We start from the raw sequence: 41,591 nt of genomic DNA on the forward strand, positions 1-41,591 counted from the left end.
CCTTGCGCCGCAGTGCAGTTGATGGAGTTGCTTCCGCAGGCGGTGCCGGGCCCCGAGTCCGCTCCGCCCGGTGGGAGTACCGCCAACACGCTGGAGAAGTACGAACTGCGCCTCCAGCGGTTCGTCCCTGTGGCAAGGGACGGCGAGGACGGCCTCTACCGGTGGCGCGGAGCTGACTACGCGCGCCTGACCCGGGTCCGCCGCAACGGCGTCTTCCATGCAGTGGAACGCGAGACGGGCATCTACTTGGAGCTCGCCCGCCAGCGCACAGGCGCGATGCGCTGGCGGCCGGAATCCGGCAAAGGCCGTGCCGGCATCGGCCGACTCTTCGTCGACCGGTACGCGCCCCTGCCTGCCCTGCACGAGCGCGCGGCCGTCCTGTGCAGCGGCTTCCCGCCCTCGGTGGGCAAGCAGTCGCAGACCCGCGCGTACGACAACGTGCCGAGGGCGATCGCCGAAGCGATTGCCGCCTCGTTGCAGCAGAACCTGGAGACCATGCCGCGACCGGTGGCGGCCGCCGGCGGGAGGACCAAGTGAGCGTCGAACAGGAGACAGCGGCGGTGACGAACACCGACGTTCAGGACGTCATGGGCACTTTCGACGACCTGCGCAGCGCGCTCTTCCGCTACTACGACACCCCGTTCAGCGTCGATGATCGTTCCATCATGGAGGAACGGCGCAACCTCCTGGACCGGGACAACGGTGCCTGGCGCGATCCACTGATCGAGCTGCGCCCGCGGTACGCCTCCCGGGGCGTCAGCATCGCGGAGTCCTTCGCCGAAGCAGGGGCGCATCCCGATGCCGCGGAGTTCGCCCACTTCACGCTCCCCGGCGGTGTGACCAGCCTCTACCAGCATCAGCACGATGCTTTGGTCGCAGCTTGCGAGGGCAAGGACTTCGTGGTCACGGCGGGTACCGGTTCCGGCAAGACGGAGTCCTTCCTGTTGCCGGTCCTCGCCGACTTGGTCGCCGAGTCCGCCCACTGGCAGGGCACCCGTGCGGTGCAGCGGGAATGGTGGCAGGGAGACGGCGACTACGTGCCCAGCCGACAGAGCGAGCACGGTCACCCTGCCGCCCTGCGCGTGCTGATTCTCTACCCCACCAACGCCCTCGCCGATGACCAGTTGGTCCGGCTCCGGAAGTCGCTGGACAGCCGCGAGGCCCACGCATGGCTGGACCGGAAGCGCAACGGACACCGCTTCTATTTCGGTCGCTATACCGGAGCCACCCCCGTCTCCGGCAGCCGCGATTCCGAGCCGGCCAACTTCCGTCTCCGGCAGTATCTACGGGAAGTCCAAGAGCGACAGCGCAGGGCCGACGAGAAGCTCAACGAGGAGTTGCAGCCCTTCATCCCGCGCCTCGGCGGAGCGGAGATGCACGCCCGCTGGGACATGCAGGCAGCACCGCCGGACATCATGGTCACCAACTACTCGATGCTGAACATCATGCTGCTCCGCAAGCAGGAGGAGCACATTTTCCGCGCCACGAGGAAGTGGCTGGAGGAGACCCCAGACGCCCGCCTCACCCTGATCCTCGATGAACTCCACATGTACCGCGGCACGGCCGGCACCGAGGTGGCTTACCTGCTGCGCAACCTCCGTCACCGCCTCGGCCTCGACAAGAACCCTGAGAAGCTGCGTGTTCTCGCCGCCTCCGCCTCTCTGGAGGCCGGCCGGGACGACGAGTTCCTCGACGGGTTTTTCGCCCTGCCCGGCTCCCGACGCGTGATCATTCCTGGAAAGGTGAAGGAGATCCACGGCGAGGGCGACCTGGCCGCACACACCGAACGCCTCGCACAAGCCGCGAAGGCCTCAGTCAACCAGGACGAAGCCGTCGCTTTGGCCCGGGAGACCGGCCTCGGCCCGGCGCTCCAGCGCGCACTCACCCCCGGCGCTAAGCCTCGTGCTCTGCCCGCCCCTGAACTCGCGAAGAACCTCTTCCCGGACGTCTCTGAGGAACAGCGCCAGGACGCGTTGCACGGGGTTCTGCGCATTCTCGGCACCGCCCAGGACCCCGAACTTCCACAGCTTCGTGCCCACTTCTTCTTCCGAAACATCGAGGGTATCTGGGCCTGCTCCGACCCGCAGTGCCCCGACATCCCCGTGGGACACGGCCCCGAACGGCGGGTCGGCCGGCTCTTCGCCGAGCCCACCTCCCGGTGCACCTGCGGCGCCCGCGTACTGGAGCTTCTGTCCTGCCAAGCTTGCGGCGACCTCATGCTCGGCGGGTACGCCAGCCCCAAGGACACTCAACGGCGTAAGTTCACAGGTGCTCTCCACACCGACTTCCCGGACCTGGACCTGCTCCCCGACGAGGCCAGCGGCGCACCCACGGCCGCGAACTACGTCGTGTACTGGCCGCGCACCAAAGGCCTCGGACTCGACGACCCCGGCTGGCACGCGGGCCTTTCCGACGGCGGACCGCAGGTCGAGTTCGAGTTCCGCCGCAGCGCCTATCAGCCTGCCACCGGCCGCCTGGAGAATCGGGACGTCCAGCACACCGGATGGTCGTTCCACATCTCCGTGCCCCTGGACAAGGAGAGCAAGAAGCCGGCCTACGACCCGGCCCGGCTGCAGGCCTTCCCCACCCGCTGCCCCGCCTGCGGCGACGACTGGGAGATCAAGTACGACAGGGACGGCCGTTTCATCCCGCTGGAATCTCCAGACCGGCTGCGCAACGCGCCGGTCCGGCGGATGCGCACCGGTTTCTACAAGATCAATCAGGTGCTGGTGACCGAAGCCCTCGGCCACCTTCCCGACGGCCGGCGCAAGGCGATCGCTTTCTCTGACAGCCGTGACGACGCCTCCGAGCTCGCCAGCGGTCTCGCCCTCCGCCACCACCAAGACCTTCTCCGCCTGCTCAGCGCCCAGGCCGTCGAGAATCAGGGGGATCCTTTCGGAGACCTGCAGCTGGTGAAAGCCCACTACGCAGGGGAAGCCGTCGACCGTAACGGTGCCCGTGCCGCCATGGAACGGTTGCGCGACCGCAACCCGGCGAACTGGGGGCGCCTGAAGGCGATCCTCGCCGACGACCTCGACGCGGAACCAGAACTCCTGCCGGACCTGGAGCGGAAGTTCTCCGAACTTCCCTCGCTGGACGACCTCGCCTCCGACCTCGAAGGCATGCTGCTGAAGTACGGCACCAACCCCGCCGGCCCTGCGGCCTCGCTCCAGCAGACCTCGGCCGGACAGCCCTGGACCGCGCTCTACAACTGGGAGCGCGACCGGGAAGCGGTGGCGGAGACCCAGGCACAGGAGGAACTGCTCAACCGCATCCGCTCCCGCCTCCGCCTCGAGACCATCGGAAGCCTCTTCTCCGGCGGCGGCCGTGACTTCGAATCGCTCGGACTCGGCTGGCTCTGCCTGCGCGACGACCGCTCACCTGTAGAGATCGGTCCGGACAGCGATCAGGCCGTCGCCCGTGCCAGTCTGCGGATTCTCGGCTTGATGCGGCGCTTCACCCGGATACGTGCCTCTCTGCAAAGGCCGCCTGCCCCTCTGAAGCGTTTCTGGAAGCAAGTCGCCGAACGCCAGGGCACCGAACTGCAGACGGTTGAGGACCGGGTGCTCGGCGTCTGGAAGGACGCCGTGATCGACTACGTCATCAAGCCGGAGAAGGTGGCACTCCGCCCCGGCGAGAACAAAACCTGGAGGTGCCGCTCCTGCCACCGGCCACACCTTCACCCGGGCGCGGGGGTGTGCACCAAATGCTTGACCCCGCTGCCCGCTGTGCCCCAGCAGTACAGCGGAGTCCTTGAAGACGACTACTACGCATGGAAGGCCGCCCACCGCACCGGTGACTTCCCCCTGCGCACCGCGGAGCTCACCGGCCAGACGGACCGGCTGGAGGCCCAGCGTCGGCAGAGCCTCTTCCAGGACGTCTTCCTCGGCGACAACGACGTCCCACAGGCGGACGGCCTGGAACTGCTCTCCGTGACCACGACCATGGAGGCCGGTGTCGACATCGGCCCCCTCAACACCGTGATCATGGCCAACATGCCGCCCACCCGCTTCAACTACCAGCAGCGGGTGGGTCGCGCAGGCCGACGCAACAGCCCGGTTGCCGTGGCCCTCACTGTCTGCCGTGGCCGCAGTCACGACGAGCACTACTTCGCGCGCCCGGAAGCCATCACCAACGACCCGACTCCGCCGCCCTACCTGGTCCTTGGCATGGTCTCCGTTTTCCGGCGGGTCCTGCTGGGCGAGGTGCTGCGCCAGGCATTCGAACCCCTGCAGCCGGAGGAGCGACGGAAGGGGCCGGACATGACGACCAACGTCCACGGACAGTTCGGTCTCGCCGCCGACTGGCCGACGCACCGCGGTGCCGTCCGCCGCTTTGTCGCCGAGCACCCGGACCGCATCAGAGCTGCTGCCGCCGCCCTCCGGGCCGGAACACCGGAGAGCATCGCCGCCATCGACCCGGTGTCCGCCACCGACGAACTCCTCGGCCAGGTCGACGAGGTGGCAGCCCGGACGGTCGGCCACTCGGACCTCAGCCAGCGTCTGGCAGAGGCGGGTCTCCTGCCCATGTTCGGCTTCCCGACCCGCTCCCGCCTCCTCTACCGGAGCATCCCGCAGAAGACCTTCCCCTGGCCGCCGGCCGACTCCGTCAACCGCGATCTTGCCGTCGCCCTCAGCAAGTTCGCTCCGGGCAGCGAAACCCCGCAGGACGGCCGTCTGCTCCGCTCCAGGGGAGTGGTCTCTCTCGTCCCGAGCGGTCGCGGAGTGCAGGCCGCCGAGGACCCGTTCGGACCGGAACAGTTGGTCGCCATGTGCCGGATCTGCTCCCACGTGGACCCGCAGGCCGCTGTCGACTTGGAAAGCGGGAGCGCCGGCTCCTGCCCCGCCTGTGGCGCGGAGAGTAAGTACTACAGGGCCGTCCCCTTCCGGGAGCCCGCAGGCTTTCGGGCTGCCCACGAAGCACGGGACTACGACGGCTACCGGGAGCACGGCTCCAACGCCACCAGCGCACGGACCGCAACCGACCTGGAGAAGACGGCCCCGCGCATCCACCGTGCGGCCGACGACTGGATGGTCGTCCACACCGGCAGCGGCGACCGCTACATCGTCAACACCAACGGCGGAAAGCTCTTCCGGTTCGTCAAAAACGCCGGCCCGTGGCGCGGATACGTTGCTCTGGACAGCCCCAAGGCGGAAGCCGACCTGGAGATCGCCCTCGGCGCCACCCAGCACACCGACATGCTCTTCATCGGGGCCAAGGGTGCCCTCGACAAGAGCCGGGGCCTCCGCTTCGACATCTCGAAGTCCCAGCAGATCGACGGCTTTCCCGAGGCCTACCACGGCCGGCGCGCCGCCTGGTACTCGCTGGCGGCCCTGCTGCGCCGTGCTGCAGCCCCGCACCTGGACGTGCAGCCGGAGGAGCTCCTCAGCGGCATCCACGGCTCGGACGCCCCGGTGGCCGCTCCCGTCATGGCCTACCTGGCGGACAGCCTCGACAACGGCGCGGGCTTCAGCACCCACCTCGGTTCGGAGGAACACATCGAGAAGTTCCTCCAGGCGGTCGACCGGTACGTGCACGACCTGGAGACCGACCATCATGCGCGGAACTGCCGCAGCTCTTGCTACGCATGCCTGCGCGACTACTCCAACATGCGCCTCCACCCGCTGTACGACTGGCGGCTCGCCCGCGACCTGACCGACGCCCTGCGCGGCCGGGAACTGCAGATCGACCCGGATGAGCACGCCGTCCTGCTGAGGGGCTGGACGGACGAGGAGCCCAACGTCAGCCTGAAGGAGACCGCCGCCGGACCGGTGGCGCTCTACACGTCGGACTTCACGGCCGAGCCCGTCGCGGTCGCCGTGAAACATCCGCTGGAGTCCGCCGGCGAGGAGTGCGAGAACGAACGGCTCCGAGCCTTGCGTCACGAAGTCCGGGCCGGTGGTCTCGCCGCCAGGATCGCCTTCGCCGACTCCTACAGTTTCGATCGGACCCCGGCCGCGGTGATCGAGCAGGTTCACATCTTCGCGGAGGAGCTCGGATGACGGAAGGAAACCCACTGGGGGCGGGCCAGGAGGAGCAGGCCGGCTTGGAAGAGCGGCGGCAGCGTGAGATCGCCCGCCGCCTAGCCCTCCGCCAGGCCCGCGCCCAGGGCCGGACCGTTGGGGAAGTCCCGCAGGGTGCGAAAACCGCTGGCGACCTTGCTCCGGTCGTTCCGCCACAGCAGCCGGAGTCGGCCGTGCCCCAGCCGGTCCCCGAAGGATTCACCGACCGGCATGCCTGGGAGCGCGCACGCTCCTTCGCCGAACTCATGCTGCCCGATGCGCTGAAGGGGGGGAACGGCACGCTGTCCGCGCGAAAGCTGGCCCGGGCCGCGGCCGATGCAGCGTTCCGGCAGGATCACCCAGTCGCGGGCGTCTCCCTGCTCGTCATGGCACAGGACCACGGGCTGGACGTCTTCAACGGCCGGCTCGACGACCGCGCCCGCGCACTGCTGGAGGACAAGCCGCTGCCGCTCCTGGGGGAGCCGGGCAGCATGTGGCAGATCTACCAGGACGACCGTCGCCTGGCGGAGACCAATCTGTCGGCCGCCCGGCAGAGGGCGCTTCTGGCGAAGCTTCCCCGGCCGCTTCTCGACGACTACATCGATGAGGAGTGGTTCGGCGCGCTCCCCGAACGCGACGGCACCTCCCGCGCCGCCTACTTCCGCGCCCGCCTGGACCCGGCATCCCTCACCGACGAGGAGATGGACCTGTTGGCCTGGCCGCTGGAACGGGAGCGCCGGGAGGCCGGCCCGGAAACGGAACCTGGCCGTGACTGGCCGCAGGACTGGCGCCTGTTGGTGAGATTGCAGGCCAACGACGCCAAGGCCATCGCCGAAGAGTGGACCGACCTGCTGCCGCCGATGCAGAAACTCCTCGACGCCCTGCGCGAGGTGCGGCGAACCGGAGAGGTCCCGGACGACCTCGTTGCCGACGAGCGCCTGTGGGTTCTTCTTGAGCGGATCCACCCTCGCGTGCTCAGCGCGAGCAACAGGAAGTTCAACGGCTGGATCGGCGTGCGGACTCTGATCAGGGCGGTGCGACAGATGCACGGTGCCCTCCTCCGCGGGGACGACGAGACAGTGGAGCAGCGGAGAGCGGCGGCCCTCACCATGGCCACGAGGCTCCGGCACCACTCGCAGCCGGTGCGCTGGGAGGCCCAGAACATCCAGGCCTACCTGCGCGCCGACCAGGAGATGACGGAGGCTGTCAGGCTTCTGGGGCAGGATGCCGAAGGCCGCCCCCCGGTGCAAGACGAGCTCGGTGGAGGTGCTGTGGCTAACCTTCGGAAGAATCGGACGTTCCTGGAGGGCCGTTCGCTCGGAGAGCGCGACCAGCCGCTCAACCCGTATCTGGTGCTTGGCGTGCCCGACGGGGCGGACAGCTGGAAGAAGGCCTGGCGCGCCCTGAGAAAGGAACTTGACGACAGCGGCCGTGTGCGGATCAATCGCGCCAAGGACATGATCGAAAAGGCCGAGCGGGAGCAGCAGGGAGTACCGTGGTTCGCCGCCCCGCTCGCCCCGCACCGTTGGAAGGACCCCACCGGTACGAGCCAGCGGCTGGAACTCCCGCCCGAGCCTCTGCAAAGGCTCACCGGGCCGCCTACGGACAGTGACCGCGAGTGGTCTCGTACCGAGGCGGCTCGCGAAATAATCATCCAGGCGACAGAACACCTTTCCCTGGCTGCTGAAGACACCGCAGCCCTTGAAGACCCAGAGAGCAGCGCATCGTGAGCAATGGAGCCGGTAGAAGCGACAGTAGTTCTGGCTCCCGTGACGAACCCCGGCCGCACCGGCGACGCGGGCCGAACAGCGGAAGCGTGCGGAATCGGGGGGAGCTCAGGGCGGCCGAGGCTTCTCCCTGGCGGTTTGCAGAGAGTCACCTGCCCGAGGTCACCCCGGGAACTCTGGACGCCGCTGCGATCCTGAAGTCGGTCAACGAGACGCTCCTGCCCGTGGTGGAGAACGAGCTGGAGGCGGCGGCGGAGAAGTTGGGGGCAGCTCTGGTCGACAAGGAGACCGAGGCCGATCTGGTCTCCGCCTTCCAGGCCGAGCTGATGCGTCGAGTGCTGCCCCAGTTCACCGAGGCGGTGCGCAAGGGAGTGCTGGAGAGCATCCGCATGCGTCAGATGCACCTGGCCCAGTTGGCCGTCCTGCACCGGCAGGCGCTGGACGCGAAGTCCTTGAAGGTGGTGCTGACCCGCCTCGACCACGAGGCTGCGAAGGCCGGCCTACGGATCGTGGACGACACCGGCGATCAGTCACTGTTCAACGTCCTCGAGGGCCAGCCCGGTGTGATGAACAGCGACCCGATCACCTTCGAACTCATGGCACCGGCCTACGTCGACAAGGAGTCCGGGAAGCTCGTCGAACGTGGCTGGCTACGGGCGGTCGCCAAGGTTCCACCCGAGGAAATGACGCCCGGGCAGAGGCGTAGAGCAACCCATGTCGAAGCTGCGAGGAAGCAGCCGGACAAGGAGGCTCGCGCTGCCAAGGAGGGGAGGAAGAAGCCCCACCGGGGTCAGGAACCGAAAAACCAGCGGAACAGAGGCAACGGGCGGCGAAACAACGAGACACGTCCCCGCCCTGGAGGAGACGAGGACCGCCCGATGAAGCAAAGAGGAACGCAATGACATTCGGTATCGACTTCGGCACCAGCAATTCTGTGGTGGCCCATTGGAATGGGCACAGCACCGAAGTGCTGCCGGTCGACGGCGACAACGTGCCTGCTCAGTGGCGGATGTCGGAGTTCGAGCAGCTCTTCCCCTCCGTGCTCTCCGTCCGCGACATCCAGCGCACGCTCTGCTTCGGTTGGGAAGCCAAGACCGGCACCAGCGAGCCGCTCGACGCCGTGAAGCGCATGCTCGGCACCCGCTCCGGTGCCGAGAAGGACGGCGACATCGACGGCCTCGAGGTCGCAGCCCAGCTAGAGGAGCACCACGTCTGGGTCGGCTCGGAGAAGTTCCACAGTACGGTCGCGGCCGCCTCCCTCTTCAGCAGGATGAAGGAAGGCGTCTCCGCCCAGCTACTCGACCTCTCACAGGCGGTCGTCACCGTCCCCGCCAACGCTACGGGCGGCGCCCGCTACCGCACCCGCGCCGCAGCAGCGCTCGGAGGGGTGAAAGTCCGGGCCCTGCTTAACGAGCCCACCGCGGCTGCTATCTCGTACGTCCACGACGTACCGATCCCCGGCCGTTTCCTTGTCTTCGACTGGGGCGGTGGCACCATCGACGTCACCGTCCTCGAATACGATGACGGCCTCTTCGAGGAGCAGACATCCCGCGGCATCACCGCCCTCGGAGGCCTGGAGTTCGACAATGCGCTGGCCCAATTGATCCAGCGGAAGATCGGTCTGACCACGGACCAGCTCACCAAATCCGAACGTCGCCGTTGGCGCCGGTCGGTCGAGCTGACGAAGATCGCTCTGTCCTCCGTGCCCTTGGACGGCGCGCTCTACTTCGACCTCCCGGTCGGCCTTGCCCCCTCGATCTCGAGGCGTGAGGTCAAGATCACCACGGCCGAGTACACCGAGGCGATCACCCCGCTCATCACCCGCGCTCTGGTGCCGGTTCAGCAGGCCCTGGAAGACCTGGCCATCACCTCGGACGACATCGATTCGGTCCTGATGATCGGCGGCACCTCGCAGATCCCCCAGGTGCGTCATGCCCTGGGCGGGCTCCTCGGCCATGACCGCATCGTCGACAGCGGCCTGTGCCGGCCCATGACCGCTGTCGCCCGGGGCGCAGCCATCTATGCGGCCTCCCTTGACGGCGAACTCGGCGACCAGAGGGACTTCTCCCTGGTGACCAGCTACGACCTGGGCACGGCTGTGAGCGCTGGTGAACAGAAGGGCTTCCGCGCCATCATCCGACGTAACGCCACGCTCCCTGCGGAGGGTTCGGGCAAGTTCTACCCGGACACGCCGGGCGCATCCTTCGTACGCGTGCCGGTGATCGAGGGCGAGGTCGGCCACCCGGCCGACAGCGACCGTGCCTTCCCCCTCGCCAACATCGAGGTGGATCTCCCGACGCGCGAACAGGACATCCGCCGGAACAAAATCGAGATCAAGTTCCGCTACAACGAGAGCGGCATCCTGCGCTTCACCGCCACCCACGCGGAGACCGGCGTGGTGCTTGCCGAGCGCGAGATTGACTCCTTCGGCCCTGACGGCACCCCTCTGCAGCACGGCCTCGATGACGAGCTGACCCGCCTTCTGGCCCACACCGTCCGCCCGTTCGCCGGTGCCTCCTCCAACGTTCGAAACCTCTCGGCAGCCGAAATGGCCAACGCCCGCCCTGCACCGATTGACATGTCCGTGCGCGTTGTGGAGGCCGACCCCGCGGTAACGGTGAACGGCGAGCCGCAGGGGGTGGTGACGGGGGGACTTTGACCAGCCTTCGGACTGGCGGGTGATTTTGCTCCGCGTAGCGACCTGGGAGTCCGCAGGTCGCTACACGGCATCTCTGCGTTCGGGCGGATTGCTATGTGCGGTGCAGCCCCGGCATACATCGGAGGCACTCGCACGGTGGCCACACGGAAGATTGGAGGGGCTTGAGGTTGTCGCCGCTGTGGAAGCGCAGGCGGCGCCCCCACGTCTGCCCGCCGTCACGCGACACGCGCATGGTCATCAGCGGAGCCCGCGCCTACTCATCGGCGCCCTCAGTCGTAAGACGCATGCCGCGTGACTCGGCGACCCGCAGCGTGTTCGACAGGACGTCGCAGAGACGTGCCACGACGAAGCGCGATTGGTCCGGGGGCAGCGGCTCAGTAACGGTGAGCATCTGACGGGCAAGCTCAAGCAGGGCTGACGCTGCGGTGAGCTGTTCGCGTTCCATGCTGTCGGCGAGTCGCGCGATCATGCCCTCGGGATTGTCGTCGGGGGTGTACACGGGCTTCCCATTGGGACCCTCCCACGGCAGCAGGCGGAGCCCCGCCACGGCGTCGTCAGTCATGCCACGCGCTCCGGCACGTAGTCCTGTCCCATGGCTGCCAGTGCGAGAGACCTTCGCCGTTCCCGCTGGGCCTGCCGTTCACGTGCTTGCTCGAATGCCTCGAGATACCGGGGCACGAGCGGGAGTGTCTCGGCGTCGATCACCATTGCCGTACGGGGAGCCCGGGGGGTCGGTGGCGAAAGGGGGTGGACGGCGGTTGCCGGCTCGGGTTCGGCCCGGCGCTTTCCCCGGGCGGGCAGGATGATGCTCAAGAGTGCGGCCACTAGGCTTCGCATTGTCGTTCGCTCCTCAGTAGCGATCGGCTCAGCCCCGGCAGTCCTTGCCCGACTGTCGGGGTGTTTTCGTTCGAGCATACGCGTATTCGCGTATACGCGGTCGCCTGTTTTCGCGTATTCGCGCACGCTGAGGCCATGGATCTTGACCGGAGCGTTCCCGTATGGACTCAGGTGCGGGACGAACTGCGCCGTCGTATCGACGCCGGCACGTATCCAGTGGGGGAGCGCTTCCCCGCTGTGAACGCGTTGGCCGCTGAGCTGGACGTTGCGCCGTCCACGGTGCAGAAGGCGGTGGCTGCGCTGCGCACTGAGGGCAGGCTGCGTACGGTCTTGGGGCAAGGGTCGTTCGTGGCTGAGAGCTCTGGCCCTGGCGAATAGCTGGCGCAGCGAGTCACGGATACTTGATCCAACGGTGATTGCAGCGTGGCGCCGGTCCGTTCGTCTCCTCGGGCTGCGAACCGGCGGGGCCTCACTGCCGTGGACCCGCGCTACTCACCGGCCACGACCTGCGGCCCCGGCGGTGAGCGCGATCGTAGAGGTCGGTGAGTTCTCGGTACCCCGGCCACGGTTGGGCCACCACTACCTGTCGTGTCTCAAGTGAGTGCGCATGACCGGCGTGGGCGGTTCATAGGGCATGAGCTGTCGGTGAGTTGGGCGGCCATCGGCGAGTGGCTTGAGCATGGTGCATAGCCCTGGCAGGTTTCCCAAATCAGTGACCACGGTTGCTTTCCGCGCTGACAGAGGTCGCTACCGCGGCCCCTACAGTCCTCCCTACACCCTGCCCTACGGTGACTTTCTGCCTCGCGTGCAGTGTTGCCGCAGGTCAGCCCACCCGTTTGCCGGTGGGCGGCGCCTCGACAACCCCTTTGCTCCTGCTGTTCCTGGTCTTGTGTGTCAGTGGGGGGTGGTGGAGTGGTCGTGCAGGGGTTGCGAAGTGGGCCCCGGGTGCCCGCCCAGCCCCGGATGTCCGGCTGCCGCCGTGGCGGCGCGGACGGTGGGTCCGCGGGCGGGGTGGTGCGGCTCCGGGAGCGGTGGGGAGGGAGAGCGCGGTGGCGGGTGCGAGACGCTGGCGGTTCGGGTCGACGGCGCGGACGCGGAGTCTGGTGCTGGTCGCGCTGGGGGTGGTGAAGGTCGCCACGGCTTCGCAGTTGAGGCGGTTGGTCCTGCCGGGCACTGCCGACGGGCAGACCGTCCGCAACGCGTGCAAGGACCTTCGCGATGCCGGCCTGTTGGAATCGGTCGGCAAGGTGACCGGCATGAATCCGTCGGGACGGCCGGTCAGCGAGCAGTTGTGGAATCTCACCACGGCCGGATTAGCCGCGGCTGCCGCCGAGCTGGACCGGCCGCTCGCAGAGATGGGCGGCACAGCGCAGGCGGCAGCGAGGGCTGGCGCGGCGCACGCGGTGAAGGTGGCCGACACCATCGATGCGTTCTTACAGGCGCCGCCGGAGCAGACCAAGCCGGTTGTACGCCGGGGTGTACTACCCGCTGCTGGGTCGACGAGACTGATGCCCGTCAGGCCCCCGGGGCTGGGGACACTTCACGGCTGGCAGACCGAGGTCGCTCTCCCCATCTCCGGCACGTTTACCACGCCGGGCAAGGGCAGCTTGCGCGCTGACGCGGTCCTCACCGCGCCGGAGGACAAGTTGCCGGTGTTGTTCGTGGAGGTCGACAACGGCACCGAACCACCGGCAAAGGTGGCAGACAAGATCGTTCGATACCGCCGGTTCTTCCAGCGCACTGTGAAGGACCACAGCGGGCAGCAAGTCCCGCTGTGGTCGACGCTCTGGCAGGCCTCCGGTCGTGACGGATTCCCACCACTGGCATTTGTGTTCACCAAGCAGGTAGGGCCCAAGGCCCTTCAAGCACGCATACAAGAGGTCGCCCGCCTCTCACGTGAGCACTGGCAGGGCCAGTGGTGCCACGGGCGCCACATCGAGAGCACCGGGGAGAGTGACGCTTACTGGGACTACGAAGGCGCGGTTCCCTTGCTGGCCACCACGCTCGAGCGGCTGCGGCAGAACGGCCCTCGTGGGGCGATCTGGTGGCGTTTCGGCCACGGCTCAGCGCAAGGCCTCATCGATGCGTTGGACAACCCGGACGACCGCCGTGCCTACGACCGCCGAGAGGAACAGCGTCTCGCCGCCCAGCGTGCTGCGTGGGCGGAGGAAAGGCGTCGCGAGGAGGACGAGCATAAGCGGTGGCGCGCCTCGCTGTGGCCCTGCCCGACCTGCGGTGACGACGTCGACCCAGATGATGGCCCCGGCCTAGCCCGTGGCGACGAATGCGTGCGCTGTCGCATGGAGCGTGAGCGCGTCGCGTCCGAGCGAGCCGAAGCGGAGGCCGATTGGGAACGGGAGCGGCGCAGCGATGGGTGGTTGGGCTGGTTCTACGCACTGCGTGACCAGGATGGCTAGGCTGCGGCAACGTGAGCGAGTACCAGTACTACGAGTTCCTTGCGCTTGACCGGCCGTTGGACGAAGACGAGGTGAGCCGGGTGCGGGCGCTGTCCACGCGGGCCGACATCACCGCGACCCGCTTCGTCAACGAGTACCACTGGGGCGAATTCAAGGGCGATACGACGAAGTTGGTCGAGCAGTTCTACGACGCCCATCTGTACTACGCGAACTGGGGCAGCCGTCGTCTCGTCCTCCGTCTGCCCGCCGGGTCGCTCACGGCCAAGGAAGCAACCCCGTACGCCATGGACGACGTGCTCGGTGTGTGGACCCGGTCCGGACACACGCTGCTGGACTTCTCCGTGTCCGCGGAGGACGGATGCGAGTGGGAATTCGAGACGTCCTACACGCTTGCGGCCTTCGTGGGGCTGCGCGCCGAACTCGCGGCGGGAGACCAGCGGCCGCTGTACGTGGCATGGCTTGCCGGGCTCACCGCCTGGGAGCTCGTGGAGGACGACGAGGAGAACTACGCCCGCCAGGTCGAGCCGCCCGTCCCCGCGGGGCTGGCCTCGCTCACCGGCCCGCAGCGGGCCCTCGCGGACTTCCTGGGCATCGACGCGGACCTGCTGATGGTCGCCGCCGAGGCCAGCCAGCCCGCCCCCGCGGACGTCGTGGACCGCACAGCCCTGGCCGCCTTCTTGGCCGGTCTCCCCGCCGCCGACAAGGACGCCCTGCTGGTCGAGGCCGCGCTGGGCCCGGCCTCTCCAGGGCCTGGACTCCTGGCTCGCTATCGGGCGGCCATCACCGTCCCCGGCCCTCGTGACGAAACCGGCCGGCGCACCGCGGCCGAACTTCTCGACGCGGCCTACCGCCGTCGTACCGACCGCAGGCAGCGAGAGCAAAGCACCCGGGCACGCGTCGCAGCCGAGGCGCAGGAAGCGCGCCTGGACAAGCTCGTCCGGAACATCGAGCAGGCGTGGCGTGAGGTCGACGGTCTGATCGCCCAAAAGAAGGCCAGCGCCTATGACGCCGCCGTCGTACTCCTGGGGGACCTGCGCGCCTTGGAGGGCCGCACCGGCGGGACCGCGGAATTCGACCGGCGGGTCCGTGAACTGCGGGCCGCGCACCGGGGCAAGCCGTCCCTCATGCAGCGCTTCGACGAGATGAGGATTCCCCGTTCCTGACCGGCCCCCGCGGAGCCCGCCGTCACTCCCCGCCCGAAGCCGGGGAGTGACAGCGGACCGCCGGCAGAGTGCTACGACAGGCGGAAGTAGTCGATGTCGAAGCCGCCCGTCTCGCAGAAGAGCCTGACCACCTGGTCGCCCGCCGCCAGGCTGACCGGGACGTGCACCGACTGGTACGAGCCCCAGCCGCCCGTGTTCGGGACGGACACCGTGGCCAGCGTCGTGCCGCCCGCGTCGCGGAAGGTCAGCGCGTCCGGGACGGTCGCGCCCGTGCCGGTGGCGGCGCGCAGTTCCAGGTCGTACGTGCCGGCCTTCGGGACGTCGACCGCGTAGTCCAGCCAGTTGCCTGCGGCGGTCCAGCCCACGTTCGCGCCGCCGCTGGCCGCGGGGTTGCTCTCGATGAAGTTGGCGCCGCCCGACGTCCAGCCATGCTGGGCGGCGTACGACTCCGCTTCCACCCGTACCCCGACCGGCGCGCTGTGCGGGCGCACCGTCACGTGCAGGGTCACCTGTGCGTGCGCGGCGCCGTCCGTGACGGTCATCGTCACGTCGTTCGCGCCGGCCGCGGTCGGTTTGAGGGTCACGACCCCCGTGGCGGGGTCGAGGGTGACGCCGTCCGGGAGGTCGGTCGCGTAGAAGGCGAGCCGGTCGTCGTCGCGGTCGGTCGCCTTGAGCGGCACCTGGACCGTGCTGTACTGGTCCGCCACCACGTCGGGCACGGCGGCCACCACGGGCGCCCTATTGTGCCGGTCCCGGGGGATGCGCTGCTGCCAGCGGTAGGTGGCGTAGGAGTTCGCCGGGACCTTAACCGCGAACGACTTGCCGGCGAGCACGACCCGCACCGTGGTGTCGGTGCTGTTGGCGTTGCCGAGGACCGCGACGAACCTGTCGGCGCCGTGCCGGTAGACGACGTTGCTCACGCCGGCCGCCGTGGTGCTCGACTCCAGGCGTACGTCGCCGGGCGTGAGGTACTTCGCGAACTGCCCCATGGTGTACAGCTCGTCGCGGACGGTGAAGTCCTTGGTCGTGGTATTCACCTTGACCAGGCGGTCGGGCCACTTGGTCGTCGCGGCGACCTCGTCCCAGTCGATGTTGTTGTCCCGCGCCGGCGTCCAGTGGAGCGTGCCGCCGTCCTGGTCGGTGGTTTGCGCCCACATGATGTAGGAGCTCGCGTCGAGGCGGAAGTCGTTGAGGATGGTGGACGCGGACAGGTCACTGGTCTCGGTCATGTGGACCGGCTTGCCGGTCTGCTCGAACGCGTCGCGCATCACCTTCGGGTCGCCCCAGTAGGGGTGGAAGGCCACGGCGTCGGTCGCGTCCAGGACCTGCCGGCCGGTCACGGATCCGTCGGGAGCGTCATTGAAGATGCGGTAGTAGTTCTTCGTGGCGGTGCTGTTCGGGTCGCGCCAGTCCCAGAAGTTGAAGTCGTGGACGTACAGACCGGTGTTCAGGTCGGCCTTGTGCAGGGCCTTCTTGATCGCTATGGCGAGCTTCTGCTGCTGGGCGACACTGATGTCCATGGCCGGGTAGACCACGTCCATGCCGGGCTCGTTCAGCAGGGTCAGTGCGTCCACGCGGATGCCGTGCTTGGCGTACGCCTGCACGAACTTGACGTAGTAGCGGGCGAAGACGTCGATGCAGTCGTCCCGGAGCTTGCCGACCTGGTAATAGTCCGTCGTGCTGCCGGGCTTGAGCGCGACCTCACCCGTGAAGCGGTTGTTGGTCTTCATCCACGCCGGGGCGCTCCACGCGGACCCGAAGAAGGTGGCCTTCGGGTTGTAGCGCTGGATCAGCTTGATCGTGTCGATGATGTGCAGGTCGATGTCGCGCTGGATCGAGAAGTGCTTCAGCTGGAAGTCGTCGGTGACTCCGGCGGGCAGGTCGTCCTCCGACCAGAAGGGCAGGTGCTCGATGAGGTCGGGGCTGCCGATCGTGAGGCGGAACCGGTTCAGGCCCGCTCCGGTCTTCGGGTCGACGAGCAGCCGGATGGCTTCCTCACGCTTGGCGGGGGTGAGCTTCCACAGATTGGAGACGCTGGTCTCGTCCAGGGAGAACCCGATGCCCGAGTACTTCTGACGGGGGGTGCTCGGGTCGACGACGACGGTCGCGTCGGTGGGGGTGCCAGGGCTCACGCTCGGCAACGGCTGCCATGCGTGGTCGGCCCCTGTGGAGTAGGTGCCCGTCACGGAGGAGCCGTGGTGGTGCGGTACGGCGGCCGGGGCCGCCGACTCCGTGCCGACGAGAACGACCATGGTGAGAGCTGCGGCTGCCCCGATGAGGGAACGTCTCACGATGTTCTTCCTTTCTGCTGGGACGAGCGGGTCCTACGTGGTCCCGATCCCGCGGACTGCTGTCGCCTGGGCGCTGACGGCGGCTCAGGACGGCGTGCCAGGGATCTCGTGCAACCCGCTGCTGATGGGGGTCCGTTCGGGCGGTTCCGCCTCTCTCAACCGTGTTCTGCCCGGACCGATCGGGGCGGGCGTCGTCGGGCCAGTGACGGCCGGTTCTCCTCCCTCGTCCGGACGCGAGCAGATCGAAACAGCTTGTCGATGTTCTGTCAAGGCATGAATTAAGGCGTGAGGAAAGTTCGGCTGTGCTTCTCTGATAGGCATATGACGATGTGTCAGCTCGGGTGGCGGTTGGTCAAATAGCTCCGCGCGCAGCCTTGGATGCGGGCTGGCAATGGTCGAGGTTCGCGATTGCGGCCCCGCTTCGTTGCAGGTCAGGGGCAGGCAACGGGCTGCGGGGACAGTGTCAGGTGGGGCGAGCGCGCACGTGCGGCTCTGTTCGCCAACTTCCAGTGAAGACAATGACGCCAGCCGAGGTGGAGAGCCTCTGACGCAAGGCGAACATCATGTTCAGGGGCTACCTGCCGTCCGTGGCGTGAACGAGGGCGCGGAAAGGACTGCACGTCCGCAAAAGGGTTTCGTTGAGCCGGTTCGTGCCGTTTGTGAGACTCGCCGGCCGCTGATGATCTTTCGGAGAAGCCGGTGGGCTCCGCCGTACGGCGGAGCCACGTCATCTGATCCCTGACGGCGCAACGGGCGGCCTATCTACGGGGTACGCGCAGTCCGAACCGCCCCTTGGCGTCGCTCTGCGGCTAGCTGCCGCTCGAGCTCGACGCGGGCGCTGTTGAGCTCGGCGAGAAAGTGTGCGCGGTTGTGCTGGAAGTGTGGGTCGTCCTCGACACCGAGGTCGTGTCGCAACGTGACCCGCAGCAAATACACGCCATTCGAGAGCGGGCCCTTGAACCATGCCTTCGCCCGCCGGTACGCCACGTCGGTGTCGGGGGTGCCCGGCAGACTTCTGACCACTGAGTAGCCCGCGCCCAGTGCCCGGTTGAGGTCGGACGCCACTTCCAGTACGTCCTTTGTCAGTGCCATTTGTGCCTGGGAGTACTGCTCCGCCCAGGCCTCCTTGGCGGTGTCCAGGTGTGCTGGGTCGACGTTTTCACCGCGATTGGCTGCTTCGACGGCATCCCGGGCGGCCACCCGGTACGCGCGAGCGGCAGTGTTGATCTGTGCATAAAGGTCGCGCCTGGCCTGCACCGCGCGGTCCTCGCGTTCGCGGGCCCGTTCTCGTTCGGCACGCTGATCTTCGTCCTTGCGGGCACGCTGGCTGAGCATCGCCCCACCGAGCGTGCCACCCAGTGCCCCTGCGACGCCGATGAATGAGACGCAAAGCTCAGTTACGTCCATGATTTCCCCCCGCTACTTCTTGCTCGCCGACGACGGCGCAGCAGTCCCTTAGCCCCGCTCATCCTCCCCGTCGAGGTCGCTCGGATCCAAGCCCGGAGCAGGACTGACGCGAAGTGGCCCGCGTTCCCTGTGGCTCCCGCAGGGCCTGCCACCGCACTCGGATGCCATGCCAACTGACCGGAGGGGGCACTGGTTCGTCCGTAGCCAGGAGAAGCAACGCAGAACTGCTGGTCGGCTTGGCTGGGCTGGGGACGTAACGGTCAGATCTCCGGGGTTCTGTCCCTGATTGTGGCCGGTGGCCGGTGGCGCATCCGGCCGATTGTGCTGGTTGGCCTGCCGGATCCCAGCTCTCTGCGCGGTAGCGCTTCAATGAAGCTGCTTCAAGCGTCGACCTCACCTGCAAGAGCACCTTGCTAAACGACTCCGGGGGTGGCCTTCGCTCGGCGAAACAGTCGGGGCCGCCCTCGGTAGTGGTGACACGGCCTCGACTGGCGCTGCGAATGGCTAATCTTCCAACATGGGACTTGCCGACCTGACGCGCGATGGGGTGCTCGCCGCCATCCGTGAGTGCGATGAACTGGGAAGGGACGCGTTCCTTCACAAGTACGCGTTTGGACCGGCTCGTGCCTATCGGCTCGTCCATGACGGACGCACGTACGACTCCAAGGCGATTGCCGGAGTGGCCCATGGCCACTGCGCCGGTGTCGCCCTGACCGCTGATGAGTTCAGCGGTGGCGCCAAGACCGTCGCCCGTCGGTTGCAGGAACTCGGCTTCACCGTGGCCTACGGACCAGGAACGACCGTGTGACAGTCCAGTGACGGCGGGCGGCCTGGAGTTGCGCAATCGCTCTCGCTCGAGCGGGCAAGCAGCGGATGTGCGGCAAGGCGACGCGGAGCCTGTTAACACTCCTTGGTAGCCAAGCGGGGCGGGAGGCCGGGGCAGTCCCCTGTGGCCCTCAAATTCGCGAAGTGTTCCTTCTCGTGGCGCATCCATAGCACAACGTCAAGAACTCGCAGTGGACTTACCTCTGTCGGCAATGCGGCCCCCATGCGCTTGAGGCGGTTGTGCAGGACCCGGCCGTTGGCTTGCAGTTCGGATCTCAGTGGTACCCAGAAACTGGTGCCCGGCCAATGGAGGGCGCACTTCACTACCTGGTCGTACACGGGAAGCAGGCGGGGCCGCTTTCGGGCCAGCAATTTGCTCGCTATGACCCAATTGACTCCTTTGTTCTCGGGTGCGACCAACAACTTCCATGCCCGTTCGGCTGCGGATCCGTGGTCAACGTCGCCAAGTGGTGCTTCCACCAGGTCGGTCTGTGCAGGGATGCTCCGGAGTTGCGCCGAAAGTGCCTCCCCCAGACGGCCCTGCAATAGGTCGCGTGCCGCGCGCCCGGGGACGTGAACGCCGAGCATGGACACCGCGACAATGTCCTGGGCAGTGAACCTGTCGGCTACGTCCTCGTTGTCACCGCCGCCTCCTAGTTTTTCGAAATCTCCTCCGGTGAAGGCCGAGAACTGGTCGTCCGGATTCGCCGTTCCGAAGTATCGAGCCAGATCCTCCTCGGACCTGGGATCCTCGATTTCTGCGAGAAGTTCGACCCCGTGCATCCCATGAGCACACATCAGGTTGTCCCCACCCTTTCGTGACTTGGTTGACAAGTGTGTGAGTACAGGTCGGCCCGCTCGTCAGCCCCCAGGCCCCTTCGCCCCTGCGATGATCCAGGACGGACCGGTGCGCACGCCAGCCTTGCCGGCGGATGCCAGGAGTCCTCAGGACGGCTCCTCGTGGTGCTGACCCATGACGGCGCGACCACTTCATGTCAGGCTGCGGCGCGGCCAGCGACCTGACGGCAGAATGCACGTCACTGGGTCTGGTCGTCGGTTCCGACGGTTTCCGCGCGCTCGATCCGCAGCGATGGCTGGAGAACGTGTGCGCGGTGACGAGGCGAGGCCTCTCGCTGGGGAGCGACGGCCCTGACTCCGATGGGTAGCCGTGCGGACCACGTCTGCGACTGAGCCGGTGCCCCACGAGGGGGCGCTGCTGCCCTGTCGGCCGCCAGCCCCCTGCCCGTAAAGCCGAGTGCGCCGGGGGCGAGCCTTGGCGCACTCGACCGTGCGGCCGCTCCACCGCCCGCCCGACCAACACCTGCGGCGCGATCAGGCGGCGCACGGACTCCGGTCCCCAGGAACCCGGGCGCGTACATCTCCACCGGCGGTGGGTTCTCCAGCAGCGGGGCGGACGCCTCCCACAGGCGCTGGATGCCGTCGGAGCGGGTGAACAGCGGGCCGATGGCCCCCGGCCGGGCGGAGCGTGGAGAATGGCCGGGCCGCTCCGGGCCGTCATCCCCGAGGTCGAAGCGGGGACAGTGTTCGCGGTTGACGAGAGGCCCGGCGACATGGGTGCACCACCATTGCTCGAACTCAGCGGCGTCAGCCGGGTCTACGGCAAGCGCACAGCGCTGGCCACCATGAACCTGCGGCTCCGGTCCGGGAAGTGCGTGGCGCTGCTCGGCCACAACGGCTCGGGCAAATCGACGCTGCTGCGCATAGCGGCCGGCCGGGACCGGCCGAGCACCGGCACGGTGACGTTCGACGGCAAGCCGATGAACGAGAACGACCCGGCGGTCCGGGCCCGCGTGGCGGTGGTCGGCGACACCGCGGCCTGTTACCCCGACCTCACCGTGCGCGAGCATCTGCAGCTCGTAGCGGTGGCCCACGGGGTGGAGGACGCCGGCGACTGGATCGGCCACGTGCTGGCCGAGCGGATGCTGACCGACCACGCCGACGCGCTGCCCGGGGCACTGTCCTCAGGGCAGCTCCAGTCTCTGCTGCTGGCCTCCGCGATGGTCCGGCCGCGCGACCTGCTGCTGCTGGACGAGCCGGAACAGCGACTGGACCCCGGCGCGCGGCGGCAGCTGGCGGACCTGATCAAAAAGGAGACCGCGGAAGGCGTGGGAGTGCTGCTGGTCACACACCACGGAGAACTGGCCCGGGCGGTCGCCGACCGGGTGCTGGTCCTCAGCGACGGCAAGGTGGTGGCCGACGGCCACCCGGACAAGGTGCTCGCCACCGGGACCGACGGACTGACCTGGCTGGCCGAGAGCCCGGACGGTGCCCGGTGACCGCCCTTGCCGAGGAGACCGGGGAGACTGGCGAGCACTCCGCGGCCTGGTCCGACGGGGACGACTGGACGCGGGAGACGCTGCGGCTGATCCGCGACCTGCGCACCCCGCACCGCCGCAAGAAGACCGGCCAGATCGCCTACACCGTGTACTGCGTGGTGCTGCTCCTCGCGGTATGGGGAGGGCTGCCCAGCATGGGGCTGTTCCTCGAGAAGTCGATGGGCGCCGACTACTCCGGTCACGGACCGGCGATCCTGGCCGCGCTGCCCGCCGGGTCCTGCGCGCTGGGGCTGGGATGGCTGCTGGTCGCCGCCTGGGACGCCCAGTGGCGCGGGCCGGTGGTGCCGCCGCGCGAGACCGTGGACTGGCTGCTGGCCCAGCCGGTGGACGTCGCCCGGGTGCTGCGGCCGTGGTTCTGGGGGGCGGCCGCGATCTCCGGCGGAGCCGGGCTGCTGGTCGCGGCGATCGGCATGATCGCGCTCGGCCTGACGGTCGGTGTGGGTCTGCCGGCCGCGTTCGGCTGGTGCCTGCTGGGCGGCAGCGGTCTGCCGCTGCTGGCGACCGCGCTGGCCACCGCGGTGGAGGGCAGCGAGCGGGTGGCCCGCTGGGCCCGGCTGGCCACCCCGTACGTCGGTATGGCGGTGCTGGCGCTGGTGGCGCAGACCGTGCTGGCGGTCAACGGCGACCGGCTGCCGACACTGGAACGGGTGGAGCTGTGGTCCGGGCCCTGGGGCTGGGCCGGTCTGGCCGCGCTGGCCCCCACACCGGCCGCGCTGCCGGGAGGCTGGGCCGCGGGAGTCCTGCTGGCGGTGGTGGTGGCCGGCGCCCTGGTCGCGGCACACCGCTTCACCGGGTCGCTGGCGTTGTCCGCGGTACGGCGGCGTTCGCGGACCGCGACCGGGGTGATGGCCGCGCTGCGCACGGCGGAGTTCCGTACCGCGCGGCAGGCGGTGGCCGGGGTCATCGGCGGGGGCCGCTCAGCGCGATGGCGGTTGCCGGCGCCCCGCTGGGCGGAACTGGCGGTGCCGTGGCGGGACACGCTCGCGCTGCTGCGGGCCCCGGGCCGGCTGGGCCGGGCAGTGGTGCTGGGGGTGCTCGCGGTGCTGGGCGCGGTGCTGGCGGCCTCGGCCCACGGCGGGACGGGCGTGGCGGCGGCGCTGGCCTCACTGGTTTTCGGCTACTGGTCGCTGACCCAGCTCCTGGAGCCGGCCCGGGTGGAGACCGACGACACGCGGCGCGGGTCGTGGGCGCCGTATCCCTACCGGGACCTGATGCTGCGGCACACGGCGGTGCCCGTCGTGCTGGGGCTGGTGGGCGCGCTGGTGGCGGCGGGGGTGCTGGCCGGGGAAGGCGCGGGGGCCCGCGCGTTGCTGGCACCGGCCCTGGTGCCGCCGTTGGTGGGCGCCTCGCTGGTCAACGCCTGCCGAGGGGCGACCAAGCACCACCTGCTGATGTCGTCGGCCCAGTCCCCTGCGGGCGGCATGGGCCCGGTGCTGTTCCTGGGCTGGTACGGCGCCGGGATGCTGGCGGCGGTGGCCCTGCTGGTCGTCCCGTTCCTGACCGCGCTGCACTCCGGCTCCGCCGCATCGATCGTCACTGCTGTCGTGGCGAGCGGCTTCGTGGCCGTGATCATGGTGCGCTGGGCGGTCACGCGGATCGGGAAGCTGACGGCTCCCTTGGCGGACTGACAGTGGTGCCGGTGGCCTGGGAAGTGAACCTGTCGGCGTCCTTCACACCGGGGTACGGCGCGTCGATGGGCCTGGTCGACGGGTCGGACGGTACGTCCTCGCCCTTCGCCGAGCGCACGCACTCGCGCACCCCCGACTACGGCAAGCTCCTACCGATGCACGGACGGAACCACCGGCCCGCGGGCGATCAAGACGTCGGCTGCGTGGTGCCAGCCGAGGGAGGAGTAGAGGCCCTGGCCTTCCTCGCTGGCGATGAGCAGACCGGTACGGGCACCGTGGGAGACGGCGGACTCCGCCAGAGCGCTCATCACGGCGCGGCCCAGGCCGCGTCGGCGGTGCCCGGGGTCGGTCTCGATGCGATCGGCGATCGCATCACCACCGACCACGGCGATGGATCCGCGCGCCGCCACCTCTCCTGAGGGGCCACGGAGGGAGACGACCGTGACGGATCCCTCCGTGCGTACCTCGCGCTCGTACGGCGCCAGGGGCGCGTGCCGCGGGTGCTCGGTCAGGTCGGTCGTCATGAACCACTCGGACCGGTGGAGCAACCCCAGTCCGGCAGCGCCCACGACGGCTTCGACTGTGGCCGGGCGCAGCGTGGGCACAGTGAGCCAGGTGATCTGCCGCGCGGCGGCGACGGCTGCCGCCAGTCGTGCCACGGACTCGGGTTCCTCGTCCGCACGCAGAGCGAACACCTCGACCTCGCGGCCGGGTTGGTCGCATGTGGACCGCAGGCCGTCCCCGGCGGGCTCGACCGGCTCGGCCTCGGGCAGGGAGCGGGCAACGGTCCAGCCGTCCACCCAGCGTCGTATCAGCCCCGATTCGATCTTCGTCATCCGGAGATTAGAACATGACCGCAACCGGGGGGGCCGGGGAACAGCCGTCCCCCGGTGCGGCCAGGCCGGCAGCCCGATGGTCACGTGCGGCGCGGCAGGCTCCAGCGGTGCGGCGCGATCAGGTGGCGCACCGAGGGCTCCGGTCCCCAGGAACCGGGCGCGTAGATCTCCACCGGCGGCGGGTTCTCCAGCAGCGGGGTGGACGCCTCCCACAGGCGCTCGATGCCGTCGGAACGGGTGAACAGCGACTGGTCGCCCAGCATCGCGTCCAGGAGCAGGCGCTCGTAGCCCTCGAGCGCGTGCATCGAGTTGAAGGACTCGGCGTAGCTGAAGACCATCTCCGCCTCGCGCAGCCGCATGGCGGGTCCGGGGTCCTTCACCAGGAAGCAGGCCATGATGCGGCCGGGGTCGTCGAAGTCGATCAGCAACTCATTGCTCCGGACACCGGCGCCCCCGCGCGCGGCCAGCGGGAACATACGCAGGGCCGGTTCCCGGAAGCCGAGCGTCACCACGTGCCGCGCCTCGCCCAACGACTTGCCCGAGCGCAGGTAGAAGGGCACTCCGGCCCAGCGCCAGTTGTCGATCCCGACGCGCAGCGCGACGAAGGTCTCGGTGTCGGACTTCGGGTCCACGCCGGGCTCGGCGCGATATCCCTCGTACTGCCCGCGGACGACATGGGCCGGGTCGATGGGCTTGAGCGACTGGAAGACCTTCTCCTTCTCGTCCCGCATGGAGTGCGCCTCGAGTGCCGTGGGCGGCTCCATGGCCACGAACCCCAGGAGCTGGAAGAGGTGGGTGACGATCATGTCGCGGAAGGTGCCGGTGCCTTCGAAGAACTGCGCCCGGCCCTCGATGCTGATGCTCTCCGGAACGTCGATCTGCACATGGCTGATGTGCTCGCGGTTCCAGATCGGCTCGAAGAGGCCGTTGGCGAACCGCAGGGCCAGGATGTTGTCGACCGACTCCTTGCCGAGGAAGTGGTCGATGCGGAAGACCTGCGACTCGTCGAAGACGGCGTGGATCGACGCGTTGAGCGCGCGGGCCGAGGCGAGGTCCGTGCCGAAGGGCTTCTCCACGATCACCCGGCCGTTGTCGGCGAGTCCGCTCGCCCCGAGCGTCTCCACCACGGACGTGAACGCGCTCGGCGGCACCGCCAGATGGAACAGGCGCCGCGGGCTGCCGCCGATGGCCTGCTCGGCCTCCTGGACGGCCGCGAGCAGCGGCTCGGCGGCGCCCAGGTCGCACGCGCCGAAGGAGAGGGCGGCCTCGAACTCCTGCCACGCGCGGCCTTCGGGCTTCGACCGGCCGAATTCGGCGACCGCCTCCCGCGCGTGCTTGCGGAATTCGTCGTCGCTCAGCGTGCTCTTGGCCGGAGCCGAGCCGACGATCCGGTAGCGGGCCGGCAGCAGCCCCGCCTTGGCCAGGTGGAACAGGCCCGGCAGCAGCTTGCGCCGGGCGAGGTCGCCGGTCGCGCCGAACAGCACCACCACGTGGTCGTCGGGCAGCGGACCGTGACTCGGCGAGAGGGAACGGTGCGTCATGGCGCCTTCACCCGCTCTTCTCGGCGTGGCCGCCGAACTCGCCGCGCATCGCGGACAGCACCTTGTCGCCGAACTCGCCCAGTCCGCGCGACGCGTACCGCTCGGCCAGCGCCGCGCTGATGACGGGGGCGGGCACGCTCTCGTCGATCGCCGCCTGGACGGTCCAGCGGCCCTCACCGGAGTCCGAGACCCGGCCGGTGAACGAGTCCAGCTGTGGCGAGCGGGCCAGCGCGTCGGCGACGAGGTCGACCAGCCAGGAGCCGATCACCGAACCGCGGCGCCACACCTCGGCGACCTCGGCCACGTCGATCTCGTACGGGTACGCCTCGGGCTCGCGCAGGGGCGCGGTCTCGGCGTCGACGGCCCTATGGCCCAGCCCTGCGTCCGCGTGCCGGATGATGCTCAGGCCCTCGGCGATGGCGGCCATCATCCCGTACTCCACCCCGTTGTGGACCATCTTCACGAAGTGACCGGCGCCGCTCGGCCCGCAGTGCAGATAGCCCTCCGGCGCGGTCCCGTCGGCCCTGGTCCTGCCCGGGGTCGGCTCGGCGTTCCCGCGGCCGGGGGCGATGGTGCGGAAGACCGGGCCCAGGCGGGCCACGGGCTCGTCCTCGCCGCCGATCATCAGGCAGTAGCCGCGTTCGAGCCCCCACACACCGCCGGAGGTGCCGCAGTCCACGTAGTGGATCCGCTGCGGGGCGAGCTGCCGGGCACGGGCCATGTCGTCGCGGTAGTACGAGTTGCCGCCGTCGATGACGGTGTCACCCGGCTCCAGCAGCGCCGCGAGTTCGTCGAGCGTCGGCTGCACCACCCCGGCGGGCAGCATCAGCCAGACGTTGCGGGGCGGCTCCAGCTTCTCCACGAACTCCCGGAGGGAGGCGGCGCCCGTGGCCCCCTCCTTCTCCAGCTCCAGCACGGCATCGCGGCTGAGGTCGTGCACGACGCACCGGTGGCCGTCGCGCATCAGCCGGCGCACGAGATTGGCGCCCATCCGGCCGAGCCCGATCATGCCGAGCTGCATGGGTGTGTCAGTGGGCATGGTCGGTCTCCCCGTTCCTCGGCGGCCTCCGCGGGCCGGAGTTCTCGTTGTCCGGGCGTGTCGCGTTCGCGGCCGCTGCCGGGGTCGCAGCGCGGCGGGTGACGACGAGCGGTCGCGTACCGCCCGCGGCCCGGGTCTGGGAGCCGATGCCCGCGACGACCGGTCGGGACATGGACTTCCTCCTCGCTTCGGGGTCGCGGTTTCGGGGTCGCGCGGCGGAGGCCTCTACGAGCGTCCGTGCCCCAGGCCTCCAGGCGGAATCTACCTATTCATGGCATTTGCTGCTCAGGGGGATTCCTCTCCCCGCCTCGGCCGGGGTGTCAGGGCGCGGTCGGGCTCGGCCCGCGATGCCCTGCGCGCGGGGGCTCCGTTCTGCGGGGGACGCTCATGCCGCGCTGCGCCGTCCCGGTGACGTGTGACCGCGCAACGCGCGGACGTGACGCTGAGAGCGCGCAGAAAATAGTGCCGAGCGCCGAGCGCCGAGCACCGTTGGTGTGGGCGGGTACTCCGGTGCGCGGTCGCCGTGCACGTGTCGCATCCGGCTGGGTGTCCCGGCCCGATGTGACTGCGTCGGGAAGCTTGCGCCGCGCGTGGCGCCGGATCCGTCCGGACGGCCCCGCTCGGGGTGGTCGGGCTGTGACTGGTTGGGGCGCATGACAGGGACACGGACCATGTTCCGTACCGCGGCCGGTGACATGATTGCCGGCGCTCCGCTCAGCCGGCCGCACCGCGCAGAACGGCCAGTGCCGAGGCGTACATCCGTTCCTTGATGGTGCCGAGGGTGTCGCCGGCCTTGCCGGCCTGTGCCTCGGCGATCTCCAGGGCCGCGGAACGCACGGCGTCCTCCTTCACCGCCCGGTCCACGATCCCGGCGGCCTCGGCGTCCGTCCCACCGTACCGGCGGGCGGCGACCATGGCCTCGTGCGCGGTCTGCGGCGCCAGGCGGGACCGGATCAGGGCGGACATGCCGGGCGTGAAGGGGATGTTGATCTCGGCCTCGGGCAGGCACCAGAAGCCGCGGTCGGCGCGCATCACACGGAAGTCATGAGCGAGGGAGAGCATCGCGCCGGCGGCGAAGGTGTGCCCCTGCAGGGCGGCCACGGTGACCATCGGCAGGGACAGCACGCGGGCGAAGAGCTCGTGGACGGAGTCGCGGTAGCTCTCGTGCTGGTCGGCGTGGGCGCCGAGCCAGTCCAGATCCAGTCCGTTGGAGAAGAACTTGCCCGTCGCGGCAGTCACCAGGGCACGCGGCCCCTCTGCCTTCTCCACTTCGTCCAGGGCGGCGCCGACGGAGGCGAGCCAGTCGGGATGGAAGCGGTTCTCGCCGTCTCCGATGTCGAGCACGAAGACGTTGTCCTGGCGGTCCAGAGTGGGCATCTGCGCTCCCGGAGGGTCGTGCCACGTCAATGTCCTGTTCGGAGCCTTCCTCCGTCGACCCTCCTTGATTCCGGGGGCAACGGAATGTTCGCGTCACCATCCCGGTGTGACCGCTGCGGTCACACCGATGTCCACGAACGACCTTCTCTTCCATGGTCCTTCGACACCCCGGTCCAGGGCGACCGGAAGCACCGCAGCGTGGTCGAGTCCCCCTGGCACAGGGACGTGGACTCCCGTTGGTCGGCCATTGCCCGGCAGGTGCCGAGCGGGGTCCGCGCGGGGTCCGCGCGGTGAAGAGGTCGGGGCCGACGACTGCTCGGTCCGCGCTGCCGGATTGGCGAGCGTGACATGGCGTCGGACGATGACACGGGACGCCTCCTGCCCCCGGGGAATGGCTCGTCCGCGGGCCGGTGACCCGTCACCGAACCGAGCCACACACCGAATCCGGTGAGGACCAGCGTCCCGGCACACGCCAGCAACACCGCGGCCCGTTTTTCAGTTCGGCCGGGCGGGCGATTTTCCGTTCTTCAAGGTCGGCCCGCCGTGGCCGGTGCGGCAGTCCGCGGATACAGCACCGCGAAGATCCGTTCGAAGCGTGCCGTCATGTCGTCGGCGCTCTGCTCGGGGTGGTGGCGCCACCAGGCGACCGCGGCGCTCACGGTCCCGTACCACAGGTGCGTGGCGAGGTCGGTGTCGAGCGCCTCGCCCGCCTCCGGGGAGCCGAGGAACTCGGCTACGCCGACCGCTCCGAGGCGGTTCAGCTCCTGTCGGTAGACGGCAGCCGCCGCATGGAGGGGCCCGTCGGCCGGCAGCGTCGTGTCATAGACGAGAGCCCAGTCGTCGACACGGGACTCCAGCCTCCGGAAGATGGCCTCGAGGGTGCGAGCGGCACGCGTGATGTCGGACGGCCCCTCCTGCGCCGCGGCGACGGCTTCAACGAGGCGAGATCCGGCGTACTCCAGGCACGTCAGGTAGAGGCCGTCCTTGGAACCGAAGTACTCGTAGATCATGGGCTTGCTGATTCCGGCACGCGCTGCCACCGCGGCGGTCGACCCGCGTGTGTAGCCCTTGGCGCCGAACTCGTGTGCCGCCGCGTCCAGGATCAGCCTCTCCCGGTCGGCGCGGGGCATCCCCTTGGTCCCGACCGTGCGGACGACCTTCTCCTGCTTGTCCATGGTCCCATCCTATGCCAAAGTGACCGGCGGGTAATTTACTCGGCGTTCAGATCGGGGGTGCGGCATTGGGCAGTAAGACGCGGTCGTGGTGGGGATGGGGAAACGTCGAGGACGCGGTGACGGGCGCGGAGCGTGCGGAGATCACCCGGCGTACCGCGGAGCTGCTCCCGGGCGCCGACCTGACGGTGCACGAGGCCCCGCCGATCGAATCGTTCGGAGTGCGGGCGAGCCGCGTCCAGGCGCCGCCGGCTCTGGCGTCGATCGCGTCCGCCGATGTGCGCGACCGGCTCGCGCACAGCCACGGGCAGGCGTTCCGCGATGTCGTGAGGGCGCTGCTGGGGCGCCTGCCCCACGTGCCCGACCTCGTAGTGCGCCCGACCTCCGAGGCACAGGTCGTCGATCTCCTGGACTGGTGCAGTGACGCCAACATAGCGGCCATTCCCTTCGGCGGTGGTTCCTCGGTGGTGGGAGGCGTCGAACCGAGGGTGGGCGACGCCTACGCCGGGGTGGTCAGCTTGGATATGGGCGCGATGGACCAGGTCCTGGAGATCGACCGCACCAGCCGGGCCGCGCTCGTCCAGGCCGGGGTCTTCGGCCCGCGCCTGGAGGACGAGTTGCGGCCCCACGGCTACAGCTTGAGGTTCTTCCCCCAGTCGTTCGAGTTCTCCACCCTCGGCGGCTGGCTGGCCACCCGCGCAGGCGGCCACTTCGCAACGAACCTCACTCACATCGACGACCTCACCGAATCGATGCGGGTCATCGCTCCCAGCGGGGTCCTCGAGTCCCGCCGTCTCCCCGGCTCGGGAGCCGGACCGTCCCCCGACCGGATGTTCCTCGGCTCGGAGGGAGCGCTCGGCGTCATCACCCAAGCCTGGGTCCGCCTCCAGGACCGGCCGCGGTGGCGTGCGGGAGCCTCGGTGGGCTTCGCCGACCACGACGCGGGCGTGCGCGCGGTGCGCGCCCTGTCGCAGTCCGGCCTGAACCCCGCCAACTGCCGCCTCCTGGACCCCATGGAGGCGTTCATCAACGCCGGCGCCCCGACCGCCGTCCTGGTACTCGGCTTCGAATCCGCCGACCACCCCGTCAACGCCTCGATGGGACGCGCGCTGGACCTGTGCAGGGACCACGGCGGCACCCTGGCCGAGGAACCGCGCTACGCCGACACCGCGGAGCAGGACGCACGGACCGGGGCCGCCGACACCTGGCGCAACTCCTTCTTGCGCATGCCCTACCAGCGGGACGCTCTCGCCGCCCAGGGCATGATCGTGGAGACGTTCGAGACGGCCTGCACATGGGACCGGTTCGACACCCTGCGCGCCGCGGTCAACGCCGCTGCCCAGGACGCCATGCGCCAGGTCGGCGCAGAGGGCGTCGTGACCTGCCGCTTCACCCACGTGTACCCCGATGGTCCGGCCCCGTACTTCGGTGTCTACGCCGCAGGGAAGTGGGGGAGGACGGTCGAGCAGTGGGACGAGATCAAGCAGGCGGTCTCTGAGGCGCTGATCAGCGGCGGGGCGACCATCACCCATCACCACGCGGTGGGGCGTGACCACCGCCCGTGGTACGACCGCCAGCGCCCCGACTTGTTCGCCGCCGCCCTGCAGGCCGGCAAGACGGTCCTCGACCCGGCCGGAATCCTCAACCCCGGCGTTGTCATCGATCCATCGGGTTCCAGCCGCGACGCGCACGGCACACGTGCCTGCAACGCGCCCGGCAGATGATCGTCGCGCCGCCGTCGGTTCCGCGGACACCACCCGGTAGGCGTCCCCGTTGTTTCCGTCTTGGGGGTTGAAGCGCCGGCGGTGGCGGCAGCGGATGAAGGCCCTCGCACACGTCCTCGCGGCTACCCGGTCTACTCGCAGTGCACCGGGCTTCAGCCCGGTGGTGAAGCGAATCTGAGAACTGCTCTGACCTCAGCCGTGGGCACGGAACTGCACTGTTCACCTCGGCCCGGTCAGAGCGGCCGGTTTTGCTGCTCGATGTACTGCTTCACGATGCTGAGCGGCGCACCGCCGACCGACCCGGCGAAGTACGAGCCGGACCACAGGCGCTGTGCCCGCCAGTAGTGGCGGACGAGGTCGGGGAACTCCTGGCGGAGCCTGCGCGAGGACACGCCCTTGAGGGAGTTCACCAGCCGGGACACGGCGACCTTCGGCGGGAAGTTCACCAGCAGGTGGACGTGGTTTGCCTCGCCGTTGAACTCCACCAGCTCGGCCTCGAAGTCCTCGCACACGGCCCGCATGATCTCCTCGCACCGCGTCAAGTGCCGGTCGGCGAACACCTTGTGCCGGTACTTCGTCACAAAAACCAAGTGGACGTGCATGCGGAAGACACAGTGACGGCCTGTGCGAACGTTCTCATCGAGAGCCATAAACCAACTGTCTATCATTATCCTCGTGCAGCTTCGGTACAGCTTCCGCATGTATCCGAGTGCCGGTCAGCGCAGCGCGTTGGCGAAGGCGTTCGGGTGTGCGCGGGTGGTCTACAACGACGCCCTCCGGGCCCGGGAGACCGCCCGCAGCGAAGGCCTGCCGTTCCCGAAGACCGGCGACCTGTCGAAGGCGCTCATCACCGAGGCGAAGAACACCCCGGAGCGCGCCTGGCTCGGCGAGGTCTCGGCGGTCGTCCTTCAGCAGTCCCTCCGGGACCTGGACACGGCGTACCGGAACTTCTTCGACGGCCTGAAGGGCAAGCGCCCGCGCACGGGCGCGCCCCGGTACAAGTCCCGCAGGGACACCCGGCAGTCCGTCCGGTTCACCGCGAACGCCCGCTGGTCGATCACACCGGGACAGAAGCTGCGCCTGCCGAAGATCGGCGACCTCAAAGTCAAGTGGTCCCGCTCCCTACCGTCCACGCCGTCCACGGTGACGGTGGTCAAGGACTCGGCGGACCGGTACTTCGCGAGCTTCGTCATCGAGACCGGCCCGGAGGAAGCCCTGCCCAAGGTCGCGCCCGAGGTGGGCATCGATCTCGGTCTCGGGCACTTCGCGGTCCTCTCGGACGGGACGAAGGTCGATTCCCCGCGCTTCCTGCACCGGGCCGAGAAACGCCTCAAGAAGGCCCAACGGGATCTCTCCCGCAAGGAGAAGGGCTCCAGCAACCGGAACAAGGCCCGGATCAAGGTCGCCCGCGCTCACGCGAAGGTGGCCGACGCGCGCCGCGAGTTCCACCACCAGCTCTCCACACAGCTGATCCGCGAAAACCAAGCGGTCGCCGTGGAGGACCTGGCGGTGAAAGGACTCGCCCGCACGCGCCTGGCCAAGTCCGTCCACGACGCCGGATGGTCGGCGTTCGTGAACATGCTGGAGTACAAGGCCGCCAGGTACGGGCGCACCTTCGTGAAGATCGGCCGGTTCGAGCCGACCTCCCAGGTGTGCTCACGCTGCGGCGTCAAGGACGGCCCCAAGCCCCTCAGCGTCCGCGAGTGGACCTGCGGAGCGTGCGGCGCTGTCCTGGACAGGGACATCAACGCGGCGGTCAACGTCGCCAAGGCCGCCGGACTGGCGGTATCAGCCTGTGGAGCGCAGGTAAGACCGGGACTCGTCCCGGCACCGCGCAGCGAAGCAGGAACCCACTCGACACCGCAGCCTTCAACGGCGCGGTAGGCGGGAATCTCCCCCCTTCAGGGGGGAAAGGATGTCAATGCCTTCAACCTCGTTCGCCTCGATGCCCGGTGAGCTGGACATCGGCGTGCTGAAGCTCCTCGGAGCCGCCGACATCGCCGAGCCCACCCGGGCCATCCGCGACGAACCCGAACGAGCACTCCCGATCCTGGGCATCATCAACGATCCGGACACTTGCGGAACTTGATCAAGCCCTGCCCTCCTGTCGGACCTCTCATCGGCGTCTCCGACAGCACCCCGCGGGCCCGGTGCCCCCCCAGGTCATCCGTTCGGCAGAGGGAACGGCCATGCCGGGCCCGTGGGCCGGCGGCCCCATTGCAGTACCGAGAAGAACCTGACGGGGGCAGTTCACCAGCCGGGGTAACGCCCCTGCCAGTGCTCGTCCCAGCCGCCGGGGTACTCGCTGCCGCCGGGCGCGTCGGCGAGCTGGGCCAGGAGGTCGCGGGCCAGGGTGTCGAGGACCCAGGCCAGTTCGTGGCGGCTGACCAGGTCGACAGGCAGGGCCTCCGCGCCGTGCGCCGCTCCGAGCAGCGCGCCGGCCACGCAGGCGACCGAGTCGCCGTCCGGCGCCCCGGCGGCGAAGCGCAGGGCATCACCCACCTGCTCCCGTGCCGGGAACGATGCGGCGACGTACACGCCGCCCAGCAGGGCCGAGGGCGCGGTGGCGTCCGGTGCGAGCTGCGCGAGCCGCCGGGCGTTGGCGCGGTGGTCGACGGCCTCCTGGAGTGCCGCGTCGAGCCGGCCCAGTTCCCTGGCGGCCGGGCCGCGGTCTGCGGCGCGAAGCGCCTTGAGACCTTCCCCGAGGGCCTGTTGCACCTGCGTGCCTGTCAGGCAGTGGCCGGCCAGTACCGCCGCATGGGCCGCTGCGGAGTGCGCGGCTGGGTCGCCGTGCGTGAGGGCGGCGATTTCACGCGCCCACGTGCCTGCGAGCTCGGGGCCTTGCGCGGCGCCGAGCACCGCGAGGGGGAGGGTACGGGTCAGGGCGTGGCAGCCGCGGCTGGTCGTCGTCGGCCTCTCCACGGTCCCCTGCTCGATCTTGGCCAGGGCGGCCACGGTCGCGGGCGCCGAGCCGCGGCGTTCGGCCAGGACGGGTACCTGCGCGAGCCAGCCGTCGGGCCACACCTCTTCGCCCGACTCCCAGCGCTTGGCCTCCAGACCCTGCAGCGCGGCCCATCGGCAATACGCGTGCCACACCACCGACGGCGGGTGGCAGATGCCCTTCTCGGCGCCGCGTACGAGGGCGCGGATCGTACCCTCGGCGGTGAAGCACGCCAGTTGCGTGCTGACCCCGGCCCGCAGCGAGCCCTCGGCCGGCAGCTTGCTCCCGGCGCGTCCCAGCGTGTCACCCACCGCCAGGCCGAGCATCAGCCCGCGCACCCGGGACACGGCGACCTTCGCCTTCACGGATTCCTGGCTCTCGCTGGCGGCCGCCCCCGCGGTCAGCTCGTGGACCGCGTCCTGGAGTTCGGGGTGTGCGTGCAGGTGCCAGCCGCCCGTGAGCGTGCGGCGCAGGTCCCGCAGGGCGGTCTCCGCGTCGATGCCCTGGGACAGGTGGCTGTAGACCGCCGCGACGGCCGGTGTGCGGCTCTGGCCGGCGAAGCAGTGGAGCAGGACGCGCTTGCCCTCCTGGCGCAGGCGCAGCACCTGGCGGGCGGCCTGGTCGACGGCGTAGTGGAGGTTGGCGTTCGAGCCGTCGCTGTCCACCAGCCAGACGCGGACGTGCTCGATGTCGGTGCCGGGCAGCAGCGGAGCCGTGCCGATACGGCACAACGAGACCACGGCGTCGACGCCGACCGGCTCGGCACCCTGGGCCAGGGCCAGGTTGCCCAGGATCACCCCGGGGTCGTGCGGGTGGGGGATCGCGAAGGCGGTGTGGCTGCCGGGCGGCATGTGCGGCGACGAGGGCCAGCCGAGCTTGTCGTCGCTCCCGCCCCGGGCGGTGAGCACCGCCAGCCGGACCAGGTCGGGCGCGGCGAGGTCCGGCCAGCCGTTGACGGCGAGTTGCCATTCCAGCGGGATGCCGGAGCAGCCCCAGCGTGCGCCGAGCAGGGCGCCCGCGATCGCCGCGACGGTGTCGGTGTCCGTCCCGGCGCGGACCGCCGCCTCCAGGGCCAGTTGCAGGTGCTGGGCGGGGAAGCGGCGCTCGGCCAGGTTCAGTTCGGGCACGTCGGTGCGGGTGATGGCCGACCAGGCGGCCTGTAGCGCGTGGACGACCCAGCCGTTGTTCTGGAAGTGGTGCGGCGGGTTGGCCTCCGCCTCGTCCAGCCGCTTCGCCCAGGCCTCCCGGCGCTCGGCGGGCAGTAGGTCCAGGCCCTCGCGCACGCCGTCGAAGGTCCCGTGCAGCACCGCGGTGCGGATGCCGGAGCACCACAGCACGCAGGCGTCTGCGCAGTCGGGGTCCGGGTGGGTGAGCGCGCTGACGGCGACGGCGGCCTCCGCCATGGCGGCCGCGTCGCCGAGGTGGGCGAGGGCGACGATTCCGGTCCGCATCAACGAGCCGTTCCCCGCGCTGCGGACGTTGCCGGCGGTGTACTCCTGGGCGGCCTCCCGCATCGCCGTGCCCGCCGACCCGGGTGCGTGGGCGGCGATGCCCAGGATCACGCTGGTCTGGTTGCCGACGTCGCTGGCGCCGTCGCTCAGCCAGTGCAGGAAGTTGGCGGCGATCGCGTCCAGGGCCTCAGGGCTGCGCAGGTCCGCTCCGGTCGCCGCCACCCGGGCGATGCAGACCTGCATCTGGGTGTCGTCGGAGTACTCACCGGGTTCGTACGGGCCCAGGCCGCCGCCGATCATCCGGGGCTGCTGGTCCTCGCTCAGCGTCGCCTTGAACTCGTACGGCACACCCAGCGCGTCGCCCGCGGCCGCGCCGAGCAGCACCCCGGCGGCCCGGTCGGAGGCCCGCGCGTCCAGGTGGGGGTTCGATATCGGGGCGTGGGCCACGGGTGTCCTCCAGATGATCCGGCGGTGCGCGTGAGACGGGCCGAGCTGAGCGTGTCGGGGTGAGCGCCGTCCTGGTCGAGTGCGACCGGTCCGGGGCGGCCCCGGCGGACTGCCGGTCAAAGGGTCTCCGGCGTGATGCTGCGTCAGCCTCGCACGGCGGATCACTTATCGTCAAGGGGACGTTATGGGTGCTCGCGACACGCTCAAAGTGTGCGTGAACGCCCACCTTTGAGCACCGCACCCCTGCCCGCCCTGAGCGGAGCATTCCGCTGGTTGTTTACCTCTGCTTTAACTCCGTTCATTTACGCCGCCCAAGATCCGCCATGGGCATGTCGTGGGTCTTTCCCGGCGTGCCCTTTACCTTGCATCGATCAGGAGGGGCAGTTCGTGAAGCGGCCAACAGAGTGGCGCAGACAGCCAGGTGGCGGATCCGGGGGATCCGGCGGATCAGGCGGGCGGCGGCTCCTCGGGGCGGCCCTTGCCGCGTTGCTGCTCGTGAGCGGGAACCTCACCGCGGCGTACGCCGCCGAGACCGGATCGGCCGAGCGGAGCGCCTCCGCCGACACCCCCAGCCTGCCGGCCCTCACTCCCGCCGACGGCGCGTACCTGGAGGGCACCCAGAAGGTCGTGGCCACGCCCACGGCGGCCGGGGACTCCATCCGGCGGATCACCGTCGACGGCAAGGCGATCGACGCCGAGCCGACGATCGGGGTGTCCCGGCTCAGCTTCGACGTCGGCACGAACTCCACCGAGGCCCGCTACCACAACTACGTGCTGGTCAACGGTGACTACCGGACCGACATCGGCGACCTCGTCAACCAGCGCGGCACCATCGAGATCCCGAACCAGCACCTGCACAAGGGCGAGAACACGATCGAGTTCTTCGCCGGCACGGTCGACAGCTCCTGCGGCACCAACTACGACGACTTCGTGCTCTCCGACATCGGTCTCGACCTGCTCGGCGAGGTCGCGGACGGCGAGGAGAACGAGTACACGTACTCCTTCGGCGACGGCAGTTGCGGCAGCAACACCACGCTGCTGACCAAGGCCGCGCTCAGCTTCTTCGTCCTGGGCGACCCGCAGGGCACCACCGGCCTGTCCGCCGGTCTGGACACCACGAAGCTGTCCAACGGCGAGCACGTCATCGGCGCGCGCACGACCTCCGGCGAGTCCGTCAAGAACACGGTGACGGTCAACAACGCCCCGGCGGGCGCTCCCGGGCTGCTGCCCAAGGACGGCACGCTGGTCAAGGGCCGCCAGCCCGTCTTCGCGAACTTCCCCGCGGGCGCCGAGGGCGACACCGCGGCCCTGACCGTGGACGGCAAGGAGCCCGTCACCGCCGCGAACCTCGGCAACGGCGCGGCGACGTTCTCCTTCGACGTCGGCTCGAACTCGATCGACGACAAGTACGACAACTACCTGCTCGTCAACGGCAAGCGCATCGACCTGGGCGGCACCTGGGTGAGCCAGCGGGTCGACATCGCGGTCCCGGCGCGTTTCCTGGTGCCCGGTGACAACACGATCACGGTGGTCACCAGCCCGTTCAAGGAGACCTGCGGCAACAACCGCGACGACTTCGACATCTCGCGGCTCGCGCTGACCCTCGACGGCGGCACCGTCACCGGACACGGCATCGCGGACTCCTACGCCATGGGTGACGGCAGCTGCGGCAACACCACCACGCGGCTGCGCGAGGCGGAGCTGCACTGGACGATCGACGCCCCGGCCGTGCACGTCACGCCGACCCTCGGCTCCGGCAACGCCACCCTCGGCTTCACCGTGGGCACCAACTCCATCGAGGCCCGCTACCAGAACCACGTGCTGGTGAACGGTCAGAAGCACGTGCTCGACGGCGACTTCGTCAGCCAGCGCGTTAACCTGCCCCTCCCCAACGAGTGGCTGGTCCCCGGCTGGAACACGATCGACTTCGTCACCGGCACCTTCCCGACGTCCTGCGGTGACAACCGCGACGACTTCGCGATCTCCGACATCACCCTCACCCTGGCGAACGGCACCGCCGCCGGCCGCATGCTCAAGGGCTCGTACGGCCTCGGCGACGGCAACTGCGGCGACAACGTCAACCCGCTGACCGAGATCGACCTCGAGTTCTTCGTCGACGGGCCCGCCCAGGGCCTGCGCGCCGACCTCGACACCGCGCGGATCGCCGACGGCAAGCACACCCTGGCCGCGACGTCCAAGACCGGCAAGACCGCGACCCGCGCGCTGGTCACCGACAACTCCGCGCCCAAGGTGGTCTCCAGCGTTCCCGCCGCCGGGCAGAAGCTCACCGCCTCGGTCGTGCTCGACGTCCGCGTCGAGGACATGTCCGCCGTCGTGACCGGCCCGGTCGTCACCCTCGACGGCAAGGCGGTCCAGCTCGGCGCCCCGGTGGGCCCCGGCATGTCCGCCGGTGAGCACACGCTGGCGGTGTCCGCCACCGACGGTGTCGGCAACAGTGCCACCCGCGAGGTGAAGTTCACCTCCGCCGGCATCCCCGACGTCCCCGCCGACCTGAGCCCGAAGTCCGGCACCACCGACGCGGGCGGCAGCGTCCAGCTGTCGGCGAAGGTCGCGGAGCCCGACGGCGGCGAGGTCAGCGCGACGTTCTCCGAGACCGAGATCGTCACGCCCGACCACGTCTACCAGGGCACCTCCGCCGCCGTGCCCACCACGCTCAAGGTCGACGGCGAGGAGAAGCTGAAGGCCACCGGCATCGAGCCCGCCGACGGCAGGACGATCGACGCGCCGGCCGCCGACGCCGTCAGCTACCAGCGGTTCGACGTCAAGGTGAAGAGCCTCGTCGACGCGCCGGTGCTGCGCTGGGAGGGGACCATCGACCCAGAGCGGCTCGCCGCGCTGCGCGTGTGGAACTCCGCGACGGAGAAGTGGGACGTGCTGACCAGCGCCCGCGGCGCGGTCAAGGGCAACACCGTGCTGACCGCCGTCGTCGACCGCCGTTACGTCGACGGGACCAAGGTCCACGCCATGGTGACCGGCGAGGACCCCTTCGCCGACGACATCGACGCCGGTGACCCGAACACCTTCGCCGACCCCGACTCGTACGACTTCTCGATCGTCCACTACACCGACACGCAGTACCTCTCCGAGGGCGCGGTGGAGCAGGAGACGCCCGAGGAGCGCGCGGTCTGGGAGAAGGCGTACGGCGACGTCTCCCGCTGGATCGCCGACAACAAGGACAAGCGCAAGATCGCGTACGTCGCCCACACCGGCGACCTGATCGAGAACAACATCCGCAAGCCCGCCGACGAGGCCACCCAGCGCCAGGTCACCGGTGAGCTGGAGGTGTCCTCGAAGCAGCAGAAGATCCTGGACGACGCCGGCGTGCCCAACGGCGTCATCGCGGGCAACCACGACAACCAGTCGGGCACCGAGAACGGCCCCGGCGCGATCTACAACAAGTACTACGGCCCCGACCGCTACCAGGCCCTGTCCGAGGGCTGGGAGCACGCCGAGTACGGCGGCCCCTGGCGCGAGGGCGACAACCAGAACCACTACGACCTGTTCTCCGCCGGCGGCCTGGACTTCGTCGTGGTCGGCCTGTCCTACGGGGTGACGCGCGAGGAGGCCGAATGGGCCGACTCGGTCTTCAAGCGCTTCCCCGACCGCAACGGCATCCTGCTCTCGCACGACTACCTCGCGCCGAGCAGCAACCCGAACGGCCGCGGCGCCCCGTTCTCCGCGCCCGACGGCTCGATGCTCTACAAGAAGGTGGTCCAGGACAACCCGAACGTGTTCCTGATCCTCGCCGGTCACGAGCACGGCGTCGGCACCAACATCAAGCCCCGAGTCGGCAAGGTCGCGCACGACGTCGTCGAGCTGCTGGCGGACTACCAGTTCTACACGGTGTCCGCGGACCGGCTCGGGCTCACCGAGATCGGCGGCTACAAGCCCGACGACCAGCTGCAGTTCGGCGCGAGCTTCTTCCGGATGCTCCAGTTCGACGTCAAGCGCTCCCAGTTGACCGTCGACACCTACTCGCCGCTGCTCGACGAGTTCGGCGCCACCGAGTACGACACCAACCACCGGTACGACGGCACCGAGGACAACATGGTGCTGCCGATCGACCTCAGCAGCCGCAAGACGACCTTCAGGACCGACTCGCTGGCGCTCTACAACCCCGTGAGCGTCATCGGCGAGGCCAAGGCCGCCTCCGGCCAGGTCGCCTCGGTGACCTGGCGGGACCTGGAGCCGGACACGACCCACGCGTGGCTCGTGACGGCGCGCTCCACCGGCGGCGGGGTCACCACCTCCGAGCCGAGCGTCTTCGTGACCAAGGACGCGCAGGGCCGGGCGGGTTCCTGGGGACCGGAGGCGTCCGCGTACCCGTGGTTCACGCCGTCCGCCGTCCGCAGGTGACCTACTGACCGGCTGACGGGTCACCCGTACCCACGCCCGCCGTCCCGGACCACATCGGTCCGGGACGGCGGGCGCGCCGCCTTCCACCCCGTACGACTACGAGAACCGAGATCCCCATGCGTTCCGCCGCTCCGCGCCCGCCCGCCGCACTGCTCACCCTCCTCGCGGCGCTCCTGACCGTGCTCGCCGCCGGCCTCGCGAGCGCCTCCCCGGCCGCCGCGCACGACGCGACCACGACGGCGTACGTCGATGTGACCGGCACCGGAACCCGCGTCGAGGCGGAACTCGACCTCGAGTACGACCTGCTCATGAAGTCGGCCTGGCTGTACGAGGAGGCGTACGGGGCGAAGGACCGCGCCGAGCAGCTGCGTCAGTTGAAGACCAACGCCAAGGCCGTGAACGAGTACGTCACCGGGCGCTTCGCGCTCGCCCACGACGGCACGGCCTGCGCGCCCCGCCCGGCCGGGGACGCGGACGTCCACACCCGCGGCACCAGGCCCTTCGCCGTCCTCACCCTTGCCTACGACTGCCCGGCCGGCGCGGACGGCGCGGACGGCGCCTACACGATCTCCAGCGCTCTGTTCCCGGACGCCGAGAGCTTCGTGCACAGCACGGAGACGATCGTCCACTACGACATCGACGGGCAGCGCGGCTCCCAGGTGCTGACCGCCGCCGAACCGACCCTGAAGACCGGCGGACCCCACCAATCCCGCCACCAGATCACCGAGTTCTTCCTGCTCGGCATGGAACACCTGCTGTTCGGCCTGGACCACATCCTCTTCCTGCTCTCGCTGCTCATAGGCGCCCGCAGCCTGCGCGACGTGCTCCTCGCGGCGACCGCCTTCACCGCCGCGCACAGCGTCACCTTCCTGCTGGCGGCCATGGGCGTGGTCACGGTGCCCGCGGCCGTGGTGGAACCGGTGATCGCGGCCTCCATCGCCGTCATGGCGTGCGCCGGCATCTTCCTCCGCGACCGGGAGAGCACCGGGCGCTGGCGGCTGCCGGTCGTCTTTCTCTTCGGCCTCGTCCACGGCCTGGGCTTCGCGGGAGCGCTCGGCATCGACGAGAGCTGGTCGTGGGAGCTGCTGTTGTCGCTGCTGAGCTTCAACGTCGGTATCGAGGCGGTGCAGTTGGGCATCATCGTGGTCGTGTTCCCGCTGCTGGTGCTGCTGCGCAGGACCCCCGCGCATCGCTGGGTCCTGCCCGCGATGACCGCGCCCATCGTGATCGTCAGCCTCTACTGGTTCTGGGACCGGGTGACCGCCGTCCCGTCGTGAACGTGAGCGTATATACGCGAACGCACGCGAACGGCCGCCGGCGCCATGCCGGCGGCCGGTCGCGGACGTGGTGTGACAGGTCATCGGCGCCCCAAG

General features: G+C 69.5%; 28 protein-coding genes (1 of these 28 only partly in view). 16 read left to right on the top strand and 12 right to left on the bottom strand.

The window, feature by feature from the left end:
• From ACFWVC_RS12025 to ACFWVC_RS12045, 5 genes are all read left to right on the top strand, one after another.
• Positions 1 to 537: the 3' portion of a hypothetical protein gene (locus ACFWVC_RS12025; protein ID WP_384282777.1), read on the top strand. Its footprint begins 456 nt before the window's first position; only the last 537 of its 993 coding nucleotides appear in the window; the start codon falls outside the window, past its left edge; the stop codon is at positions 535 to 537.
• A complete protein-coding gene (locus ACFWVC_RS12030; RefSeq protein WP_384282784.1) occupies positions 534 to 6,002 on the top strand; it encodes a DEAD/DEAH box helicase in 5,469 nt (1,822 codons plus the stop codon). Before ACFWVC_RS12025 ends, ACFWVC_RS12030 begins: the two co-directional genes overlap by 4 nt.
• The gene (locus ACFWVC_RS12035) at positions 5,999 to 7,732 is read left to right on the top strand and encodes a hypothetical protein (protein ID WP_384282787.1); all 1,734 of its coding nucleotides are present in this window, start codon (positions 5,999 to 6,001) and stop codon (positions 7,730 to 7,732) included. The genes ACFWVC_RS12030 and ACFWVC_RS12035 overlap by 4 nt, the downstream gene beginning before the upstream one ends.
• A gap of 221 nt (positions 7,733 to 7,953) precedes the next feature.
• Positions 7,954 to 8,631, top strand: a complete 678-nt coding sequence (locus ACFWVC_RS12040) for a hypothetical protein (protein WP_384282790.1) — start codon at positions 7,954 to 7,956, stop codon at positions 8,629 to 8,631.
• Complete coding sequence (locus tag ACFWVC_RS12045; RefSeq protein WP_384282794.1) at positions 8,628 to 10,388, top strand: Hsp70 family protein; 1,761 nt, start codon at positions 8,628 to 8,630, stop codon at positions 10,386 to 10,388. Before ACFWVC_RS12040 ends, ACFWVC_RS12045 begins: the two co-directional genes overlap by 4 nt.
• Positions 10,389 to 10,641: 253 nt before the next feature.
• Here the strand turns inward: ACFWVC_RS12045 and ACFWVC_RS12050 are convergent, their stop codons facing one another.
• The gene (locus ACFWVC_RS12050; RefSeq protein ID WP_384282797.1) at positions 10,642 to 10,950 is read right to left on the bottom strand and encodes a hypothetical protein; all 309 of its coding nucleotides are present in this window, start codon (positions 10,948 to 10,950) and stop codon (positions 10,642 to 10,644) included.
• 410 nt (positions 10,951 to 11,360) lie between these two features.
• On the opposite strand from ACFWVC_RS12050, the gene ACFWVC_RS12055 reads away from it, so the two are divergent.
• The 3 genes from ACFWVC_RS12055 to ACFWVC_RS12065 all read left to right on the top strand — a co-directional run bounded on the left by ACFWVC_RS12055 (position 11,361) and on the right by ACFWVC_RS12065 (position 14,805).
• Positions 11,361 to 11,603, top strand: a complete 243-nt coding sequence (locus ACFWVC_RS12055) for a GntR family transcriptional regulator (RefSeq protein ID WP_384282800.1) — start codon at positions 11,361 to 11,363, stop codon at positions 11,601 to 11,603.
• A gap of 725 nt (positions 11,604 to 12,328) precedes the next feature.
• Positions 12,329 to 13,642, top strand: a complete 1,314-nt coding sequence (locus tag ACFWVC_RS12060) for a replication-relaxation family protein (protein ID WP_384282804.1) — start codon at positions 12,329 to 12,331, stop codon at positions 13,640 to 13,642.
• Positions 13,643 to 13,653: 11 nt separating this feature from the next.
• Positions 13,654 to 14,805 (top strand): hypothetical protein, encoded by a 1,152-nt coding sequence (locus ACFWVC_RS12065; protein WP_384282807.1) that lies wholly within the window; start codon positions 13,654 to 13,656, stop codon positions 14,803 to 14,805.
• Between the two features lie 71 nt (positions 14,806 to 14,876).
• On the opposite strand, the gene ACFWVC_RS12070 is transcribed toward ACFWVC_RS12065, so the two are convergent.
• Complete coding sequence (locus ACFWVC_RS12070; RefSeq protein ID WP_384282810.1) at positions 14,877 to 17,096, bottom strand: carbohydrate-binding protein; 2,220 nt, start codon at positions 17,094 to 17,096, stop codon at positions 14,877 to 14,879.
• A 762-nt stretch (positions 17,097 to 17,858) separates the two neighbouring features.
• Positions 17,859 to 18,503, bottom strand: coding sequence for a hypothetical protein (locus ACFWVC_RS12075; protein WP_384282813.1), 645 nt, complete (start codon positions 18,501 to 18,503; stop codon positions 17,859 to 17,861).
• A gap of 517 nt (positions 18,504 to 19,020) precedes the next feature.
• Here ACFWVC_RS12075 and ACFWVC_RS12080 point away from each other — a divergent pair.
• On the top strand, positions 19,021 to 19,311 hold the full coding sequence (locus ACFWVC_RS12080) for a hypothetical protein (protein ID WP_384282815.1): 291 nt from the start codon (positions 19,021 to 19,023) through the stop codon (positions 19,309 to 19,311).
• 92 nt (positions 19,312 to 19,403) lie between these two features.
• On the opposite strand, the gene ACFWVC_RS12085 is transcribed toward ACFWVC_RS12080, so the two are convergent.
• Positions 19,404 to 20,126 carry a DUF6308 family protein gene (locus tag ACFWVC_RS12085; RefSeq protein ID WP_384282885.1) on the bottom strand — a complete coding sequence of 241 codons (723 nt, stop codon included), beginning with the start codon at positions 20,124 to 20,126 and terminating at the stop codon, positions 19,404 to 19,406.
• A 773-nt stretch (positions 20,127 to 20,899) separates the two neighbouring features.
• Here ACFWVC_RS12085 and ACFWVC_RS12090 point away from each other — a divergent pair.
• A complete protein-coding gene (locus ACFWVC_RS12090) occupies positions 20,900 to 21,625 on the top strand; it encodes an ABC transporter ATP-binding protein (RefSeq protein ID WP_384282887.1) in 726 nt (241 codons plus the stop codon).
• Positions 21,622 to 23,313 carry a hypothetical protein gene (locus tag ACFWVC_RS12095; protein WP_384282817.1) on the top strand — a complete coding sequence of 564 codons (1,692 nt, stop codon included), beginning with the start codon at positions 21,622 to 21,624 and terminating at the stop codon, positions 23,311 to 23,313. The genes ACFWVC_RS12090 and ACFWVC_RS12095 overlap by 4 nt, the downstream gene beginning before the upstream one ends.
• A 149-nt stretch (positions 23,314 to 23,462) precedes the next feature.
• On the opposite strand, the gene ACFWVC_RS12100 is transcribed toward ACFWVC_RS12095, so the two are convergent.
• The 6 genes from ACFWVC_RS12100 to ACFWVC_RS12125 form a co-directional block, all read right to left on the bottom strand.
• Positions 23,463 to 24,149 (bottom strand): GNAT family N-acetyltransferase, encoded by a 687-nt coding sequence (locus tag ACFWVC_RS12100; protein ID WP_384282821.1) that lies wholly within the window; start codon positions 24,147 to 24,149, stop codon positions 23,463 to 23,465.
• Between the two features lie 80 nt (positions 24,150 to 24,229).
• Positions 24,230 to 25,690, bottom strand: coding sequence for a glucose-6-phosphate dehydrogenase (gene zwf / locus ACFWVC_RS12105; protein WP_384282824.1), 1,461 nt, complete (start codon positions 25,688 to 25,690; stop codon positions 24,230 to 24,232).
• 7 nt (positions 25,691 to 25,697) lie between these two features.
• On the bottom strand, positions 25,698 to 26,729 hold the full coding sequence (gene gnd / locus ACFWVC_RS12110; protein ID WP_384282826.1) for a phosphogluconate dehydrogenase (NAD(+)-dependent, decarboxylating): 1,032 nt from the start codon (positions 26,727 to 26,729) through the stop codon (positions 25,698 to 25,700).
• Positions 26,719 to 26,901, bottom strand: a complete 183-nt coding sequence (locus tag ACFWVC_RS12115) for a hypothetical protein (RefSeq protein WP_384282833.1) — start codon at positions 26,899 to 26,901, stop codon at positions 26,719 to 26,721. Before ACFWVC_RS12115 ends, gnd begins: the two co-directional genes overlap by 11 nt.
• A gap of 542 nt (positions 26,902 to 27,443) precedes the next feature.
• Positions 27,444 to 28,106, bottom strand: coding sequence for an enoyl-CoA hydratase-related protein (locus tag ACFWVC_RS12120; protein ID WP_384282839.1), 663 nt, complete (start codon positions 28,104 to 28,106; stop codon positions 27,444 to 27,446).
• 527 nt (positions 28,107 to 28,633) lie between these two features.
• Complete coding sequence (locus tag ACFWVC_RS12125) at positions 28,634 to 29,281, bottom strand: TetR/AcrR family transcriptional regulator (protein WP_384282844.1); 648 nt, start codon at positions 29,279 to 29,281, stop codon at positions 28,634 to 28,636.
• A 65-nt stretch (positions 29,282 to 29,346) separates the two neighbouring features.
• Between ACFWVC_RS12125 and ACFWVC_RS12130 the strand changes: the two genes are divergently transcribed.
• On the top strand, positions 29,347 to 31,002 hold the full coding sequence (locus tag ACFWVC_RS12130) for an FAD-binding oxidoreductase (protein WP_384282846.1): 1,656 nt from the start codon (positions 29,347 to 29,349) through the stop codon (positions 31,000 to 31,002).
• 233 nt (positions 31,003 to 31,235) lie between these two features.
• On the opposite strand, the gene tnpA is transcribed toward ACFWVC_RS12130, so the two are convergent.
• On the bottom strand, positions 31,236 to 31,652 hold the full coding sequence (gene tnpA, locus ACFWVC_RS12135) for an IS200/IS605 family transposase (RefSeq protein WP_384282850.1): 417 nt from the start codon (positions 31,650 to 31,652) through the stop codon (positions 31,236 to 31,238).
• 25 nt (positions 31,653 to 31,677) lie between these two features.
• On the opposite strand from tnpA, the gene ACFWVC_RS12140 reads away from it, so the two are divergent.
• Together ACFWVC_RS12140 and ACFWVC_RS12145 are read left to right on the top strand one after the other, a co-directional pair.
• The gene (locus ACFWVC_RS12140) at positions 31,678 to 32,886 is read left to right on the top strand and encodes an RNA-guided endonuclease InsQ/TnpB family protein (RefSeq protein ID WP_384282855.1); all 1,209 of its coding nucleotides are present in this window, start codon (positions 31,678 to 31,680) and stop codon (positions 32,884 to 32,886) included.
• A 37-nt stretch (positions 32,887 to 32,923) separates the two neighbouring features.
• Positions 32,924 to 33,091 carry a hypothetical protein gene (locus ACFWVC_RS12145; protein ID WP_384282859.1) on the top strand — a complete coding sequence of 56 codons (168 nt, stop codon included), beginning with the start codon at positions 32,924 to 32,926 and terminating at the stop codon, positions 33,089 to 33,091.
• Between the two features lie 161 nt (positions 33,092 to 33,252).
• Here the strand turns inward: ACFWVC_RS12145 and ACFWVC_RS12150 are convergent, their stop codons facing one another.
• Complete coding sequence (locus tag ACFWVC_RS12150) at positions 33,253 to 35,841, bottom strand: ADP-ribosylglycohydrolase family protein (RefSeq protein ID WP_384282861.1); 2,589 nt, start codon at positions 35,839 to 35,841, stop codon at positions 33,253 to 33,255.
• A 495-nt stretch (positions 35,842 to 36,336) separates the two neighbouring features.
• On the opposite strand from ACFWVC_RS12150, the gene ACFWVC_RS12155 reads away from it, so the two are divergent.
• Both ACFWVC_RS12155 and ACFWVC_RS12160 read left to right on the top strand, forming a co-directional pair.
• Positions 36,337 to 40,218 (top strand): metallophosphoesterase, encoded by a 3,882-nt coding sequence (locus ACFWVC_RS12155; RefSeq protein WP_384282868.1) that lies wholly within the window; start codon positions 36,337 to 36,339, stop codon positions 40,216 to 40,218.
• Between the two features lie 116 nt (positions 40,219 to 40,334).
• Entirely contained in the window at positions 40,335 to 41,495 is a 1,161-nt protein-coding gene (locus ACFWVC_RS12160; RefSeq protein ID WP_384282873.1) for a HupE/UreJ family protein, read from the top strand.
• Positions 41,496 to 41,591 lie beyond the last annotated feature (96 nt).

Source organism: Streptomyces sp. NPDC058691 (assembly GCF_042714775.1).
Lineage (GTDB): Bacteria > Actinomycetota > Actinomycetes > Streptomycetales > Streptomycetaceae > Actinacidiphila.

Coding starts and splice junctions, on each gene's coding strand:
- ACFWVC_RS12035 (WP_384282787.1), top strand. CDS start 5,999: ATGACGGAAGGAAACCCACTGGGGGCGGGCCAGGAGGAGCAGGCCGGC.
- ACFWVC_RS12045 (WP_384282794.1), top strand. CDS start 8,628: ATGACATTCGGTATCGACTTCGGCACCAGCAATTCTGTGGTGGCCCAT.
- ACFWVC_RS12050 (WP_384282797.1), bottom strand. CDS start 10,950: ATGACTGACGACGCCGTGGCGGGGCTCCGCCTGCTGCCGTGGGAGGGT.
- ACFWVC_RS12055 (WP_384282800.1), top strand. CDS start 11,361: ATGGATCTTGACCGGAGCGTTCCCGTATGGACTCAGGTGCGGGACGAA.
- ACFWVC_RS12075 (WP_384282813.1), bottom strand. CDS start 18,503: ATGGACGTAACTGAGCTTTGCGTCTCATTCATCGGCGTCGCAGGGGCA.
- ACFWVC_RS12080 (WP_384282815.1), top strand. CDS start 19,021: ATGGGACTTGCCGACCTGACGCGCGATGGGGTGCTCGCCGCCATCCGT.
- ACFWVC_RS12085 (WP_384282885.1), bottom strand. CDS start 20,126: ATGTGTGCTCATGGGATGCACGGGGTCGAACTTCTCGCAGAAATCGAG.
- ACFWVC_RS12090 (WP_384282887.1), top strand. CDS start 20,900: ATGGGTGCACCACCATTGCTCGAACTCAGCGGCGTCAGCCGGGTCTAC.
- ACFWVC_RS12100 (WP_384282821.1), bottom strand. CDS start 24,149: ATGACGAAGATCGAATCGGGGCTGATACGACGCTGGGTGGACGGCTGG.
- zwf (WP_384282824.1), bottom strand. CDS start 25,690: ATGACGCACCGTTCCCTCTCGCCGAGTCACGGTCCGCTGCCCGACGAC.
- gnd (WP_384282826.1), bottom strand. CDS start 26,729: ATGCCCACTGACACACCCATGCAGCTCGGCATGATCGGGCTCGGCCGG.
- ACFWVC_RS12115 (WP_384282833.1), bottom strand. CDS start 26,901: ATGTCCCGACCGGTCGTCGCGGGCATCGGCTCCCAGACCCGGGCCGCG.
- ACFWVC_RS12120 (WP_384282839.1), bottom strand. CDS start 28,106: ATGCCCACTCTGGACCGCCAGGACAACGTCTTCGTGCTCGACATCGGA.
- ACFWVC_RS12125 (WP_384282844.1), bottom strand. CDS start 29,281: ATGGACAAGCAGGAGAAGGTCGTCCGCACGGTCGGGACCAAGGGGATG.
- tnpA (WP_384282850.1), bottom strand. CDS start 31,652: ATGGCTCTCGATGAGAACGTTCGCACAGGCCGTCACTGTGTCTTCCGC.
- ACFWVC_RS12145 (WP_384282859.1), top strand. CDS start 32,924: ATGCCTTCAACCTCGTTCGCCTCGATGCCCGGTGAGCTGGACATCGGC.
- ACFWVC_RS12160 (WP_384282873.1), top strand. CDS start 40,335: ATGCGTTCCGCCGCTCCGCGCCCGCCCGCCGCACTGCTCACCCTCCTC.